38 protein-coding genes, 2 tRNA genes and 2 pseudogenes (1 of these 42 cut by a window edge) are annotated in these 48,606 nt (G+C 69.2%); 26 read left to right on the top strand and 16 right to left on the bottom strand.

Annotation, left to right across the window (positions count from 1 at the left end):
• The 3 genes and pseudogenes from ACIOHC_RS06835 to ACIOHC_RS06825 form a co-directional block, all read left to right on the top strand.
• Nucleotides 1-232 (top strand): annotated as a pseudogene (locus ACIOHC_RS06835) (DNA primase); the annotation flags it as partial.
• 187 nt (nucleotides 233-419) lie between these two features.
• Complete coding sequence (locus ACIOHC_RS06830; protein ID WP_401841734.1) at nucleotides 420-608, top strand: helix-turn-helix transcriptional regulator; 189 nt, start codon at nucleotides 420-422, stop codon at nucleotides 606-608.
• Nucleotides 609-668: 60 nt separating this feature from the next.
• On the top strand, nucleotides 669-2,054 hold the full coding sequence (locus tag ACIOHC_RS06825; RefSeq protein WP_401841732.1) for a tyrosine-type recombinase/integrase: 1,386 nt from the start codon (nucleotides 669-671) through the stop codon (nucleotides 2,052-2,054).
• A gap of 139 nt (nucleotides 2,055-2,193) precedes the next feature.
• Here the strand turns inward: ACIOHC_RS06825 and ACIOHC_RS06820 are convergent.
• Together ACIOHC_RS06820 and ACIOHC_RS06815 are read right to left on the bottom strand one after the other, a co-directional pair.
• A tRNA-Ser gene (locus ACIOHC_RS06820) sits at nucleotides 2,194-2,283 on the bottom strand.
• A 50-nt stretch (nucleotides 2,284-2,333) separates the two neighbouring features.
• Entirely contained in the window at nucleotides 2,334-3,815 is a 1,482-nt protein-coding gene (locus ACIOHC_RS06815; RefSeq protein WP_401841729.1) for a trypsin-like peptidase domain-containing protein, read from the bottom strand.
• A 359-nt stretch (nucleotides 3,816-4,174) separates the two neighbouring features.
• Here ACIOHC_RS06815 and ACIOHC_RS06810 point away from each other — a divergent pair, with 359 nt between their 5' ends.
• The 3 genes from ACIOHC_RS06810 (at nucleotide 4,175) to ACIOHC_RS06800 (ending at nucleotide 6,950) form a co-directional block, all read left to right on the top strand.
• On the top strand, nucleotides 4,175-4,984 hold the full coding sequence (locus ACIOHC_RS06810; protein ID WP_351076364.1) for a glycerophosphodiester phosphodiesterase: 810 nt from the start codon (nucleotides 4,175-4,177) through the stop codon (nucleotides 4,982-4,984).
• 53 nt (nucleotides 4,985-5,037) lie between these two features.
• Complete coding sequence (locus tag ACIOHC_RS06805) at nucleotides 5,038-5,688, top strand: ATP-binding protein (RefSeq protein WP_351076205.1); 651 nt, start codon at nucleotides 5,038-5,040, stop codon at nucleotides 5,686-5,688.
• Nucleotides 5,689-5,984: 296 nt separating this feature from the next.
• Nucleotides 5,985-6,950, top strand: a complete 966-nt coding sequence (locus tag ACIOHC_RS06800; protein WP_351076208.1) for a DUF5926 family protein — start codon at nucleotides 5,985-5,987, stop codon at nucleotides 6,948-6,950.
• An 868-nt stretch (nucleotides 6,951-7,818) separates the two neighbouring features.
• On the opposite strand, the gene ACIOHC_RS06795 is transcribed toward ACIOHC_RS06800, so the two are convergent.
• A complete protein-coding gene (locus ACIOHC_RS06795) occupies nucleotides 7,819-8,541 on the bottom strand; it encodes a bifunctional DNA primase/polymerase (RefSeq protein WP_351076210.1) in 723 nt (240 codons plus the stop codon).
• Nucleotides 8,542-9,164: 623 nt separating this feature from the next.
• On the opposite strand from ACIOHC_RS06795, the gene ACIOHC_RS06790 reads away from it, so the two are divergent.
• Complete coding sequence (locus ACIOHC_RS06790) at nucleotides 9,165-10,535, top strand: PP2C family protein-serine/threonine phosphatase (RefSeq protein WP_351076212.1); 1,371 nt, start codon at nucleotides 9,165-9,167, stop codon at nucleotides 10,533-10,535.
• Nucleotides 10,536-10,647: 112 nt separating this feature from the next.
• Nucleotides 10,648-12,111, top strand: a complete 1,464-nt coding sequence (locus ACIOHC_RS06785; RefSeq protein WP_351076214.1) for an aminopeptidase P family protein — start codon at nucleotides 10,648-10,650, stop codon at nucleotides 12,109-12,111.
• Between the two features lie 48 nt (nucleotides 12,112-12,159).
• Here ACIOHC_RS06785 and ACIOHC_RS06780 read toward each other — a convergent pair whose 3' ends face one another.
• Nucleotides 12,160-12,687, bottom strand: coding sequence for an ATP-binding protein (locus ACIOHC_RS06780; RefSeq protein WP_351076217.1), 528 nt, complete (start codon nucleotides 12,685-12,687; stop codon nucleotides 12,160-12,162).
• A gap of 284 nt (nucleotides 12,688-12,971) precedes the next feature.
• On the opposite strand from ACIOHC_RS06780, the gene ACIOHC_RS06775 reads away from it, so the two are divergent.
• The 9 genes from ACIOHC_RS06775 to ACIOHC_RS06735 all read left to right on the top strand — a co-directional run bounded on the left by ACIOHC_RS06775 (nucleotide 12,972) and on the right by ACIOHC_RS06735 (nucleotide 23,050).
• Complete coding sequence (locus tag ACIOHC_RS06775; RefSeq protein WP_365688605.1) at nucleotides 12,972-13,775, top strand: hypothetical protein; 804 nt, start codon at nucleotides 12,972-12,974, stop codon at nucleotides 13,773-13,775.
• Nucleotides 13,776-13,939: 164 nt separating this feature from the next.
• Nucleotides 13,940-14,686 (top strand): YcnI family protein, encoded by a 747-nt coding sequence (locus ACIOHC_RS06770; protein WP_351076221.1) that lies wholly within the window; start codon nucleotides 13,940-13,942, stop codon nucleotides 14,684-14,686.
• A gap of 46 nt (nucleotides 14,687-14,732) precedes the next feature.
• Nucleotides 14,733-15,386 (top strand): SCO family protein, encoded by a 654-nt coding sequence (locus ACIOHC_RS06765; RefSeq protein ID WP_351076223.1) that lies wholly within the window; start codon nucleotides 14,733-14,735, stop codon nucleotides 15,384-15,386.
• Nucleotides 15,383-15,832, top strand: coding sequence for a copper chaperone PCu(A)C (locus tag ACIOHC_RS06760; RefSeq protein ID WP_351076226.1), 450 nt, complete (start codon nucleotides 15,383-15,385; stop codon nucleotides 15,830-15,832). Before ACIOHC_RS06765 ends, ACIOHC_RS06760 begins: the two co-directional genes overlap by 4 nt.
• A gap of 14 nt (nucleotides 15,833-15,846) precedes the next feature.
• A complete protein-coding gene (locus tag ACIOHC_RS06755) occupies nucleotides 15,847-17,949 on the top strand; it encodes a copper resistance CopC/CopD family protein (protein ID WP_401841724.1) in 2,103 nt (700 codons plus the stop codon).
• A 167-nt stretch (nucleotides 17,950-18,116) separates the two neighbouring features.
• Nucleotides 18,117-19,361, top strand: coding sequence for an iron uptake transporter deferrochelatase/peroxidase subunit (gene efeB / locus ACIOHC_RS06750; protein ID WP_401841764.1), 1,245 nt, complete (start codon nucleotides 18,117-18,119; stop codon nucleotides 19,359-19,361).
• Nucleotides 19,362-19,388: 27 nt separating this feature from the next.
• A complete protein-coding gene (gene pheA / locus ACIOHC_RS06745) occupies nucleotides 19,389-20,324 on the top strand; it encodes a prephenate dehydratase (RefSeq protein ID WP_351076234.1) in 936 nt (311 codons plus the stop codon).
• Between the two features lie 636 nt (nucleotides 20,325-20,960).
• A complete protein-coding gene (serS, locus tag ACIOHC_RS06740) occupies nucleotides 20,961-22,238 on the top strand; it encodes a serine--tRNA ligase (protein WP_351076236.1) in 1,278 nt (425 codons plus the stop codon).
• Complete coding sequence (locus ACIOHC_RS06735) at nucleotides 22,235-23,050, top strand: HAD family hydrolase (protein WP_351076238.1); 816 nt, start codon at nucleotides 22,235-22,237, stop codon at nucleotides 23,048-23,050. The genes serS and ACIOHC_RS06735 overlap by 4 nt, the downstream gene beginning before the upstream one ends.
• A 139-nt stretch (nucleotides 23,051-23,189) precedes the next feature.
• Here the strand turns inward: ACIOHC_RS06735 and ACIOHC_RS06730 are convergent.
• The 6 genes and pseudogenes from ACIOHC_RS06730 to ACIOHC_RS06705 all read right to left on the bottom strand — a co-directional run bounded on the left by ACIOHC_RS06730 (nucleotide 23,190) and on the right by ACIOHC_RS06705 (nucleotide 28,225).
• Nucleotides 23,190-23,277, bottom strand: a tRNA-Ser gene (locus tag ACIOHC_RS06730).
• Nucleotides 23,278-23,541: 264 nt separating this feature from the next.
• Nucleotides 23,542-24,246: pseudogene (locus tag ACIOHC_RS06725) on the bottom strand (hypothetical protein).
• 318 nt (nucleotides 24,247-24,564) lie between these two features.
• The gene (locus ACIOHC_RS06720) at nucleotides 24,565-25,284 is read right to left on the bottom strand and encodes an ABC transporter permease (RefSeq protein WP_351076240.1); all 720 of its coding nucleotides are present in this window, start codon (nucleotides 25,282-25,284) and stop codon (nucleotides 24,565-24,567) included.
• A gap of 30 nt (nucleotides 25,285-25,314) precedes the next feature.
• On the bottom strand, nucleotides 25,315-26,226 hold the full coding sequence (locus ACIOHC_RS06715; protein ID WP_351076242.1) for an ABC transporter ATP-binding protein: 912 nt from the start codon (nucleotides 26,224-26,226) through the stop codon (nucleotides 25,315-25,317).
• Complete coding sequence (locus tag ACIOHC_RS06710) at nucleotides 26,223-27,125, bottom strand: ABC transporter permease (RefSeq protein WP_401841719.1); 903 nt, start codon at nucleotides 27,123-27,125, stop codon at nucleotides 26,223-26,225. The genes ACIOHC_RS06715 and ACIOHC_RS06710 overlap by 4 nt, the downstream gene beginning before the upstream one ends.
• Entirely contained in the window at nucleotides 27,125-28,225 is a 1,101-nt protein-coding gene (locus tag ACIOHC_RS06705) for an ABC transporter ATP-binding protein (RefSeq protein ID WP_401841716.1), read from the bottom strand. The genes ACIOHC_RS06710 and ACIOHC_RS06705 overlap by 1 nt, the downstream gene beginning before the upstream one ends.
• 186 nt (nucleotides 28,226-28,411) lie before the next feature.
• Between ACIOHC_RS06705 and ACIOHC_RS06700 the strand changes: the two genes are divergently transcribed.
• The 4 genes from ACIOHC_RS06700 (at nucleotide 28,412) to ACIOHC_RS06685 (ending at nucleotide 32,725) form a co-directional block, all read left to right on the top strand.
• Nucleotides 28,412-29,263, top strand: a complete 852-nt coding sequence (locus ACIOHC_RS06700) for a M24 family metallopeptidase (RefSeq protein WP_389635998.1) — start codon at nucleotides 28,412-28,414, stop codon at nucleotides 29,261-29,263.
• Nucleotides 29,260-31,041: an SDR family oxidoreductase gene (locus ACIOHC_RS06695; protein WP_401841713.1), complete on the top strand. Its 1,782-nt coding sequence runs from the start codon at nucleotides 29,260-29,262 to the stop codon at nucleotides 31,039-31,041. Before ACIOHC_RS06700 ends, ACIOHC_RS06695 begins: the two co-directional genes overlap by 4 nt.
• On the top strand, nucleotides 31,038-32,015 hold the full coding sequence (locus ACIOHC_RS06690; protein WP_365688619.1) for a MerR family transcriptional regulator: 978 nt from the start codon (nucleotides 31,038-31,040) through the stop codon (nucleotides 32,013-32,015). The genes ACIOHC_RS06695 and ACIOHC_RS06690 overlap by 4 nt, the downstream gene beginning before the upstream one ends.
• A 167-nt stretch (nucleotides 32,016-32,182) precedes the next feature.
• Entirely contained in the window at nucleotides 32,183-32,725 is a 543-nt protein-coding gene (locus tag ACIOHC_RS06685) for an RNA 2'-phosphotransferase (protein WP_365688621.1), read from the top strand.
• A gap of 130 nt (nucleotides 32,726-32,855) precedes the next feature.
• Here the strand turns inward: ACIOHC_RS06685 and ACIOHC_RS06680 are convergent, their stop codons facing one another.
• Complete coding sequence (locus tag ACIOHC_RS06680) at nucleotides 32,856-34,064, bottom strand: hypothetical protein (RefSeq protein WP_389636004.1); 1,209 nt, start codon at nucleotides 34,062-34,064, stop codon at nucleotides 32,856-32,858.
• 175 nt (nucleotides 34,065-34,239) lie between these two features.
• Between ACIOHC_RS06680 and ACIOHC_RS06675 the strand changes: the two genes are divergently transcribed.
• Together ACIOHC_RS06675 and ACIOHC_RS06670 are read left to right on the top strand one after the other, a co-directional pair.
• The gene (locus tag ACIOHC_RS06675) at nucleotides 34,240-35,139 is read left to right on the top strand and encodes an LLM class flavin-dependent oxidoreductase (protein ID WP_351076262.1); all 900 of its coding nucleotides are present in this window, start codon (nucleotides 34,240-34,242) and stop codon (nucleotides 35,137-35,139) included.
• Nucleotides 35,140-35,375: 236 nt separating this feature from the next.
• Nucleotides 35,376-36,242 (top strand): Cof-type HAD-IIB family hydrolase, encoded by an 867-nt coding sequence (locus ACIOHC_RS06670; protein WP_401841710.1) that lies wholly within the window; start codon nucleotides 35,376-35,378, stop codon nucleotides 36,240-36,242.
• A 193-nt stretch (nucleotides 36,243-36,435) separates the two neighbouring features.
• On the opposite strand, the gene ACIOHC_RS06665 is transcribed toward ACIOHC_RS06670, so the two are convergent.
• The 5 genes from ACIOHC_RS06665 to hisC all read right to left on the bottom strand — a co-directional run bounded on the left by ACIOHC_RS06665 (nucleotide 36,436) and on the right by hisC (nucleotide 45,698).
• Nucleotides 36,436-38,145, bottom strand: coding sequence for a GAF domain-containing protein (locus ACIOHC_RS06665; protein ID WP_351076267.1), 1,710 nt, complete (start codon nucleotides 38,143-38,145; stop codon nucleotides 36,436-36,438).
• Nucleotides 38,146-38,202: 57 nt separating this feature from the next.
• Nucleotides 38,203-41,721, bottom strand: a complete 3,519-nt coding sequence (gene cydD / locus ACIOHC_RS06660) for a thiol reductant ABC exporter subunit CydD (RefSeq protein ID WP_401841707.1) — start codon at nucleotides 41,719-41,721, stop codon at nucleotides 38,203-38,205.
• A 43-nt stretch (nucleotides 41,722-41,764) separates the two neighbouring features.
• Complete coding sequence (cydB, locus tag ACIOHC_RS06655; RefSeq protein ID WP_351076273.1) at nucleotides 41,765-42,766, bottom strand: cytochrome d ubiquinol oxidase subunit II; 1,002 nt, start codon at nucleotides 42,764-42,766, stop codon at nucleotides 41,765-41,767.
• A gap of 18 nt (nucleotides 42,767-42,784) precedes the next feature.
• Nucleotides 42,785-44,296, bottom strand: coding sequence for a cytochrome ubiquinol oxidase subunit I (locus ACIOHC_RS06650; RefSeq protein WP_401841705.1), 1,512 nt, complete (start codon nucleotides 44,294-44,296; stop codon nucleotides 42,785-42,787).
• Nucleotides 44,297-44,618: 322 nt separating this feature from the next.
• Nucleotides 44,619-45,698 carry a histidinol-phosphate transaminase gene (gene hisC, locus ACIOHC_RS06645; protein ID WP_401841702.1) on the bottom strand — a complete coding sequence of 360 codons (1,080 nt, stop codon included), beginning with the start codon at nucleotides 45,696-45,698 and terminating at the stop codon, nucleotides 44,619-44,621.
• A gap of 371 nt (nucleotides 45,699-46,069) precedes the next feature.
• Between hisC and ACIOHC_RS06640 the strand changes: the two genes are divergently transcribed.
• The 3 genes from ACIOHC_RS06640 to ACIOHC_RS06630 form a co-directional block, all read left to right on the top strand.
• On the top strand, nucleotides 46,070-47,182 hold the full coding sequence (locus tag ACIOHC_RS06640; protein WP_351076280.1) for a LacI family DNA-binding transcriptional regulator: 1,113 nt from the start codon (nucleotides 46,070-46,072) through the stop codon (nucleotides 47,180-47,182).
• A gap of 173 nt (nucleotides 47,183-47,355) precedes the next feature.
• The gene (locus tag ACIOHC_RS06635; protein WP_351076283.1) at nucleotides 47,356-48,414 is read left to right on the top strand and encodes a metallophosphoesterase; all 1,059 of its coding nucleotides are present in this window, start codon (nucleotides 47,356-47,358) and stop codon (nucleotides 48,412-48,414) included.
• 182 nt (nucleotides 48,415-48,596) lie between these two features.
• Nucleotides 48,597-48,606, top strand: the start of a protein-coding gene (locus tag ACIOHC_RS06630; RefSeq protein ID WP_351076286.1) for a hypothetical protein. It continues 815 nt past the right edge of the window; the window shows 10 of its 825 coding nt (coding positions 1-10); the start codon lies at nucleotides 48,597-48,599; its stop codon lies off the right edge, out of view.

Raw genomic sequence — 48,606 nt, 5'->3', positions numbered from 1 at the left:
GTCGAAGATGCTCGGCGAGTACATGACCACCGACAACACCCCGGTCAAGGCCCGCAACATCAAGTCCGCCGGAGCTGTCCTCAAGGGCTACTACGTCCTCGATCTTCACGACGCGTGGCAGCGCTACTGCCCCCCACCCCCCTCAGGAGCCGCTACCTCCGCTACCTCCGCTACCGCGCAGGTCAGCGGCCCGGAAACGGTAGCGGCAGAGCTCTTCCCGTCCGCTACCTGAGCGCTACCCGCTACCGGTCCCGTGCCCTTCAGGGCCGGGCCGGTAGCGGATTCATCCGCTACCGCTACCCCTATCCGCTACCTCGATCACGCCCCTGACCAGGGCGGTAGCGGAGGTAGCGGAGGTAGCGGACCTGACAGGAAGGGGCCAGACGGCCCCGAGCCACCTCACCGAGGAGTGCACCGCCATGGCCCGCCCTCAGATGCTCAAGCTCCCCGAAGTCCTCGCCGAACTCGGCATGAGCCGCGCCGCCTTCTACCGCATGCGCGCCCGCGGTCTCGCCCCGAAACTCATCAAGCTGCCCAACAAGCAAATCCGCGTCCGCCGTACCGACCTGGACGCCTGGCTGAGCCAGTACGAGCAGACCGCCGCCTGATCCGCCCCCACTTTGAGAGGGTCCGCCGTTTCGGTGGGCCCTCTCCGTTCCTGGAGAGCCATGCTCACGTACGACGTAGACATCTGGTCGATCAGGCAGCGCAAGGGCCGTCCAAAGCCGTTCGAGGTGCGGTGGATCGTCGGCGGGCGAACCCATTCGCGGAGTTTCAAGCTCAAGCCGCAGGCCGAAGGCCGAGTCTCGGAACTGATGGCGGCGATTCGCAAGCGGGAGCAGTTCGACAGGGACACCGGTCTCCCTGTCTCCGAGTTCGAGGCGCTGAACAGTCCGACATGGTTCGAGCACGCCACGGCCTACATGCTGATGAAGTGGCCGAAGGCGGCAGCCAAGCACCGTGCCAGCATCGCCGAGACACTCGCCACTGTTACGCCCGCCTTCCTCTCCACGTCACGTGGGGCGCCCAAGGACAACGTCCTGCGAAAGGCGTTGTACGGGTGGGCGTTCAGGGCTGTCGCAGGCCCGGACGACACACTGTGCCCCCGCCACGAAATCGAGGAACCACCGGCGGATGTCGCAGCCGCCCTCTCGTGGATCTCGAAGAACACGGTCAAGATGACCGAGGCCAGCAGGTCGGAGCGGCTGCGAGCGGCCCTGGACGCCCTGTCGAAGAAGCTCAACGGGAAGCCCGCGGCCCCCAACACCGCGAACCGAAAGCGCATGGTTCTGAGCAACACCCTGCGCTACGCCGTTGAGCGTGGCACTCTCCCCTCCAACCCTCTGGGCCGGGTGGACTGGTCGGCTCCTGACAAGGACGACGAGGTCGACTTCCGGTATGTCCCCAACCCGGACCAAGCCGCAGCCCTCATCGACGCCGTGCGGCAGCTCAGCGAGCGAGGCGCGCACATGGCAGCATTCTTCGGCTGCCTGTACTACGCATCCATGCGCCCCTCTGAAATCGCCGCTCTCCGAGACTCGGACTGCGCGCTCCCCGAGACCGGTTGGGGCGAACTGATCCTCGCCGGGAGCCGTCCCGAGGTCGGTGCGGGCTGGACCGACGACGGGCAGTCGTTCGAGCAGCGAGGGCTCAAGCGCCGGGCCCGGACTGCGACCAGGTCAGTGCCCATCCCGCCGGTGCTGACGGCGATGCTCCGGGAGCACAAGGCGAAGTACGGGATGACCGAAGACGGGCATCTCTTCCGGGCAGCCATGGGAGGGCGGGTGCGGTCTACGGAGTACTGCGCTCTCTGGGACGCGGCGCGGCTCAAGGCCCTCTCAGCGACGGAAGCGGAGTCGCCTCTGGCGGACGTGCCCTACTCGCTTCGCCATGCCGGGGTGTCGCTGTGGATCAACTCGGGTGTCGACCCGGTAGAGGTTGCCCGCCGCGCCGGCCACAGCCTCACCGTGCTCTTCCGGTTCTACGCCAAGATCCTGCGGGGCCAGCAAGACCGTGCCAACGCCCTGATCGAGCAGGGGCTCACCGGCAGATGAGTGCGTGAGTCTGGCCCACACATGGCCCAAACGCACTGGTCAGAACCGGGATACAGGTGATCCGGGGTGAGACAGGGTGAACGCAGACGGCGGGTCTCCGATTCGGAGACCCGCCCTCTGACCTGCTGCTTCTTTGACCTGGCGGTGGGTGTGGGATTTGAACCCACGGTGACATCGCTGCCACGACGGTTTTCAAGACCGTTCCCTTAGGCCGCTCGGGCAACCCACCCCGCTCCCTCGGCCCACGGACCGAGGTTGACGAGAGGACAGCCTAGCCGGTCAGCTGTCGCCCTTGCGCTCCCCCAGGGTGACTTCGGCGGTCGCTGTCCGGCCGTTGCGCTTGTAGGTCAGCGTCACCTGATCACCGGGCTGGTGGGTCCAGATCTCGCCGATCAGGGTCGGGCCGCTGTCGATCACGGTGTCGTTGAACTTCGTGATGACGTCGCCCGCCCTGAGGCCCGCCCTGGCCGCGGGGCCGTCCTTCGCCACGGCTGCCGTACCGGCCGCGCCCTGGTCGGAGATGACCGCGCCACCGGTCTTCTCGTCCATCGTGACCGTCGCGCCGATCACCGGGTAGACCGGCTGACCGGTCTTGATCAGCTGCTGGGCGACGTTCGTCGCCTGGTTGATCGGGATGGCGAAGCCGAGGCCGATGGAGCCCGCCTGGGTCTGGCCGACACCGCTGCCGGTCGACTGGATGGCCGAGTTGATGCCGATGACCGCGCCGCGCGAATCGAGCAGCGGGCCACCGGAGTTGCCCGGGTTGATCGAGGCATCGGTCTGCAGGGCGCTCATGTACGAGTTGCTGCCGCCGGAACCGTCGCCGGAGGCGACCGGTCGGTTCTTGGCGCTGATGATGCCCGTGGTCACCGTGTTGGAAAGACCGAACGGGGCGCCGATCGCGATCGTCGAATCACCGACCGCGACCTGTTCCGAGTTGCCGAGGGCCAGCGGGGTGAGCCCCGGGGGCGGATTCTTCAGCTTCAGAACGGCGACGTCGTAGCCCTGCGCCCGGCCGACCACCTCGGCGTCGTACTTCCTTCCGTCGGAGAACGTCGCCGTGAGCTGGCCGTTGTCCGCCGCGGAAGCCACCACGTGGTTGTTGGTGAGGATGTGGCCTTCCTTGTCGTACACGAAGCCGGTGCCCGTACCGCCCTCGCCGTCACCGGCCTGCGCGTCGATGGTGACCACGCTGGGCAGCGCCTTGGCGGCCACACCCGCGACCGTGCCGGGGTCTCGCTTGAGGTCATGCGGGTTGGCCGACGCCGCGACCGTGGTCGAGCCGCCGGAGGTGGTGCCGTTCCGGTCGGCCGCCCAGTACCCGAGGGCACCGCCGATACCGCCCGCGATCAGCGCCGCCGCCGCCACCGCGGCCACCAGTCCGCCCATGCCGCGCTTGCGCGGGCCCACCGGGGAGTGGAGCTGGTCCGGTGCGCCCCAGACCGGGCCGCCGCCGTCCGCGCCGTGGTGCGCGTACGCGGGGACGGTGGGAGGGGGTGGGGGCCAGTTGGCCTCGGCGGCCGACCGGACCCCGGGGGGAGGTGTGTCCGGAACGGAAGGCATGGAAGTGGTGGGGGCCGGTTCCCCCGTCGGAGGGAACGGCTGCGCTGCTTCCGTGTCCGGCCCCGGCGAGTACGCCGGGGAGGGTGGGGGCGCGGGTGTGCTCCCAGACGGCCCCCGAGGAGCATCGGCCGGCACTGGAGGTGCGGACGGAACGGCCTCGGCCGCAGTGCCCTCGTTGCCCTCGTTCTCTGTGCTCACAGCTCTTTACTCCTCGGTTCCACATCATCTTCGGCAAGAGATCCGCTGTGTACGTGTCATGGGACAGCTTTTCCCAAGGCACGTCAGGCCACTGTAAGCAGGACCTGTGCATCCGCACGCCAATCTTTACATCCGGCAAAACGGTCTCCCGGCGCAAGGCGCGGCGCGCGGCGCGCACAGCGGCGGCGCAAGGCGTGGTGCGAGCCGTGGTGCGAGCTGCCGCGCAAGCCGTGGTGCGGGGCGCACGCCGCCTCGGCGCACTGTAGGGAGCGAGGCGCGGTCGTCCGCGGCACAAGCTCTACGCGACTGTCGCCTCTCGGTGTCACCATGACGCAGTGACCCATGCACGGCAGCAATCCATGCACCATCCCATCCAGGTCGTCGCCCACCGAGGCGCCTCCGACGACGCCCCCGAGCACACCCTGGCCGCATACCGGAAGGCGATCGAGGACGGCGCCGACGCCCTGGAGTGCGACGTACGACTCACCGCCGACGGCCACCTCGTCTGCGTGCACGACCGCCGGGTGAATCGCACCTCCAACGGGCGCGGCGCCGTCTCCGCGCTGGAGCTCTCCGAACTCGCCGCCCTCGACTTCGGCTCCTGGAAGGACCGCGAGGAGTCCGAGTCCCCGGACTGGGATCCGGTGCCCGGGGAGCTCACCTCCGTACTCACCCTGGAACGGCTGCTCGAACTGGTCACCGAGACGCGGGCCGCCGGGCGCCCGCTCCAGCTGGCGATCGAGACCAAGCACCCCACCCGCTGGGCGGGTCAGGTCGAGGAACGACTGCTCCATCTGCTGAAACGTTTCGAGCTCGACGCCCCGCCGGCCGACGGCCCCTCACCGGTACGGATCATGAGCTTCTCGGCGCGCTCCCTGCACCGTATCCAGGCCGCATCCCCCACCCTGCCCACCGTCTACCTGATGCAGTTCGTCTCGCCGCGCCTGCGTGACGGGCGGCTGCCGGCCGGGGCGCGCATCGCCGGTCCGGGGATGCGGATCGTACGCAGCCATCCCGGCTACATCGAGCGCCTGCACCGTGCGGGACACCGCGCGCACGTCTGGACGGTCGACGAACCGGAGGACGTCGCGCTCTGCATCGACCTCGGCGTCGAGGCGATCATCACGAACCGCCCGAAGCAGGTTCTGTCACAACTGGGACGCTCTTAACATCAGTGACACGGAGTACACCGGCGCATTCGAACCGTATTCGATCGTCACGAGTGCGTCACTGGCGGGCGATTGGCCGGTTTCCGGTCCAGTCCGGGAGGGCATCCACTCCGTGGCGTGGGGCAAAGGAGGTCTCGGGGGTGGCGTTGGTGGTGGCACAGGAAGTGCCCACGTCGTCGAGCATGGCCGTACCCCATGGCCCTGCGGGCGTGGGTCAGGCGCGGCACCGGATGCGCGAGCAGTTGCGCAGCCACGGGGTGCCGGATTCGGTCGTCGACGATGCTGTATTGATCCTTTCCGAACTGCTCAGCAATGCCTGTCGGCACGGCAGGCCGCTGGGACGACACACGAATGTGGGTGACGGCGACATCCGCGCCGCGTGGCGCGTGGACGGAACCGGCGGGCTGACCGTGGAAGTGACGGACGGTGGCGGCCCGACCCGCCCCATTCCGGCCACACCCTCGGTGACGGCGCGCGGCGGCCGCGGACTCAACATCATCAGCGCGCTCGCCGAGGAGTGGGGCGTGCGCGACAGTTCGTCCGGCGAGGTCACCGTCTGGGTCCTCGTCAACGAGGGACACGGCCGGGTCCCCGGGATGCCGGGCATGTCGGGCTCGTCAGGTGGGCCGGGCGTGTCGGGCATGCCGAGCAGCCCGGGGCTCGAAGGTCTGGGTCTCGCGGACGCCTTCGACGACGTGGGCTGACGTCCCCGCGCGGGAACGGATCTCAGCCGTCACGGCAGGTACGAACACCTGGCGGTACGAGATCCGGGCGGCACGGGCACCCGTACCGGCACACATACCGGCGCACGTGTGTGCGCCGCCGGGCGGATGCACCGCTGGCGGTGGACGAGGCGTACGCGCCATGGGCGACGAGACGTACGCACCAGGGTTCCGCACCCCCGTTCCGCCAGGCGCGCGGGCGTGTGTGTCCCGGACGCGACGGGGGCCGCTAGGCTCGCGGGCCAGACCGCACTGTCGCAATCGGGAGAAAGCCCACCATGGCCAAGAAGCGCCCTCAGACCAAGGCCGGGAAGCAGCAGCTCAAGGATGGCGAGATCCCGGTGGTCGGGGCTCGTGAGCCCTGCCCGTGCGGTTCGGGCCGCCGCTACAAGGCGTGTCACGGCCGTGCCGCCGCCCAGGCCGTGACCGAGCTCGTCCACCGCCCCTTCGAAGGACTGGCCGGCGAGTGCGACTGGGTCGCTCTGCGCGAACTGGTGCCCGCCGCCACGGTCGGGCTGACGCTCAAGGGCGGGCTGCCCGAGGGCGTCCCCTCCGTGACCCTCGCGACCGTCCTGCCGATGGCCTGGCCGGCTCTGCGCCGGGACGACGGCTCGGTGCTGCTCGCCCTGCAGAACGACACCTCGTCCGGCGACCTCAGCCGTGACCTCGCGGACATCCTTCAGCGGGCGCTGGCCTCCGAGCCCGGCTCGCCCGTGGCCGCCCGGCGCGTACCGGCCGACGGTCCGCGGCTGCAGGATGTGCTCGACCCCGGCGCCGCGTTCGAGCCCGTCGTCCACTCCGGGTTCGAGTTCTGGGTTCCGGACGCGGAGAACGCCACGCCCGAGGTGTCCGCCTCCCTGGAGCGCGCGAACGAGGCGGCGCTCCCGACGACGCGGCTCTCCGGCGTGGACGCCGCGTACTGGTGCGAGACCCCGGAGAAGAACCACCTGCGGTGGGTCATGCCGCACCCCGAGGAGCAACTCCTGGACGCGCTCGCCCGGCTGCACGCCGCCGGCACCTCCTCGCTGGGCGAGGGAACACGGCTCGTCGGCTCCTTCCGGGCGCACGGGCTCATGGTCCCGGTCTGGGATCTGCCGAGCACGATGGGGGCGGCGGAGTGCGAGAAGCCCGCGGCCGAGCTCGCGGAGCGGCTGGCCGCGGCACTCGCCTCGGACGCGCCGCTCACCGCGGAGGAGCGGCGGGCCCGCGGCGGGCTCACCAACCGCCAAGTGACGCTCAGCTGACAGTGACGGTTCCCGGCCCCCTTCCGTGACTCGCGTCACAACTCGCCGTACCAATGGGTAAATCGCTGTCCGAATACGCGAGATCGAATTTGCGAACGGCAGATCTCTTGTTACCGTTCTAGAAGCCCGGTCGCTGGTGCATCCCCCGTCGCCAGCGATCGGGCATCCTCATTTCCGGGCGTGGCGCACAGCGCGCAACGCGGCGCACGAGCCGACGTACGGCCCCCTCGTCGGCACACACTTCCTGCCGCCGGCCCCCTCCCGCTCCGGCCGCCCCCGGCCCCTCAGAACCTGCGCTCCACTGCCAACACGGCACGACAGGGCCCGGATTGACGACGTGCCCTCATCGGCGACGACGCCCCTTCCCTCCGGCGCTCCGCGGGCTCCACCGGAACGACCCGTCTCGAACGGATCGCGGACAGCCCCCCGGCCACTGGAACTCCCGTACGAATATCACTCCCGTGAAGTCATTCGAATAAATCTTCGAAAAACTCTTCGCGGGACTTCCGGAAGGCCCATCAGAAATACCTTCGCGGAAGGGCTTTGCAGCGGCAGACTTTGCATCGACCGGCAGGAGCCGGGACCGGAAGAGGTACCGCGAGAGCGGGCGGGAGAAGAGCGCGAACGGAAACCGGAGCCGGTGCGCGCCGACACGCTGTCACGCCGCGCACACCCGCGACACCGATCACGCGAAGAATCGCGCGGCAACATCCACCGGCACCTTCGGAACCTGACGGCCTCACCCGAATCCCTGATACTCCACCGAATGCCCCGCCGGAGATATCGAGAATGCCAACACCCCGGTGCCGCGCGTCTCCGTGCAGGGACGCTGGTCGACTCGCGCCCGGACGGGTGAGTCGACCACCTGTCAGTAGGCGAGCCGACTGCCGCCGTCCGGCGCGCCGTTGCTCGCCTCGACCAGCGCGTCGAGCACCGCTCCCACATCCGGCAGCCACGGCGAAGCCGGTCCGGGGACGGGCCCTCCTCTGTTCGAGCCCCGGCCGGGGACCGGTGCGGGAGCCCGTTCCCAGCGCACCTGCCCCGCCCCCACCTCGGACGGCGGAAGGACGAGATAGCCGCCCTCGCCGTGAAAACGCAGCGAACTGGGCACCCGGTCCTGGGCGTGCAGCAGCTCACCGAGCCGTTCGAGGGTGTACGGGGCCACCAGCAGCGACCACCGGGTCGGCGTCGCCACCACGGGGCCGAGCCGCGTTCCCATCCGGTCCAGCTCGGCCAGCGCCCGGGCGCCCGCCACGGCCGGCAGGCTCAGCGCACACGGGGCACGCCCGCCGGTGGCCAGCACGATCGGCGCGGTAGGCCGATTGGTCCACCACCAGCGCACCATGCGCTCGTCGGTGGTCGCCGCGAGGAGACCGGGATCGAAGGGGTGTGCGCCGGGAACGGCGCACTCGGGATCGGGGCAGGCACAGCCACGGCCACGGTCACCGCGACCACCGGCCGCCTCAAGTCCCACTCCGGGGAGCACGGGCCACTGCCATGCGGTGGCACAGGTCAGGACCGCGTCGAGCTGGACGGGCCTTGTCCTGCGTCGGAGCCGGAGCCTGCGTCGCCTTCCGAGGATCTCGCGCATGAGCGCTCGTTCCTTTCCGTTGAACGCCGAGGGACCACATCACACCACGCGTGTGTCACACTGCGTGCATATCTCTTCACTGTGCGTACATGCTCTTCAGGATCACGGTACGGGTGGGTCATCGGTACCGAGCATGAGCTGAGCCGGGTCGAGCAAGGGCGAGGCGGGTCCGGACACAAGCATGGCGAGGAGCAGCGCACGTGTCGCGCCGGCCGTCTCAAGGTGCAAGCCCCGCCACTCGGGGGTGGGGGCGTAGCCGTCACAGGAGAGGACGCCTGGGCCCGCTGCCAGGTTCCGGGGCGATCAGAACTGCCCCTGGTCATCATCGGATTACGTACCCAGCATGCCCGAAATGACGCTCCCTCTGGGACTTCACCCCGAGAACACCCCCTGTCGAGCACACCCAGTCGACCGCAAATCACCGCCACCAGGTGCATTTTTTAGCCAACTTTGCAGTTACTTGGACACCACAATTCCCGCAGGGACAATGCTGGACATCGCCTTACTTGTGCGTGTACATGTGGATGCTACGTGTACATGTGGATGCACTGATAGCGGCGCAGAATGACATGGGGGTTTGCGATGCTATTCGACGAATCGCACCGGTGGGGAAGCCGACTGTCATGAGCGCCCCGCACCTGCCGAAAGTGGCCGGAATCGATCCCATGGTTCCTGTTTCAGCTCACACTGCCGGATCTCTGTCCGAAGTACCGCCCGCGCCCGGAGCGTTCATCCAGGACCGGCTGGCCGGCTGGGTCTCCGACCTCACCACCCTGCACGAACTCACCGAGCGGCTCGCCAGGACCAGCGCGCTCGACGACGCGCTGCACGAACTGCTGAGCGCCGGAGCGGCCCTGGTCGGTGCCCGCCGCGGTCTGGTCGTCTTCGAACCGTCCGACCGCCGCGGCCCCGTCAGTACCATCGGCCTCGGGCTCGCCCACGCCGAGCTCGGGCACATCGAAACGATTCCGCGCCGGGCCACCTCCTACGGCCGGATCCTGGAAGGTCTCCCGGACGCCGAAGGAGCGCAGACCACCCCCGATCTGCTCGGCGACACCACTCTGGACCCCCACCGCCGCGAGGTCGCCGCCCGGCTCGGATACGCCGCCAGCTACACCCTGCCGATCAGCGCCGAGGCGACCGGCAGGCTCGGTGCCGCCGTCTGGCTGTACGACGAGCCCGCCGAACCGCTGGAACGCCGACGCCATCTCGTCGGCCTCTACGTCGGATTCGCCGGCGAGCACCTGGCCAGGCTGCTGGAGCTGGAGCGGGCCAGGGCGGATGTCGCCACGGTCACCGAGGAACTGCTGCCCAGCCGGCTGCCCCGGATCGCCGGCGTCCAGTTGGCCGCACGCCACCGCACGGCGCCCCAGGGCGGCGGCGACTGGTACGACGCGCTGGCCCTGCCGGAAGGCGCGCTCGGTCTTGCCGTGGGCTCGGTGAACGGCTCCGGACCGAGCGCGCTGGCCGCCATGGGCCGACTCCGTGCCGGTCTGCGGGCGTACGCGGTGATGGAGGGCGAGGATCCGGTCGCCGTGCTCTCGGATCTGGAACTGCTGCTGCGGCTGACCGAACCCGCCCGTTCCGCGACCGCCCTCTTCGCCTACTGCGAACCCGCCCGCCACAAGATCCTGCTGGCCGGCGCGGGCCACACCCCGCCGCTCGTGATCGGCGACCGGCGCACCCAGTTCGTCGAGACCTCGGTCTCCGCGCCGCTGGGCATGCTCGCCTGCTGGGAGGCGCCCAGCGTGGAGATCTCCCCGGCGTCCGGCGAGACCGTGCTCCTCTACACCGACGGACTGCTGCGCCGCACCGGCGACTCGACGGACCGGGCGTTCGCACGGCTCCACTCGGCGGCGGCGTGCGTACCGAAGGCGCTGCGCGACGACGCCGGGGCCGTCGCCGATCACGTGCTGCGGACCGTGCTGCCGGACGGGCTCGACCAGGGCGGCGACACGGAGGACGTCGTCATCCTGGCCGCACGCTTCGACTGAGCCGCGCCGCCCGCCCCGGCCCGGTCGTGTAACAGGTCTTCCGGCCCTGTGCCCCCTTCCGTACGCCCGTACGATGGATGAGGTCCAGTGTCGTATCAAGGAGAGACAAGTCGTGGCTGAGGAGCTCACCCCGGAGAACCCGGAGACCGAAGCAGAAGAAACGGTCAAGCAGCGGAAGAACGGCCTGTACCCGGGCGTCTCCGATGAACTCGCCGCGAACATGAAGTCCGGTTGGGCCGATACCGAGCTGCAGGGCCTCGCACCGATCGCCCAGGCCGCACACACCGCCGCCCGCCGCGCCGCGCTCTCCGCGCGCTTCCCCGGTGAGCGCCTGGTCATCCCCGCGGGCAACCTGAAGACCCGCTCCAATGACACCGAGTACGCCTTCCGCGCCTCCACCGAGTACGCGTACCTCACCGGCGACCAGACCCAGGACGGCGTCCTCGTCCTGGAGCCGACGCCGGACGGGCACGAGGCGACCATCCATCTGCTGCCGCGCTCCAACCGCGAGAACGGCGAGTTCTGGCTCGACGGCCAGGGAGAGCTGTGGGTCGGCCGCCGCCACTCCCTCGCCGAGGCCGAGCAGCTGCTGGGCATCCCGGCGAAGGACGTGCGCGAGCTCCCGGCCGCGCTGGCCGAGGCCACCGGCCCGGTGCGCAACGTCCGCGGCCACGACGCGGGCATCGAGGCCGCGCTGACCGACAAGGTCACCGCGGAGCGCGACGAGGAGCTGCGCGTCCACCTCTCCGAGGCCCGGCTGGTCAAGGACCCCTTCGAGATCGCCGAGCTGGAGAAGGCCTGCGACGCCACCGCACGCGGCTTCGAGGACGTCGTGAAGGTCCTCGACAAGGCCGAGGCGACCAGCGAGCGCTACATCGAGGGCACCTTCTTCCTCCGCGCCCGCATCGAGGGCAACGACATCGGCTACGGCTCGATCTGCGCGGCCGGTCCGCACGCCACCACCCTGCACTGGGTGCGCAACGACGGGCCGGTGCGCTCCGGTGAGCTGCTGCTCCTCGACGCCGGTGTGGAGACCAATGACCTCTACACCGCCGACGTGACACGCACCCTTCCGATCAACGGCACGTTCACGCCGTTGCAGCGGAAGATCTACGACGCGGTGTACGAGGCCCAGGAAGCGGGCATCGCGGCCGTCAAGCCCGGCGCCGACTACCGCGACTTCCACGACGCGGCGCAGCGCGTGCTCGCCGAGAAGCTCGTCGAGTGGGGCCTGCTCGGCGACCTGTCCGTGGACAAGGTCCTGGAGCTGGGGCTCCAGCGCCGCTGGACGCTGCACGGCACCGGCCACATGCTCGGCATGGACGTCCACGACTGCGCCGCTGCGCGCACCGAGACGTACGTCAACGGGACGCTGGAGCCCGGCGTCTGCCTCACGGTCGAGCCGGGTCTGTACTTCCAGACCGACGACCTGACCGTCCCCGAGGAGTACCGGGGCATCGGCGTCCGGATCGAGGACGACATCCTCGTCACCGAGGACGGCAACCGGAACCTCTCCGACAAGCTGCCGCGCCGGGCCGACGAGGTCGAGGCGTGGATGGCTCGGCTCAAGGGCTGATCCGGAGGGTCCGGCGACGGGCCTCCCGCACGCCGGAGGGCGCCCCGCTCAGGAAGCCATGAGCAGGGCGCCCTTCCGCCATTTAAGGACCTTGTCGAAGCTCACCACGGCGCCGCGGCCGGGACGGTTGCCGAAGTGGACGTGATCGGCGAGCTGCTCGATGATGCAGAGCCCCCTGCCGTCCTCCGCGCCGAGCGGCGGGTACTGCTGGGGCTCGTGCTGCGGCGCCGACGCGCGCAGCATGCGACGGGCGGGGAAACCGGGCCCCGAATCGGCGACTTCGATACGGCACTTCTCGCCGTCCAGATAGGCGGTGACCCGGTACTCACCGGAGGCCGTCCCGGGCAACTCGTCCCATACGTCCCACGGATCGCGGCCGACGCTCTGTTCGTCCCGGCTCCTGTGGTCGCCGCCGTGTTCAACGGCGTTCGCACAGGCCTCGCTGAGCGCGACCGACAGGTCGAAGGAGATGTCCGGGTCCACGCCCGCGGTCTCCATGGCGCCCAGCAGGAAACGCCGGGCGAGCGGAACGCTCGCAGCCTCGCGCCGCAAATGGAGGGACCACCAGATGCTCATGCTCCAGCCTCCTGGCTGCGGCTCGACATACCGATACCTATTGCCGCACTGGACCATTCGTAAGCACGGACCGGATGTGAGACCGCTCATTCGGCGGATACCCGCACGCCGTACATCCCGTGTATGCCGGACCGGGCCTGCGGATCCGCCCGTGGCCCGGTGATCTCCCCACACGGTGCCCGGCCCCGGCCACACCGGTGACGGCCCGCGTCCCATCGGACGGAAGCCGACCTTCCGGACCTGCCGTACCCAAGTCGGCGGTGCGGTGCGATGATGGCCCCGCCATGTCTATGCCTGTCGCACGCGCCGGAGCCGGTCTGCGGCTCCTGAGGGCCGCGGTGTTCACCGCGGTCTGTGTCGCGCTGTCCGCGGCAGGCCACTCCCTGGCGTCCTGCGCGGCCGTCCCCTGGTGGACCCTGCTCGCCGGACTCCTGGGGGTCTTCGCAGTGGCGGCACCGCTGGCCGGACGCGAACGCTCGCTGCCGTCCATCGCAGCCGCACTGGCCGGCGGACAGATCGCCCTGCACACCCTCTTCGGCGTGGGAGCGCATGCCACGCCGACCGGAACGACGACGGGCGACGACCCGCTGATCCGGTTCGCGGCGAGCCTTGTGTGCGGCATGGGACCCGCCCAGTTGAACGCCGCCGAAGCTCGCCGCATCGTCACCACGGCGGGCATCGACCCGGCGTCGGTGACGGCCGCCGGCCATCAGCACATGGCGTCCGCGACCGGCGCGGATCCCGTCGGCCTCGCCGGTCTGCTGCCCGGCCTGCCCATGCTGCTCGGCCACCTGCTGGCCGCCGTGGCCACCGGCTGGCTGCTGCGGCGGGGCGAGATCGCGCTGTTCCGGCTCGCCCGGCTCTCCGCGCACGGCGTCCAGCAGCTCGCGGCCGGGGCCCGGCTGCGCGCGCTGCGCGCCGCACTCTCACTGGTGAACGCCTTGCGCGCCGGCCTGCCCGGGGGTCCGACGACCGGGCCGCGCATCCCGCGTACCGGGGCCGACACCCCGGTCCCCGCCACCGGGGAGACGTTGCAGCACATGGTGATCAGGCGCGGGCCGCCCCCGGCGTACGCGCTCGCAGCCTGACGCGACACCCACCACACGACGCACGCCCGACTCGACGCCCGGAACCGACCGGTGCCCGGCGAGTCGGCGTACGCACGCCACGTGAGGCAGAGGTGTCGCGATGCCGCCGCGCACCCGCGCGCCGGACCACCTTTCCTTCGTGTTTCCGTGGAGTGATCCCTGTCATGAACGTTTCCCGTATCGCCCTCGCCGGCGGCATCGCCGCGTCCACCGTGCTGATCCTCGCCGGCACCGCCTCCGCGCACGTCAGCGTGCAGCCCCAGGGCGAGGCCGCCAAGGGCGGTTACGCCACCGTCAACTTCAAGGTCCCCAACGAGCGCGCCGACGCCTCGACGACCAAGGTCGAGGTGAACTTCCCGACCGACCACCCGCTGGCCTCCGTCATGCCGCAGGCCGTGCCCGGCTGGGACGTCGAGGTCACCAAGAGCAAGCTGGCCAAGCCGCTCGAAATGCACGGCGAGAAGATCAACGAGGCCGTCTCCAAGGTCACCTGGACCGCCAAGGGCGACAAGAACGACCTCGGCATCCGTCCGGGCAACTTCCAGCAGTTCCCGCTCTCCATCGGGCAGCTCCCCGAGAACGCCGATCAGCTGGTCTTCAAGGCCATCCAGACGTACGACAACAAGGAGGTCGTCCGCTGGATCGAGGAGCCGAAGGACGGCGCCGCCGAGCCCGAGAACCCGGCACCGGTCCTCAAGCTGACCGCGGCGTCCGCCGACGAGCACGGCGCGGGTACCACCGACAAGGCCGGTGCCGACGCCACCGGACAGGCAGCGGACAAGCAGACGACGGCCGTTTCGGACACGTCCGACAGTGACACCACGGCCCGGGTTCTCGGCATCGTCGGCATCGTCGTCGGCATCGCGGGAGTGGCCTTCGGCATCCTCGCCGGCCGCCGTCGCACTGCCTGAACCACAGCCCCACCCGTCCCACCGACCCACCAGGAATCAGTGCTCCATGCGTAAGAAGACTGTGCTGGCCGCGGCGCTCGTCGCCGCGGCCGCGCTCTCGCTGTCCGCCTGCGGCAGCAGCGACGACAGCGCGAAGAAGCCGATCGCCGATGTGTCCGTCGAGGCCAAGACCAAGGCCGCGACGGTGCTCGACCAGCCGTTCACCAAGCCCGATCTCGTCCTCACCGACACCCACGGCAAGAAGTACGACCTCCGTGAGCAGACCAAGGGCAAGCCGACGCTGATCTACTTCGGCTACACCAACTGCCCCGATGTCTGCCCGCTCATCATGAGCAACATCGCCATTGCCAGGAAGTCCCTCCCCAAGGCCGACCAGGACAAGCTCCAGGTCGTCTTCGTGACCACCGATCCCGAGCGGGACACCCCGTCCTCGCTGGGCGCCTGGCTCAAGTCCCAGGATCCCTCCTTCATCGGCCTCACCGGCGACTTCCCCACCATCCAGGCGGGCGCGCGCCAGATCGGCATCGGCATCGACGCGCCGAAGAAGGAGAAGGACGGCACGGTCGTCTCGATGCACGGATCCCAGGTCATCGCGTTCTCCCCGAAGACCGACAAGGGGTACCTCGTGTACAGCGAGGACACCTCGCCCGACGACTACACCAAGGACCTCCCCAAGATCATCAAGGGGGAGAATCCGTGAACCGCCGCACCGCCCTCGCCGGCGTCGTCGCCCTCACCACCGGGCTGGCGCTGGCGGGGTGCTCCTCCTCGGGCAGCAGGCCCGTGCTGAAGGTGACAGGCGCGTTCATGCCGCAGCCCGTCAGTGACATGGCGGCCGGCTTCCTCGTCATACGGAACAGCGGCGGCACGTCCGACCGGCTCACCTCGGTCACCAGCCCCCTCTCCGACGACGTCACGATCCACGAGTCGAAGAACCAGACGATGCGCATGGTGTCGTCCTTCGAGGTCCCCGCAGGCGGCGAACTGGATCTGGAACGCGGCGGGAACCACATCATGTTCATGAACCTCAAGCAACAGCCCAAGCAGGGCGAGAAGGTGTCCGTGGAGCTGCACTTCGAGAAGGCCGACCCGATAAAGGTCGACCTTCCCGTGAAGGAGACCACCCACAACCCGAAGAAGCAGTGAGGGACTGACTCGCCATGACAGCCACCGCCCCACACTTCGGAACGCCCCCGTCCACTCCCGTGCCACGACGACCGCTCGCCGCGGCCGCGCTCCTCGCCGCGCTTGTCGGCATGGTGTTCGGCCTGCTGCTGGGCGGTGCGGGCCCCGCGTCCGCACATGCCGCGCTCACCGGGAGCGATCCGCAGGACGGGGCGGTGGTCGACACCGCTCCCAAGGAGGTCACGCTCACCTTCTCCGAACAGGTCGCCATGGGCAGCGACTCCGTCAGGGTCCTCGACCCCCACGGCAAACGCGCCGACACCGCCGTCGCCCCCCGTGATCTGCGCAGCGGTTCCACCGTGAAGTACGGCGTCTCGCTGCACTCCGGGCTGCCCGACGGTACGTACACCGTCGCCTGGCAGGCCGTCTCCGCGGACAGCCACCCCGTCTCGGGCGCCTTCACCTTCTCCGTCGGAGCCCCCTCCGAGACCACGGTCGCCCTTCCGACGGAACAGGCCGGAGGCGGACTCGTCGGAACCCTCTACGACATCGCGCGCTACGCCGCCTACGCCGGTTTCATCCTGCTGGCCGGCGGCGCCGCCTTCGTGCTGGCCTGCTGGCAGCGCGGGGCAGGTGCACGCCCCTTGCAACGCCTGGTCGTACGCGGCTGGATGACCCTCACCGCGGCCACCCTGGCCATGCTGCTCCTGCGCAATCCGTACACCGGCTCCGGGAAGCTCGCGGACGCCTTCGACCTCGACGGTCTGAAGGCTGTCCTCGACACCAGGCCCGGGGCGGCGCTCGTATCCAGGCTGCTGCTGCTCGGCGCTTCCGCGCTCTTCATCGCCGTGCTGTTCGGGGCGTATGCCAAGCGCGAGGACGAGCGCGAGAAGAAGGACCTCACCTTCGGACTGGCCGTCGGCGGCACGGTGATCGCCGCCGGGATCGCCGGGACCTGGGCGCTCGCCGAACATGCTTCGGCAGGGATCCAGCCGGGCATCGCCATGCCGGTCGACATACTCCATCTACTGGCCGTCGCGGCCTGGCTGGGGGGGCTGGTGGCCCTGTTGGTCGCGCTCCACCGGACGCCGGACATCGGAGCCACGGCCGTACGGCGCTTCTCCCGCATCGCTTTCGGCAGCGTGCTCGTGCTCACCGCCACCGGGATCTATCAGTCCTGGCGCCAGGTCGGCACCTGGTCCGCGCTCACCGGCACCGAGTACGGGCGACTCCTGCTCGTGAAGGTGGGACTCGTCGCCGTCCTGGTCGGGATCGCCTGGTTCTCACGCCGCTGGACCGCACGCCTGGTCTCCAACGGAGCCGAACGCCTGGTCGCGAACGGAGCCGCTGCGGAGAGGAGCGCGGAAGGAGCCGGGGCGCAAACCGATGCGACCGAGGTCGGGACCGAGGTCGGAGCCGCGGTCGGAGCCGCGGTCGGAGCCGAGGTCGGAGCCGCGATCGAGAGGCCCGGGGCCGGGACGGAAGACGGGGCCAGGACGGAAGACGGGGCCAGGACCGAAAAACCCCGGGCCGAAGGCGCACCGGCGTCCCTGGCCGAGGACCCCGCGCGGGCGGCGCAGCTCGCGCGGCAGCGGGCCGCCGTGGCCACCGCCGAGAAGAAGCGGATCCGCGACGCCGACCCCGAGCGGTCCGGGCTGCGCCGCTCGGTGCTGGCCGAAGTCACGGTCGCCGTGGCGCTGTTGGCCGTGACGACCGTGCTGACCTCGACCGAGCCGGGACGTACGGAGGAAGAAGCGGCCCGTGGCACCACGACGGCCACCGCTCCCGCGGCCGAAGGCCCGGTCAATCTGACGCTGCCCTTCGACACCGGCGGTCAGAACGGCAAGGGAACGGTACGGATGGACATCGACCCCGCCCGTACCGGCACCAACGAGCTCCACATCTGGATCGACAGCCCCGACGGCAAGGCCATGGACGTCCCCGAGCTGAAGCTCGCCTTCACCCTGGAGTCCAAGGACATCGGCCCGCTTCCCGTACTCCCCGTCCGACTCACCGAGGGTCACTGGACCGCGAGCGGCGTCCAGATCCCGATGGCGGGCACATGGAAGGTCGCCGTGACCGTGCGTACGTCGGACATCGATCAGACGACCATCGACAAGAACGTGAAGATCGGCTGAGCAGGATCGTGAGCGGAAACAGCAGCAAGAAGAGCTCCCCCCGCAGCAGAAGGACCACTGCGGGGAACGGCAGGACCTCCGTCGGAGACGGGAACGGAAAGGGCGGAGCCGGTCGCAGCAAGGGCAACGCGCCCAGCAAGGGCGACGGGACTCCCGGCAGCGGTTCCATCTCCCGACGGCGGTTGCTCGGCACCGCGGGCGCGGCCGGTGCGACCGGGCTCGTGCTGGGTGCGGCGGGCGGTGCGACCGGCTATGCCGCGGCCCGGCCCGATGAGCGCACCGCTCTGACCACGGTCGGCGCCGCCCAGGTGACGTTTCACGGGAAACATCAACCGGGGATCACCACTCCGCTTCAGGCACGGGGTCATCTGGTCGCCTTCGACCTGGCGCCCGGCGCTGGACGGAAGGAGGCGGCCGTCCTGATGCGCCGGTGGTCGGACGTGGCCCGGCGCCTGATGGCCGGCGAACCGGCCGACAGCGGTTCGGCGGACGGCACGGCCCATGACACCGGGATCGCGCTGGATGCCGGGCCTTCTTCGCTGACCATCACCTTCGGCTTCGGCGGCACCTTCTTCGAACGCACCGGCCTGGTCGACCACCGGCCACCAGGGCTCGACCCGCTGCCGCCGTTCTCCGCCGACCACATCGACGCCAAGCGCTCCAACGGCGATCTCTGGGTACAGATCGGCGCCGACGACGCACTCGTCGCCTTCCACGCACTGCGTGCCGTACAGAAGGAGGCGGCCCCGGCCGCCCGGGTCCGCTGGCAGATGAACGGCTTCAACCGCTCCCCCGGCGCCACCGCGCAGCCGATGACCGCTCGCAATCTGATGGGGCAGGTGGACGGCACGAACAACCCGAAGCCCGCCGACAGCGACTTCGGTCGGCGTGTCTTCGTCCCGGCCGGGACGGACACGAAGTACGACTGGCTGGCCGGCGGCTCGTATGCGGTCGTCCGCCGGATCAGGATGTTGCTCGACGACTGGGAGAAGCTCCCGGTGCAGCGACAGGAGCAGGTCATAGGGCGCCGCAAGAAGGACGGCGCTCCGCTGAGCGGTGGCACCGAGACCACCGCGATGGACCTCGACCGGGCGGGCCCCGACGGCAAGCTCCTGATCCCGGACAATGCCCACGCCCGGATCTCCTCCCCGGAGAAGAACAGCGGTGCGGCCATGCTGCGGCGCCCCTTCTCGTACCACGACGGCATCGCGGCGGACGGGTCTTTGGACGCCGGGCTGCTGTTCATCTGCTGGCAGGCGGATCCACTGCGTGGATTCGTACCGGTGCAGCGAAAACTGGACCGGGGAGATGCCCTGTCCCCGTTCATCCGGCACGAGGCCAGTGGCCTGTTCGCGGTGCCGGGCGGCGCGGCGGACGGCGAGTACGTGGGTCAGCGGCTATTGGAGTCCTGAGCGTCCGGGGCAGATTAGGGTGACGGTATGTCCGCCACGCGCTACGCATATCTCGGCCCTGAAGGCACCTTCACCGAGGTCGCCCTCCGTACGCTCCCGGAAGCCGCCACCCGCGAACTCGTGCCGATGGTCTCCGTACCGGTGGCTCTGGACGCGGTGCGCAACGGGACCGCCGCGGCGGCGCTCGTACCGATCGAGAACTCCGTCGAGGGCGGCATCACCGCGACGCTCGACGAGCTGACCGCCGGCGAACCGCTGATGATCTATCGCGAGGTGCTGCTCTCCATCACCTTCGCGCTGCTGGTGCGGCCGGGCACCAAACTGTCCGACATCAAGTCGGTCACCGCGCATCCGGCCGCGCAGCCGCAGGTGCGCAACTGGATGGCCGCCCACCTCCCGGACGTCGTATGGGAGTCAGCGGCCTCCAACGCCGACGGTGCCCGGCTGGTGCAGGAGGGACGGTACGACGCCGCCTTCGCAGGTGAGTTCGCCGCAGCGACCTACGGTCTCGAACCGCTGGTGACCGAGATCCATGACGCGGAGAACGCGCAGACCCGCTTCGTCCTGGTCGGCCGCCCGGCCCGGCCTGCCGCGCCGACGGGTGCGGACAAGACCTCGGTGGTCATCTGGCTGGGCGAGGACCACCCCGGAGCGCTGCTCGAACTGCTCCAGGAGTTCGCTGTCCGCGGAGTGAACCTGATGCTGATCCAGTCGCGACCGACGGGGGCGGGCATCGGGAACTACTGCTTCGCGGTGGACGCCGAGGGGCACATCTCGGACCGCCGGGTCGGCGAGGCGTTGATGGGGCTGAAGCGGATCTGCCCGAAGGTGCGTTTCCTCGGTTCGTATCCGCGGGCCGGAGTGGCACTGCAGGACGTACGGCCGCTGCGGGCGGGGACGTCGGACGCGGAGTTCACGGAGGCCTCCGACTGGCTGGCCCGCAACCTGGACGGCCGGGGCTGACGGCGGTACGGAGCCGACGGCCCCGGGTTCCCCCGGCTTGCGGCCGAGCCGCTCGGTCGCGTCCCGCCGCCCCCGCATCGCTGTTGCTATCGGCCGATTTTCGTCATCCACAAAGTTATCCACAGGCATGGTTCGCAGCCTGGGGACAAGTCGACATCCCGATGGGACATCGTCGACATATCACCCCAGGCATCCCAGATGCATCCACAGGGCGGCAGGTCACCCGAGTCGCATCGCGTCGCCTCAATTCCATTGATCAACTCTTCAGTAGGGCGAATTCCCACCCGAACGAGCGTCTGAAGCGGGTTTGAGACGTCATTCCAGGAGCCCTCACACGCTTTTCGGAATGATCGCTTCCGGCATCCACAGATCTTCTTCACAGCCTGTGGATAACTTCGCGAAGCAGCAACACCTGTGGACAAGTGACGACCAACTCCCCTTCCAGGCAAGGCTGATACGTCAAGACAGTCGGCACCTTCTGCCCCGTTTAGGGGAGTAAACTCTTTTTATTGACGGTCGAGATCGACCCAGACCTGTAATGCTCTTCAGCATTATCAATTCAGGCAATTCGGGCAAAGTGACACGCTTGGCGATATCGGTTCGAGCTGGAGAAGCGCTCACCGGTAGCCTGGAGAGGTGATTGACCTTCGCCTGCTCCGTGAGGACCCCGACCGTGTTCGCGCCTCCCAGCGCGCCCGTGGAGAGGACGTCGCGCTCGTCGACGCCCTTCTCTCCGCCGACGAGCGGCGCAGGATGTCCGGCGTCCGCTTCGACGAACTCCGCTCCGAGCAGAAATCGCTCGGCAAGCTCATCCCCAAGGCTTCGCCCGAGGAGCGCGCCGAGCTCCTCAAGAAGGCAGAGCAGCTGAAGGCCGACGTCAAGGCTGCCGACACGGCGCAGGACGAGGCCGACGCCGAGGCCAAGAGGCTGATGCTCCAGCTCGGCAACATCGTCCACGAGGACGTGCCGGTCGGCGGCGAGGAGGACTTCGTCGTCCTTGAGACGCACGGCACGATCCGTGACTTCGGCGCGGAGGGCTTCGAGCCCAGGGACCACCTGGAGCTCGGCGAGAAGCTCGGTGCCATCGACATGGAGCGCGGCGCCAAGGTCTCCGGTTCGCGCTTCTACTACCTGACGGGTGTCGGCGCACTGCTGGAGCTCGCCCTCGTCAACGCGGCGATCGCGCAGGCCACCGAGGCGGGCTTCGTCCCGATGCTGACGCCGGCGCTGGTGCGCCCGCGTGCCATGGAGGGCACCGGCTTCCTCGGTCAGGCCGCGGAGAACGTGTACCACCTGGAGAAGGACGACTACTACCTGGTCGGCACCTCCGAGGTCCCGCTCGCCGCCTACCACATGGACGAGATCATCGAGGCCGACAAGCTGCCGCTGCGGTACGCGGGCTTCTCGCCGTGCTTCCGCCGCGAGGCCGGCACGTACGGCAAGGACACCCGGGGCATCTTCCGCGTCCATCAGTTCGACAAGGTCGAGATGTTCTCGTACGTCGACCCGGCGGACGCCGAGGCGGAGCACCGCAGGCTGCTGGACTGGGAGAAGCAGTGGCTCACCGCTCTTGAGCTGCCGTTCCAGGTGATCGATGTCGCCACCGGCGACCTGGGTGCCTCGGCCTCCCGGAAGTTCGACTGCGAGGCGTGGATCCCGACGCAGGGCAAGTACCGCGAGCTGACGTCCGCGTCGAACTGCGACGGCTTCCAGGCGCGCCGCCTGTCCGTCCGGATGCGTGACGGTAAGAAGGTCCAGCCGCTGGCCACGCTGAACGGCACGCTCTGCGCCGTACCGCGCACGATCGTGGCGATCCTGGAGAACCACCAGCTGGCCGACGGTTCCGTACGGGTGCCCGAGGTGCTCCGTCCGTACCTGGGCGGGCGCGAGGTGCTGGAGCCGGTCGCCAAGTGACCTTTCCGTACAAGCTCGTCGCGACCGATCTCGACGGCACGCTGCTGCGTAACGACGACACGGTCTCCGAGCGCACCCGTGCGGCGCTGGCCGCGGTCACCGAGGCCGGCGCCGCACACATCATCGTCACCGGCCGCGCGGTCCCGTGGACCCGGCACATCCTGGATGACCTGGGCTACGAGGGCCTCGCGGTCTGCGGTCAGGGCGCACAGGTCTACCACGCGGGCGAGCGCAAACTGCTGACCTCGCTGACGCTGGACCGGCAGCTGGCCGGTCTCGCGCTGTCCAAGATCGAGGCCGAGGCCGGTCCCCTGGCGCTGGCGGCGAGCCGCGACGGGCTCGACGGCGAGGTGCTGGTCGGCCCCGGCTACCGCGTGCAGGAAGGGCCGCTTCCGACCCTCGTCGTCGAGGACCCGGCCGAATTGTGGTCCGCCCCCTTGAACAAGGTCTACATCCAGCACCCCGATCTCGACGACGACGCACTGGCCAAGGCCGCGCGGGCGGCGGTCGGCAATCTGGTGGACGTGGTCATGGCCGGCCCCGGCGTGGTGGAGATCCTGCCACTGGGGCTGAGCAAGGCGACCGGACTCTCGCTGGCCGCACGCCGGCTGGGGGTGAAGGCCGCGGACACGCTGGCCTTCGGTGACATGCCGAACGACATCCCGATGTTCGCCTGGGCGCAGCGGGGTGTGGCGATGGACAATGCGCACGCCGATCTGAAGGCCGTGGCCCAGGAGATCACCGCGTCCAACGAGGACGACGGCATCGCCGTGGTGCTGGAGCGGTTGCTCAGCCGTACCCCCACGGCTTGACGGACACGTCCGGCTTGACGGACACGTCTCTGCCGGGCGCCCTCGCAGGCACGTCTCCACGGAACGTTCGTGCAGGTACGAGTACGGGCCGGCTGCGGAAAGAGCGGTCGGCCCGTACTCGTACCCGGCACTTTCGCTGCGGAGGATGCGCGGATCGAACGCGCGCGGGGACTACGGCCCCGACGACGGCTTAGCAAGCCGCTGCCTTTCCACTCGGCCAATCCTCCGGGAGGGCGGCCGCGCGATGCGCGAGAAAGCCGCCCCGGGCGTCCTGCGCCGATCGGCACGGCGGGGTCGTCGGTGACTACTCCGGTGCCGGCTCGGGCCCGCCACGCTGGGAACTCGACGGACTCGGACTCTCGGTCATCGTCGCGCTCCTCTCCCGGTTTGCGGCGTGCGGTTGTTGTCGTCGGTGCGCACTGCGCCAACCACTGTGCCCGGGACGGCCTTTCGGTGCCACCCATTTTCCGGGCAGCACCGAATGACCTCCATCAACCCCGGATCAGCGCTGCGTTGCGGCGGTTCAGGTCCTTCAGGTGGCGGGCGAGATCATCCATCCTGCCGTCGATTCGGACGATGTCCTCGGACAGATGGCCAGCCGCACGCTCATGGCGCCGACGACCTGATGTACGACGTCCAACCTCCGGTCGAGGCTGTCGAGCCGGTGCGACATCCGGTCGAGTACGGGACCGAGCTCCTGAAGGGCACCGCCCACTCCGGCGAGGCAGGTCTCGACCCGGGTGAGGCGGTGTTCGAGCGACGCGTAGCCCGCACGCAGGTCCCGCTCAACAGCGAGCAGATACGTACGGACACATCGCGCGATGTCGCTGTCGCGAAGAAGCATCGCGACGTCGAGGACGGTCCTGCGGGTGTAGATCCTGAGCCGGGTCGCCGCCTGTGGATAACTTTCCGGCACTTCGCCCGCCCATAGCGACAGCACGTCGCTATGGAAAGAGCGCAGCTCAGCGCCACGCAGCACGTGCATCCCGTTCTCTACGAGCTCATCCTGATGGCGGTCCGTGAGCCTCCTGACCGTGGTTGTGCATACTTCGAAGTAGCGAGCCACGTCCTCTGTGCGAAGGTGAATTCCGTCCGGGAGCATGACAAGACTCTCGACCTTGTCGAGGGCATCGAGGCGCCCCATCTGGCTCGACGCGCAGCGCACGCGATTCGAGCAGGGCGACTTCCGCGGGCATGGACATGCCTTCCGATCGTGAAACCGACGTTGGACAGCCCCGTCCCGGGCTTGAGGGGCGGAGGACGCTCACGGTTGCCACTCACTCAATGGCCCGGCGGGCACTGCCTCGCCGGCATCGGCAATCCCTGTTTCACGAAAGCTGCGACGCCACAGATCCCAGTTGCCTCCACGCACTCTGCCCGACGAACCGATAACCGTACAGTTACGCGTACTACTGTCCGAACTGCGTCAACCCCCGTCCACAGGACGAGGGTTGACGCAGTTCTGAGCGGTCAGGGACGAAGTGCGGAGGAGGTGTCGGGCGGGAACCTCCCGGTCACTCCTCCCCGGCCAGCTTCAGCGTACGCAGCTTCTGCCCCGCGTACCAGGTCGCCACCACCGTGACCGCCGCCAGAAGGACCGTCGCGACCGGCAGTCCGACATCGGAGGTGATCGCTCCGGACCCGCCGACCTTCTCGGCGACCGCGAGGGACCACTGCTGAACACTGAGCGTGCGCGCCCCCGGCACAAGGCTGCCGAACAGGGCCTCCCACACCAGCGCGTAGACGAGTCCGAAGACAACCGCGTGCCGGCTGACGGTGCCCAGCAGCAGGAACAGCGAGCTGTACGCGATCGACGCGACCAGGGCCGCGACGGTGTAGGCCACCGCGATCTGCTGGCCGTTGCCGTTGAGGATCAGCCCCGCGATCAGTGTGGGCAAGGCCGAGAAAACCATCGTGACGGCGATGGCCACGATCAGCTTGGTGAAGATGATCGTCGGCCGCTTCACCGGCTTGGCCAGCAGATAGACGATCGAACCGTCGTCGATCTCGGGACCGATGGCTCCGGTTCCGGCGATCACGCCGATCAGCGGCACCATCGTGGCGATGGCGAAGCCGCCCAGCACGTCCGAGGCGACCTGGTCATCGGCTCCGGCGAACATCCGTACCGCCACGGCGATGACCACCAGCAGTGCCGGCAGGACGAAGAGGATGGCGGCCCGGCGTCGGCCGAGCAGGGCCCGGTAGGTGAGCCGGGCGACTGTGGGGTCGTACATGACGCTTCACAGCTCCTTTCAGGCCACTACTCAGGCCGCTACGAGATAGGAAAAGACCGATTCGAGGGACTCGTCGGACGGCGAAACGGTCAGAAGACGAATTCCGTGGTCGCGTGCGACCTTCGGCAGCAGTTCGGTGAAGCGTCCGAAGTCGACCGCCTGGATGCGCAGGGCCTGTTCGCCCAGGTCCACTTCGATGCCGGCCGTCGACGGGTCGGCGATGAGCGCGGCGGCGAGGGCGCGGTCGTCGCTGGAGCGCACGAGATAGCGGTGCGGGCGGTCCGTCATCAGTCGGCGGATCTTCCGGAAGTCACCGGACGCAGCGTGCCGTCCCGCCACGATCACCTCGATGTGCGAGGCGAGTTGCTCGACCTCTTCGAGGATGTGGGAGGAGAAGAGCACGGTGCGGCCCTCCGCCCCCATCCGTCGCAGCAGCCCCATCAGCTGCATCCGCTGACGCGGGTCCATTCCGTTGAACGGCTCGTCGAGCAGCAGCACGGACGGTTCGTGGACCAGCGCGGACGCCATCTTCACGCGCTGGCGCATGCCCTTGCTGTAGGTCGAGATCTTGCGGTCCTGCGCGTACTCCATCTCGACCGTCGCCAGCGCCTTCCGCGCCGCCGCGTCATCGAGTCCCTGCAGCTCCGCGTTGGCGACGACGAATTCGCGGCCGGTCAGGAAGTCGTACATCGCCTCCCGCTCCGGCACGATCCCGATCTCCTTGTACACCGCTTCATTGCGCCAGATCGGCCGGCCGTCGAGCGTGACGGTGCCCGTCGACGGAGCCAGGAACCCGGCCATCATGTTGATCAGCGTGGACTTTCCCGCGCCGTTGGGGCCGAGCAGCCCGGTGACGCCCGGTCCCACCGTCATGCTCACGTCGTTGACGGCGACCACATTGCCGAACCAGCGCGAGGTGTGATCGATCTCGATGGTGGTCACAGCCCGACCTTCCGGTAGCGGCGCATCAGTACGGCGTACGAGCCGGCGAGGAGCGCGAGAACAACGATCAGATAGACCACACCGGCCCCTGCCCCCGGGCCTGCCCCGCCGGGGAAGGCCGAATCGGCTCCGAGGAACGCGGTCTGCACACCGCCGATCAGCGTGATGGGGGAGAAGAGCCCGAGCCACTCGATGGCCCCCTCGGAACCCGTCTGCCAGGCGATGGCCTGGACCGTGGAGACCGCGCCGTAGGAGATGGTCAGTACGGCGATCACCGCGGCGACACCGAAACCGCGGCGCGGCGTCAGTGCGGCCATCACCAGTCCCAGTCCGGCGAAGAGCACGGAAAGCAGCGCCACCGACACCAGTCCCTGTCCGAACCCCTTGGTCTGCTCGACGAAGTCGAACTTCCCGAGCAGCGCGCCCACATAGAGGATGACGAGTGGCGCCCCGGTGAGAATGAAGAGCGCGGACGCCATGGCCGCCAGCTTCGCGACGACGTAGTCGACCCGTTCGATCGGCCGGGAGAAATACAGCGGCACACTCTTGAATCGCAGGTCCCGGGAGACCGACTGCGGTGCCTGCGAGGCCAGGAAGAGGCCGATGAGTGCCTGCATGTAGATCGCGAACGCCGTGTACTTGATCGGGAGAGCCGTGGTCCCCGGGGTGGCGATGGCGACGGCGACGATGATCGCCGAGATCATGCACATCACGCCTGAGAGCAGCATCGGCAGCACCTTGGACTTGGCGGAACGCCCCAGTCCGAAGGATCCCCGCAGCGACTGCGAGTAGAGCGAGCGCCGGGCGTACCCGCGGCCCAGCCGCTTGCCGTCGTAGGAGCGGTACCCGATGTTGTGGATCCGGGAGATGTCGCTTCCGCTCACGGTCTCGGTACTCATCACGACCGCTCCCCTTCTGCTGCAAGGCCCTTTTGCTGTACGACCCCGAGGGCCGCGGGCACGGTCTGTGCGGCGGCTGCGGCCTCCGGTTCCCCTTCGGTGCGGAAGACCTCGGCGATGTGGTGGCGCCGCTGCTCCATCCGTACGAGACCGAGTCCGAGTCCGGCGACGGCGTCGCGCACGATGTCGTACGTCTCCTCACCGGCCGCCTCGACCAGCAGGATGTGACCCGCACCGGGCAGCCCCTGCCCGTCGAGACCGTCGTGACCCACGAGTCCGACCCCGGCCCGGGTGAGGGCCTGCCTCAGCGCGTCGGTGCCGTCCGGATGGGCGTCGCTGTCGGTGACCTCGACCGCCAGGGTCGTGGTGGTCTGGGTGAAGTCGCTGGTGGAACTGGAGCGCAGCAGTGCGCCGCCGTCGATGACGACGACGTGGTCGCAGGTGCGTTCCAGCTCGCCCAGGAGATGCGAGGTGACCAGGACCGAGATGCCGAAGTCCGTGTACACGCGGCGGATCAGCCCGAGCATCTCGTCACGGCCGACCGGGTCCAGACCGTTGGTGGGCTCGTCGAGCAGGACCAGCTGCGGGTCGTGGACCAGGGCCTGGGCCAGCTTCACGCGCTGCTTCATGCCGGTCGAGTAGCCGCCGATGGGGCGGTAGCGCTCCTCGTACAGGCCGACGTGGCGCAGCGTGTCGGCGGTGCGCTCGCGCGCCGCCGTCGGCGGGAGTCCGGACATCCGCGCCATGTGGACGACGAACTCGGTGGCCGAGACGTCCGGCGGCAGACAGTCGTGCTCGGGCATGTAGCCGACCCGCTCCCGGATGGCGGCGCCATTGGTGGCGACATCGAGCCCGAGTACCGCGGCCCGGCCTTCGGTGGCGGGGGACAGACCCAGCAGGATCTTGATCAAGGTGGACTTGCCGGCTCCGTTGGAACCCACCAGGCCGGTCACACCGGGCCCGATGTCCAAGGAGAGCCGGTCAAGCGCGGTCACCCGGGGGAACCGCTTGCTCAGGCTTTCGGTCGCGATCACAGTCACGTCTTCGAAGATAGTGGCGCGCGCCACAGCAGACGTCAGCCCTGGCGGCTGGATGCGCATCAGACTCCAGATGTACGAACCCGTAGGGGGACCACCACAAGGGAGGAGCTCCCCCGTCGGGGGAGGGCGTCCCCCGAGTTGTCCACAGGTCTCCCCGCCCCTCTTGACGTGACCGCCGGACATTGTCACATTCATCAGTGTCACGTTACGGGCACGTACCGCACACGGCAGGGAACGGACGGTAGCATGACCTCGGCAGTGAAGGACGAACGGGCCCCGGAACTGCGGGGGTTCAGGAAAGTACAGCGCCTCGCCTACGACTGCGCCCAGGCGGTCTCCGGCCGGCTCGCCCCGGGGGTCACCGAGCGCGAGGCGGCCCGGATGCAGCGCGACTGGCTGCGCGAGCGCGGCGTGCGGGACTGGTTCCACCTCCCTTTCGCCTGGTTCGGTGACCGCACCGCCTTCGCCGGGTTCAAGGTGCCCCTGCAGTTCTTCCCGACCAACCGCGAGCTGGAGCCGGGGATGCCGTTCATCCTCGACATGGCACCGGTGTACAAGGGCTTCACGGCGGACATCGGCTACTCCGGCTGTCTCGGGCTCAATCCCCTGCACGACAGGCTCCTGGCCGACCTGGAGGTCCACCGCGAGCTCATTCTGCGCGAGGTACGGGAGCGGCGTTCACTGCGCGAGATCTACGAGGACGTCGAACGCCTGATGATCAGGCAGGGGTACGCCAACAGGCATCGCGCCTATCCCTTCGGGGTGATCGCCCACAAGATCGACCGTGTCACCGAGCGCCGGTGGTCCCCGCATGTGTTCGGCTTCGGCACCCAGTCGCTCAAGGGGCTGCTGAGCGACGCGCTGCACGGCCACCGGGACGGCTGGTCGCCGCTGTGGAGTCCGTACCGCTTCTCCGACCATCCCCCGCAGCCCGGACTGTGGGCGGTCGAACCGCACCTCGGATTCCGGGGTACCGGCGCCAAGTTCGAGGAGATCCTGGTGGTCACGGACTCCAAGGACCCCGAACAGAGCGCCTTCTGGCTGGACGACGATCTGCCGCATGTGCGGCACTGGGCCGAGGAGAGGGTGGCGGCATGAGTCCGCAGAATCTGCCGGGGGCGCGTGAGCGCCGGGTGCGTACGGGCGGGATCGAGCTGTGCGTCGTCGAGTTGGGGGACGCGTCACGGCCCACGGTCGTTCTCGTGCACGGCTACCCGGACAGCAAGGAGGTCTGGACGGACGTGGCGAGGCAGCTCGCCGACCAGTGGCACGTCGTGCTGTACGACGTCCGCGGCCACGGCCGGTCCACTGCTCCGAAACCACTGCGCGGCGGCTTCACCCTGGAGAAGCTCACCGATGACTTCCTGGCCGTCGCCGACGCGGTGAGCCCGGACCGTCCGGTGCATCTGGTCGGGCACGACTGGGGGTCGGTCCAGTCCTGGGAGTTCGTGACGGTCGAGCGGACCGAGGGCCGGATCGCCTCGTTCACCTCGATGTCCGGGCCCTGTCTGGATCACTTCGGGCACTGGATCAAGCAGCGGATGATCCGGCCCACCCCGCGCCGGATCGGCCAGCTGCTCGGCCAGAGTGCCAAGTCCTGGTACGTCTACATGCTGCATACGCCGGTCCTGCCCGAGCTCGCCTGGCGCGGCCCGCTCGGCAGGCAGTGGCCGCGGATTCTCGAACGGATGGAGAAGGTGCCCGCGGGCGACTATCCGACGTCCTCGCTGCCCAGCGACGCGGCACACGGCGCCTGGCTCTACCGGGACAATGTCCGGGCCCGGCTGCGTCGGCCGCGTACCGATGCCTATGCGCATGTTCCGGTCCAGCTCATCACACCGACCGGCGACATCTTCCTTTCGGAGAAGCTGTACGACCAACTGGAAATGTGGGCTCCGCAGTTGGTACGCCGCTCATTGCCGGGCAAGCACTGGGTGCCCCGCACCCGGCCGGACCAACTCGCTGCCTGGATCAGTGAGTTCGTCGCCGCCAACGAGGCGGCGCGGGCGGATGGCCGGCCGGTACAGGACACCGCGCCGTCGGGGGCGTACGCGGACCGGTTCGGCGGACAGCTGGTCCTGGTGACGGGCGCGGCCGGCGGCATCGGCCGGGCCACGGCCTTCGCCTTCGCCGAGGCGGGTGCCCGGGTGGTGGCCGTGGACCGCGACGCGGAGGGGGCGGCCAGGACGGCGGAGATGGCCCGGCTGATCGGCTCCCCGGCCGCCTGGGGCGAGGCGGTCGACGTCAGCGACGAACAGGCGATGGAGAAGCTCGCCGAGAAGGTCGCCGCCGAGTACGGCGTCGTCGACGTCCTGGTCAACAACGCCGGGATCGGGCTGTCCGGCTCCTTCCTGGAGACCACCAGCGAGGACTGGAGGAACGTCCTCGACGTCAATCTGTGGGGTGTCATCCACGGCTGTCGGATCTTCGGCCGGCAGATGGCCGAACGCGGCCAGGGCGGCCACATCGTCAACACGGCTTCCGCCGCCGCCTACCAGCCGTCCCGGGCGCTGCCCGCGTACAGCACGTCCAAGGCGGCCGTGCTGATGCTCAGCGAGTGCCTGCGGGCCGAGCTCGCCGACCGGTCGATCGGGGTCAGCGCCATCTGTCCCGGCATCGTCAACACGAACATCACCGCGACGGCACACTTCGCCGGTGCCGACGCGGCGGAGGAGAAGCGTCTGCGCAAACGGACCAGCCGCTTGTACGGGCTCCGCAACTATCCGCCGGAGAGGGTCGCCGACGCGATCCTCAAGGCGGTGGTGCGCGACCAGGCCGTCGTACCGGTGACGCCGGAGGCACGCGGGGCCCGGTTCCTGTACCGGGTCAGCCCCGGTGCGCTGCGCGCCATCGCCCGACTGAAGCCGCCGCTGTGAGCGGCCCCGGGCAGTCGTCGGCAAAGGAGCACCGGGCCGCCGCCGAGTACCGGATCGAGGACCTGGCGCATGCGAGCGGCACCACGGTCCGCACGATCCGCGCCTACCAGGACCGCGGTCTGCTGCCGACGCCGGAACGGCGCGGCCGGGCCAATGTGTACCGGGACACCCACCTTGCCCGGCTCCGGCAGATCGCCGATCTGCTGGACCGCGGTTACACCCTGGCCAGCATCAAGGAGCTTCTGGACGCCTGGGACGCGGGCCGCGGTCTGGGCGGCGTGCTGGGGCTTGTCGCGGAGGTGCACGGCCCCTGGACGGACGAGCAGGCCGACCGGATCACCCGGGCCGAGCTGAACACCAGGTTCGGCACAAGCCCCGACGACGACGCGATCGCCGAGGCGGTGGACCTCGGCGTACTCGAACCCGTGCCGGGGAGGGACGACGAGTACCTGGTTCCCAGCCCGCAAGAGCTCGCCGTGGCGGTCGAGTTGTACGCGGCCGGGGTTCCGCTCAGCGCAATCTCGGGGCATCTGAGGGAACTTCGCGGTCGGGTCGAGCAGATCGCCTCGCGTTTCCTGGAGTTCACCACCGAGCACGTTTTCGCGCGTTATCTCGGTCATCGCCCGCCCACCGACACGGACGCGGCGGAGGCGGCCGCCATGGTGCGCAGACTGCGTCCGCTCGCCCAGCAGACCGTGGACGCAGAACTGGCCCGCGCCATGCGCATGTTCGCCACCCGACATCTGCGACACCATCTCGACGCTGACACCCCGTTCGCCTTCCGGTCAACAGCACCGACGACCCGACAGATCGCTCTGCCCACGGGGACAATTGACGCCGTGCAGGAGTTGGTTGGTCCGGGCAACGTGCCCGCCTTCGTCACCGCCGCCACGGAACGCGAGGTCCAGGCAAGGATGTTGGACGCACTCGCCTCATCCACCCCTGAAAACAGGCATATTGATCAAGCTGGCTGATATCGAACCGACTTGTCCACAGAATCTTCAATTACCCTGTGGATAAGTCGAGTTGGCTGTGGATCAAACCTATGGACGAAAATTGCTTCAGCGAATAAAATTGCTGAAGTGAATCGGTAGGTGAAATCCGGATGCACACGAAAGACCGCTGCGGGCACTCTGACGGGATGGACGAAAGACGCACCGTCAAGGTGTCCAAGTACCTCTCCAAACATCTGCGGCACCAGCCGGAACGAATCGGGATCGCCCTCGACGCCAACGGCTGGGTGGCGATCGATGAACTGCTGCGCGCCATGGCCCGCAACAACTTCCCCATCAGCCGGACCGAGCTCGACCACGTGGTCGGCGTCAACGACAAGCGGCGTTTCGCCGTCGAGAACGGCCGTATCCGTGCCAGCCAGGGGCACACCGTCCCGGTGGACCTCGCCCTCCCGTCGGCCGAGCCGCCCGCATACCTCTACCACGGCACAGTGGGACACGCACTGGACGCGATCCGCAGCGAGGGCCTGCGTCCCATGAACCGAACGCATGTCCATCTCTCGCCCGACCGCGAGACGGCGACCAGGGTCGGTGCGCGGCGCGGCCGTCCCGTCGTCCTGTCCGTGGACGCGAGCGCGATGCACCACGCGGGCCACACCTTCTACGTCAGCGCCAACGGGGTCTGGCTCACCGCTGCCGTACCACCCGCGTTCCTGCGTCTGCGCGGCTGACCCCACGGCCGGTCCCGCCGAGGCCCCCGCGCCGCCACCCAGCGGATGCGCCTGGGCACTCCCGTCACCTCAGGCGAGCCTCGTTCGCCCATCGCAGCCTGACCAGCGGTTGGCCTCTCCACACAGACGCTCAGCGCCGTCCCGCACCGAGCAGCTCACTCAGGCGGTCGCCGATGACGGACACCCCGGGGCGCGGCTCGCTCTCGTAGTACCAGGGCTTGCGGCGGCGCAGCAGCGCATCACCGTGCTCGCTCCAGGTGAATCCGGGTTTCCGCAGGAGCTTCCGGAACACCACGTCGGCTGCATCCGGGTGGGCGTTGGCCAGTCGGCGGATCGGCAGTGGCGTGATCGACTCCTCGCGCAGGTACGTACGCAGCAGGTCCTGGTGCTCTCTGCGTCCTGCGAGGGCAGGGTCCTCGAAGAGGTCCCGCAGCATCCCGTAGTCCGCGTAGAAGTTGAGCCCGTCGACGTGATCGTAGATGACACCGATGGTGTCCGAGTCCGCCAGTTCCCACGGCAGTTCGAAGAGGGGCAGGCCCGGACCGGGGAGCCGCCTGCCCCGGGCACGGCCGGACTGTCCGTCGACAGTTGCGTCCTGGCGCCGGCGGTAGTAGGCGTTGAGTCGTTCCTCGGCTTCGGCAGGCGGAAGGACCAGTTCGTCGCTGCCGCAGAACTCGATGAATGCGGCTCGGTCCTCCCGCATCCGCTGCCATCCCTGCTCGATCTTCGCGGGGTTATGGAAGACCAGCTCGGGTCGGCTGGTGGCAAGGCCGAGGGCGGCTTGGGCGATCTCGACGGCACTGGACCTGGGGTAGTACGACATCGCCCCGGACACCAGCCACGCCCCGTCTGTCGAGTGCACGGGTACCAGGCAGGTATGGAGGAACCCTCCCTTGGACACTCCACGGAACGCGGTCCGCCCGACGTTCGAGTACGTGCGAAACTCCAGGTCATTGACCAGGTTGAGCAGGACGACACCATCCCTTTCCCTGCGCCGGATCTCGAAGACGCCCTCGACCGGGTCACGCCAGCCGAGCAGCATCTCCCGGTCGAAGGCGGTCAAGTCCTTCCGTGCGGCGACGAACCGGTCCACCACCGTCGAGCCGCCCGGCAGGCGGTGTCGCAGGATGAAGTGGTCGGTGATCCGGATCGCCTCGTCCTCGTCCAACTGCCGTTCAGGCCCCGCGGCCTCCAGCAGGAGGGGCGTCAACCAGCGGTCGAAGCGGGCGCTCTGCGCGAAGGCGACCAGTCGCTCCTTCAACGTGGCGCTGCGCTCGATGAGATCCGTCAGCGACGGTCCGTCGGCGCCCTGATTCGCGCCCTCTACGAGGTCAGCCATGTCCAGCCCCTCGCCTCGTCGATCATGGCTTCAAGTTCGGCTTCGCCCAGCATGCCCATGAGGCCACGGTAGCGGCCTCCATTGCGACGCCGACGCGGCTTCCTGGCTCTGGCTCCGGGTTCTGGCTCCGGCGGCACATCCATGGCAGCGGAAAGCCCCGCGTATCGTCTGAGGCATGCGTCTGAGCACTGTGATTCTTCCGATCCACCGCTGGAACGAGGGCCAGAAGTTCTGGCAGCGCGCCGAGGACATGGGGTTCCACGCCGCCTACACCTACGACCACCTGTCCTGGCGGACGTTCCGCGACGGACCCTGGTTCGGCGCGGTGCCGACTCTCACCGCCGCGGCCGCCGTCACCCAGCGGATGCGCCTGGGCACTCTCGTCACCTCCCCCAACTTCCGGCACCCCGTCACGCTGGCCAAGGACCTCATCACGCTGGACGACGTCTCCGGCGGACGGATCACCCTCGGTATCGGCGCGGGCGGCAACGGCTTCGATGCCACGACGTTGCGCCGGAGCGACGAGGAGGCGTGGACGCCGCGCGAGCGGGCAGACCACTTCGACGAGTTCGTGCCGCTGCTCGACCAGTTGCTCTGCGAGCCCTCGGTGACGTACGAGGGCCGGTTCTACGCGGCGAACGAGGCCCGGAACATCCCCGGCTGTGTCCAGCGTCCCCGGCTGCCGTTCGCGGTGGCCGCCACCGGGCCGCGCGGGATGAAGCTGGCCGCGCGGTACGGCCAGGCCTGGGTCACCACGGGGGACCCCAAGCTGTACGAGACGGGGACCCCGGAACAGTCCGTGGAGGCCATGCGGGGGCAGATCACCAAGCTGGGCGCGGCCTGCGAGTCCGTCGGCCGGGACGTCGACGGGGTGGACAAGATCCTGCTCACCGGTTTCACCCCGGACCGACCGCTGCAGTCCGTCGACGCCTTCGTGGATTTCGCGGGCACCCACTTCGCTCTGGGCTTCACGGAGATCGTCGTCCACTGGCCGATCCAGGACTCCGACTTCGCGGCGGACGAGAAGATCTTCGAGCGCATCGCCGCCGAGGGCCTGGCCCAGCTCGCCCCCTGACGGACCCGACGCGACCACCGACGTGTCCGGCCCGGACCTCCCCTGGCGGGCCCTGCACAACCGCGCACCGGGCCGTCGCCGTGGCCGATCGGCCCACCGTCACAGCCGATCGGCCCGGCACCACGGATCCAAAACCACTGGCATATGCACGAGGCATGTTCCCCGGTCGGGGGTGCACATCCTCATATGTGCGCCCCTCCGCACGCCCGTGCGGCTTCGTACGCGAGAATGAGCGTGTGACCTCAGCTACCGACTCGCCATCGCCTGCCGCTCCCCGGCTGATCGCCACCGACCTGGACGGCACCCTTCTGCGTGACGACAAGACCGTCTCGGCCCGTACGATCGCCGCGCTCGCCGCCGCCGAGGAGGCCGGTATCGAGGTCTTCTTCGTCACCGGACGCCCGGCCCGCTGGATGGATGTCGTCAGCGACCACGTCCACGGCCACGGCCTGGCGATCTGCGCGAACGGCGCCGCTGTCGCCGATCTGCACGCGGACGGCAAGCTGGTCAAGGTCCGACCGCTGCTGCGGGACATCGCCCTGGACGTCGTGCACACCCTGCGCGCCGCCGCACCCGGTACCTCCTTCGCTGTCGAACTGACCACGGGCATCCACTACGAACCGGCCTACCCGCCCTTCCACCTGGACCCCGGCGCCACCGTCGCCGTCGCCGAGAAACTGCTCAGCGAGGAGACGCCCGGCAGCGGCGCTCCCGTGCTGAAGCTCCTCGCCCACCACGACGAACTGTCCCCGGACGACTTCCTCTCCCTGGCCCGCGCAGCGGCCGGCGACCGCGCCTCCTTCACCCGGTCCAGCCCCACGGCCCTGCTGGAAGTCAGCGGCCCCGGAGTCTCCAAGGCCAGCACCCTGGCGCTCTGCTGCGCCGAGCGCGGCATCTCGCCCGCCGAGGTCGTCGCCTTCGGTGACATGCCCAACGACGTGGAGATGCTCAGCTGGGCGGGCACCTCGTACGCGATGGGCAACGCCCACCCGGCCGCACTCGCCGCCGCCTCGGGCCGGACCGCCACCAACGGCGACGACGGCGTCGCGGTCGTCATCGAACAGATCCTCGCCGAACGCCGGATGCGCGACACGGCAAGCTGAAAGGCCTGCGCCCGACGCCGGATGCCCGACACGGCAGCTGGGACCTGCGCCTGCCCGCGACGCGGCAGGCGGGGTCCGCCTCCGGCGCCGCCCAGCCGCCTTCACCCCGCACAACGTGCTCGGCCTCCTCGGCCGGATGACGCCGTGCGGCCGCGCCCCCGCGAAGCCGGACCCCGAGCACCCCGCCACCGGCTCAGATCGGCGCCTCCCACACCACCGTCGTGCCGCCCCCGTCCTCCCTGATGCCGGGCCCGAACCAGCTCGCACCCCCCAGCGACTCCGCCCGCCGTGCCAGGTTCCGCAGCCCACTGCGCCGGCCGCCCTCCGGGATGCCCATCCCGTCGTCGGCGACCGACAGCCGCACCGCGTCCCTCCCGTCGGGCAGCGCGACGGTCGCGTCGACGACCACGTCGATCGACGAGGCCTCGGCATGCCGGAAGGCATTGGACAGCGCCTCCCGCAGCGCGGCGATCAGGTTCTTCCCGGTCAGTTCACCCACCAGCGAGTCGACCGGGCCGAGGAAGCGGTGCGAGGGCTTGAAGCCCAGCGGGACCGCCGCCATATTGATCTCGCGCAGGACACGGGTGCGCAGCCCGGACGGTGCCTCCGCGGGTTCCTGCTGCAGCGCGAAGATCGCGGTACGGATCTCCTGGATGGTCACGTCCAGTTCGTCGACCGCCCGGCCGACACCGGTCTGCACCTCGGGCACGTCCGACCTGCGCTGGGCGCTCTCCAGCATCATTCCGGTGGCGAACAGCCGCTGGATGACCAAGTCGTGCAGATCGCGGGCGATCCGGTCACGGTCCTCGTAGACGGCGAGCCGTTCCCGGTCCCGCTGGGCCTCGGCCATCATCAGCGCCAGTGCGGCCTGCGAGGCGAACTGGGTGGCGAGGGTCCGTTCCGTCTCGGTGAACGGCCTGTCGCCCCGGGCGCGAGGGGTGGCGAGCGCGCCCAGCACCCGTCCACCGCTGTGCAGCGGCAGCAGCATGCTGGGGCCGAAATGGTGGGCCAGCTTGGTGACCATGCGGGAATCGGTGGCCGAGTCGTCCACGAAGACCGCGTCTCCGCCCAGCAGCTTCGCCACCACCGGGCTCTCCGGCCCGATGATCACCCCCAGCGGGGCGGATGCGTTGTCGTCCGCGGAGACCGCGACGATCTCCAGACCGCCTCCCTCCGCCGGCAGCAGCACGATCCCGGCGGCGGACGCGGCGAGATGACGGGCCTGTTCGGCGACGACGGAGAGCGCGTCATCGGCGTCGCCGCCGGAGAGAAGGGCGGTGGTCACGGCCACCGAACCGTCGATCCAGCGCTCGCGCTGACGTGCCGCCTCGTACAGCCGGGCGTTGCCGATGGCGATCCCGGCCTCCGTGGCGAGCACCCGCACCATGTGCAGGTCGTAGTCGTTGAACTCGCCTCCGTCGTCCTTCTCGGCCAGATAGAGATTTCCGAAGATCTCTCCCTGTACGCGGATCGGAACGCCGAGGAAGGTCCGCATCGGCGGGTGGCCGGGCGGGAATCCGGCGAACCTCGGATCGGCCGTGAGATCGGCGAGCCTCACCGGACCCGGATCGTGGATCAGCGCTCCGAGCAACCCCCGGTGTCCGTCGGGGCGGCGCCCGATCTCGCGCGCCACTGCGTCCGGCACTCCGTACGTGACGAAATCGGAGAGCCCCGCACCCTCCTCGTCGACGACGCCGATGGCGGCATAGCGGCAATGGGCGAGTTCGGCCGCGGTCTCGCAGATCCGGTCGAGGGTGGAGTGCAGTTCGAGGCCCGTACCGACGGAGCGCATGGCCTCCAGCAGCTGCGGCACCCGAGCGGTGAGTTCGGTGGACAGGCCCTGCAGGCTGCGGGTCGCCCGCGTCGCGGCTTCGAGTGAGTCCTTCGGGTCCTGCTCTGGCATACCCCGAGACTAGTTAGTCCCTATTGGTGAGGAAAGTTGGCTATTGTTCCGTCCGGCTCACGCCGGTACGCCCACGGCTGTCCCGGCCTCCCGTACGGTCTCCCGCTCACGCTCCAGCATCCGGCGCAACGGGCCCTCCCCGGCGGCAAGATCGGCGTACGGACCGCGCTGCACGATCCGGCCGGCATTCAGCACCACCACCTCGTCGACGGCTTCGAGTCCTTGCAGGCGGTGGGTGATCAGCACCGTCGTACGTCCCTGGGTGGCGGCCAGCAGGTCCGCCGTCAGGGCATCCGCCGTCGCCAGGTCGAGGTGCTCCGCGGGCTCGTCCAGAACCAGTACGGGGAAGTCGGCGAGGATCGCCCGGGCCAGCGCGAGGCGCTGTCGCTGGCCGCCGGAGAGGCGTGCTCCGTGTTCACCGACGAGGGTGTCGAGCCCGTCCGGCAGCGCCTCGGCCCAGTCGAGCAGCCGTGCCCGGTCGAGAGCGGCCCGCAGTTCCTCGTCCGTCGCATCGGTGCGGGCCAGCCGCAGGTTCTCCCGGATGGAACTGTCGAAGATGTGGGCGTCCTGGGCGCACAGCCCGACGAACCGCCGGACCGTATCCCCCTCCAGCGAGGCGGCCTCGACCCCGCCGATCCGGTACGTGCCCGCTCGCGCGTCCAGGAACCGGAGAAGGACCTGCGCGAGCGTCGTCTTCCCGGAGCCGGACGGGCCGACGACGGCGATCCGGCGGCCCGCGGTCAGCCTCAGGTCGACGGAGTCCAGGGCATCCCGCTCCGCGCCCGCGTACCGGGCCGACAGCCCCCGCACCTCCAGCGGGAAGGGCGATCCCGGTGCCGCTGCCGGGCTGTCCGGTTCGCTCACCGGCAGCGGGGTGTCCAGCACCTCGTACACCCGCTCCGCACTGCGCTTGACCCGCTGCCGGTACTGGACGGCGAGGGGCAGACCGGTCACGGCCTCGAAGGCGGCCAGCGGCGTGAGCACCACCACCGCGAGCTCCACGCCGGCGAGTCGCCCGTCGTGCACGGCCGGGAGGGCGACGAGTGCCGTGACGACGACGGTGAGGCCGCCGATCAGAGCGATGAGACCACCGCCGAGCGCGGTGGAGGTCGCCGCGCGGGCGGCGATACGGGTCAGGACTCCGTCGGCCTCCCGGGCACGCGCCCGGCGGTCGGACAGGGTCCCCGCAACGGTCAGTTCGGCGGTCCCGCCGAGCAGATCGGTGATCCGGACGGCCAGGTCGGCACGCGCGGGGGCCAGCCGACGTTCCGCGCGGCGGGAGCAGGCCCCGCTGACCAACGGCACTCCCACTCCGGCCAGCAGCAGTCCGGCGGCCAGCACCACGCCCGCCGCAGGCAGCAGCCAGCCGATGAATCCGGCGGTCGCCGCTCCCACCACGACGGCGGTCCCGGCGGGCAGCAACCAGCGCAACCAGTAGTCCTGGAGGGCGTCGACATCGGCGACGAGCCGGGAGAGCAGGTCACCGCGCCGGGTCCGGCGCAGACCCGCCGGGGCGACGCGCTCCAGGCCCCGGTAGACCGCGACGCGCAGCTCGGCGAGCATCGTGAGCACCGCGTCGTGCGACACCAGACGCTCGGCGTAGCGGAAGACGGCCCGTCCGAGACCGAAGGCACGGGTCGCGGTCACGGCGACCATCAGATAGAGCACCGGGGGCTGTTCGGAGGCGCGGGAGATCAGCCAGCCGGAGACGGCCATGAGCCCGACGGCCGAACCCAGGGCGAGGCTTCCCAGCAGCAGCGCGAGTGCCAGCCGTCCGCGCTGCGCCCCGGCGGCCTCCCTGACCCGGGCGAGGACCTGCCCGGAGCGGGCCGCGGTCTCCCGCAGCGCCTCGCGGTCCGACGGCGCGTCGCTTCCGTCGGCGGCTGCGCCCGTGGGCCGTGGCATCGCGACGGATGGCTCGGGCTTCTCCGGGCGACGGGTCACGCCCGGTTCCAGCGTCACCACCCGGTCGGCCACCGAGAGCAGCGCCGGGCGGTGCACGACCAGCAGCACGGTCCGCCCCGCCGCCAGTCTCCGTACCGCCTCGACGATTCCCGCTTCCGTCTCGCCGTCCAGGCTCGCGGTCGGCTCGTCGAGCAGCAGCAGCGGCCGGTCGGCGAGGAAGGCCCGCGCGAGCGCGAGCCGCTGACGCTGACCGGCGGAGAGACCCGCACCGTCCTCACCGAGGAGTGTCCGGGCACCGTCCGGCAGTTCCGCGACGAAGTCGTACGCGCCCGCGTCGCGCAGCGCCTCGGTCACCGCGTCGTCGTCCGCGTCCGGCCGCGCCAGCCGTACGTTCTCCGCGATCGTGCCCGCGAAGAGATAGGGACGCTGCGGCACCCAGGCGATCCGCTCCCGCCAGCGCTCGGGCGCCAGCGTCGCCAGATCGATGCCACCGACCCGCGCCCGCCCCTCGTCGGGCGCCGTGAATCCCAGAACCACATCGAGCAGGGTGGACTTCCCGACGCCGCTCGGGCCGACCAGGGCGACGGTCTCCCCCTCGTCCACCACCAATGAGGCCCCGTCCAGAGAAGGTTCGGTACGGCCCTCGTGCCGTACGGTCACCCCCTCCAGCTCCAGCCGCAGCGACGTCGGGATGCCCGCGGTGCCGCCGGGCCGGGGTTCGGTCTCCAGGACCGAGAAGATCTCCTCCGCGGCCGAGAGACCCTCGGCGGCCGCGTGGTACTGCGCTCCGACCTGCCGGATCGGCAGATAGGCGTCGGGTGCCAGGATCAGCACCACCAGGCCCGTGTAGAGGTCGAGTTCACCGTGCACGAGCCGCATACCGATGGTGACGGCGACGAGAGCCACCGACAGGGTCGCCAACAGCTCCAGGGCGAAGGACGACAGGAACGCGATCCGCAGGGTCCGCAGGGTGGCCCGGCGGTACTGAGAGGTAATGGCGCGGATGGATTCGGCCTGCGCCTTGGCACGGCCGAATACCTTCAGTGTCGGCAGTCCTGCGACCACGTCGAGGAAGTGTCCGGAGAGCCGGGACAGCAGCCGCCACTGGCGGTCCATCCGTGACTGGGTGGCCCAGCCGATAAGGATCATGAAGAGCGGGATGAGCGGCAGCGTGACCACGATGATCGCCGCCGAGACCCAGTCCTCGGTGACGATCCTGGCCAGGACCGCCACCGGCACGACCACCGCGAGACCGAGCTGGGGCAGATAGCGCGCGAAATAGTCGTCGAGCGCGTCGACCCCCCTGGTGGCGAGCGCCACCAGGGAGCCCGTGCGCTGCCCGCTCAGCCAGCCGGGGCCGAGCGCGGCCGCCCGCTCCAGCAGCCGACCGCGGAGTTCGGACTTGATCGCCGCGCCGGCCCGGTACGCGGCCAGTTCGGTCAGCCACGAGACCAGCCCCCGGCCGAGTGCCACCGCGGCGAGCAGAATCAACGGGGTCCGTAGCCCCGAGACGGTCAGTCCGTCCTCGAACCCGCCCACCACCACTTCGGCGACGAGCATGGCCTGGGCGATGACCAGCGCCGCACCGACAACTCCGAGTGCCACCAGGGCTGCCAGAAAGAGGCGGGTCGCTCGGGCGTGGCGGAGCAGGCGCGGGTCGATCGGTTTCACGTGAAACAGCTCCCAGTGGGCTCGGTCGGCGGACCAGTTGTGCTCAGTGCGCTTCGGCGATGTGCTGCGTACCGATGCGCTTGCGGAACACCCAGTACGTCCAGCCCTGGTAGAGCAGGACGACCGGGGTGGCGATCCCCGCACACCAGGTCATGATCTTCAGCGTGTACGGGGTGGACGAGGCGTTGGTGACCGTGAGGTTCCAGGCGTCGTTCAGCGAGGACGGCATGACGTTCGGGAAGAGCGTCAGGAAGAGCATGGCCACGGCGGCCGCGACGGTCACGCCGGAGAACGCGAACGCCCAACCCTCGCGTCCCGCAGCGATCGCACCGATCGCGGCGACCAGTGCCACCGCGGCGATGCCCATCGCCAGCAGGCTCCAGCCGTCGCCGTTGTCGCGCTGGGTCCAGATCATGAAGCCGAGGGCGAGCACCGCGGTGACGGGCCCCAGCTTCAGCGCCAGCTTGCGCGACCGCTCCCGGATGTCCCCGACCGTCTTGAGTCCCGCGAACACGGCACCGTGGAAGGTGAAGAGGGTGAGCGTGACCAGTCCGCCGAGGATGGCGTACGGGTTGAGCAGGTCCCAGAAGTTGCCCACGTACTCCATGTCGGCGTTGATCTTCACGCCGCGCACGATGTTCCCGAAGGCCACGCCCCAGAGGAGCGCCGGGATCAGCGAGGTCCAGAAGATCGCGTGTTCCCAGTTGGTCTGCCACTTGTCCTCGGGCCGCTTCGCCCGGTACTCGAAGGCGACGCCCCGCACGATCAGACAGACCAGGATGATCAGCAGCGGCAGGTAGAAGCCGGAGAACAGGGTGGCGTACCACTCGGGGAAGGCGGCGAAGGTCGCACCGCCCGCGCTGAGCAGCCACACTTCGTTGCCGTCCCAGACGGGGCCGATCGTATTGATCAGAACCCGCCGCTCCTTGCGGTCGCGGGCCAGCAGCTTGGTGAGGACACCGATTCCGAAGTCGAATCCCTCCAGGAAGAAGTAGCCGGTCCAGAGGACGGCGATGAGTACGAACCAGACGTCGTGGAGTTCCATCTCTCAGCTCCTCTGCTCTCAGTAGGAGAAGGCCATCGGCCGGTCGGCGTCGTCATGGTCGTCGCCGCCGATCTTGGTGGGCGGGTTGAGGTCGGCCTCCGTGAGTTCCGGCGGTCCGGCCTTGATGTACTTCACGAGCAGCTTGACCTCGATCACCGCGAGCGCGGCGTAGAGCAGGGTGAAGCCGATCATCGAGGTGAGCACCTCGCCCTGCGAGACGCCGGGGGAGACCGCGTCGCGGGTCTGGAACACTCCATAGACGACCCAGGGCTGACGGCCCATCTCGGTGAAGATCCAGCCCCAGGAGTTGGCGATCAGCGGGAAGAGCAGCGTCCAGAGCGCGACGATCCAGTAGCACTTGGCGAGCTTGGGGCTGAGAGCCTTGTTCTTGAAGAGGACCAGGTGGGGCACTTCGTCCTCGCCGGTCCGCATCCCCGGCGGCAGCATGAACTTCTTCCGCGTCAGCCACAGTCCGAGGAGGCCGAGGGCGAAGGACGCCATCCCGAAGCCGATCATCCAGCGGAAGCTCCAGAAAGCGACCGGGATGTTGGGCCGGTAGTCGCCGGGACCGAACTTCTCCTGCTCGGCCTTGTTGATGTCGTTGATGCCGGGGACGTGCGAGGTGAAGCTGTCGTCCGCGAGGAAGGACAGTATCCCCGGGATGGAGATCTCCACGGTGTTGTGGCCCTTGGCCACGTCGCCGACCGCGAAGATCGAGAAGGGCGCCGCGTCCTGACCCTCCCAGAGCGCCTCGGCAGCGGCCATCTTCATCGGCTGCTGCTTGAACATGACCTTGCCCAGTTGGTCACCGCTGATGGCGGTGAGGAGCCCGGCGATCACCACGGTGACCAGGCCGAGCCGCAGCGAGGTCCGCATCACCGGGATGTGCTTCTTGCGCGCCAGGTGGAAGGCGGCGATACCGACCATGAACGCACCTCCGACCAGGAAGGCGGCGGTGATGGTGTGGAAGAACTGGGCGAGCGCGGTGCTCTGGGTGAGCACATGCCAGAAGTCGGTCAGCTCGGCCCGGCCGCGTTCCTTGTTGATCCGGTAACCCACCGGGTGCTGCATCCAGGAGTTGGCCGCCAGGATGAAGTACGCGGACAGGATGGTGCCGATGGAGACCATCCAGATGCAGGCGAGATGGATCTTCTTCGGGAGCTTGTCCCAGCCGAAGATCCACAGCCCGATGAAGGTGGACTCGAAGAAGAAGGCGATCAGCGCCTCGAACGCGAGCGGGGCACCGAAGATGTCACCGACGAACCGCGAGTAGTCGGACCAGTTCATGCCGAACTGGAACTCCTGGACGATGCCGGTGACGACGCCCATGGCGATGTTGATCAGGAAAAGCTTGCCCCAGAACTTCGTCGCTCTGAGGTACTTCTCCTTGTTCGTACGCACCCAGGCGGTCTGCAGGCCGGCGGTGAGCGCGGCGAGAGAGATCGTCAGGGGGACGAACAGGAAGTGGTAGACGGTGGTGATACCGAACTGCCATCGCGCCAGGGTTTCCGGCGCCAGAGCTAGCTCCACGTCGTCTTCTCCTTACGTCGCCGTAGTCGCACCGGCAATTTGCCCTTTAAATCCGACTAATCACGGGATGAAACAGGACAGGCTTGTGAACGCGTTCACATTCACAAGCAATTATGGCGCACGGACTTTCGGGACGTTCGGGCGGGGTACCCCTCTTGGGATGTTCCGATCAATCCCCCCGAAGCAGACACTCCGAAGCAGACACCCCCGGACCGCCGCGGTCCGGACTCCGCCCGCGGCCTCGAACACGAAGGCCCCGCACCTCGGCGAACGAGGTACGGGGCCCGGGGCCTCGCATGCGCGCGGGTGGCCGCGCGCCGCTCTACAGGTCCTTGCGGTACGACTCCGTCACCTTCAGGAACAGATCGTTCGCCTCGTCCTCCCCGATCGAGACCCGCACGCCCTCGCCCGCGAACGGCCTGACCACCACACCGGCCCGCTCGCACACCGCGGCGAAGTCGGCGGTACGGTCCCCGAGCCGCAGCCAGACGAAGTTCGCCTGGGACTCCGGCACCGTCCAGCCCTGCTCCGCCAGCGTCCGCTGCACCCGGTCGCGCTCGCACACCAGAGAGCCGACCCGCCCCAGGAGTTCGTCCTCGGCGCGCAGCGAGGCCACCGCCGCGTCCTGCGCGAGCTGGCTGACCCCGAAGGGCACCGCCGTCTTGCGCAGGGCCGCCGCCACCGGCTCATGGGCGACGGCGAAGCCGACCCGCAGACCTGCCAGGCCGTAGGCCTTGGAGAACGTCCGCAGCACCGCCACATTGGGCCGGTCCCGGTAGATCTCGATGCCGTCCGGCACCTCGACGTCGCGGATGAACTCCTTGTACGCCTCGTCGAGCACCACCAGGACATCGCTCGGCACCCGGTCCAGGAACCGCTCCAGCTCGGCACGGCGCACCACCGTGCCGGTCGGGTTGTTCGGATTGCAGACGAAGATCATCCGGGTGCGGTCCGTGATCGCGTCCGCCATCGCGTCGAGGTCGTGCACCTCACCGTCGGTCAGCGGAACCTTCACCGAGGTCGCACCGCTGACCTGCGTGATGATCGGATACGCCTCGAAGGAGCGCCAGGCGTAGATGACCTCGTCGCCCAGCCCCGAAGTGGCCTGGAGCAGCTGCTGCGCCACACCGACCGAGCCGGTTCCGGTGGCGAGATGGGAGACGGGCACACCGAAACGGTCGGCCAGCTCGTTCATCAGACCGGTGCAGGCCATGTCCGGGTAGCGGTTGAAGTTCGCAGCCGCGGCGAGGGCGGACTGCATCACACCGGGCAGCGGCGGATACGGGTTCTCGTTGGAGGACAGCTTGAACGCAACCGGTCCGTCGGCAGCAGCCGGCTTGCCCGGCACATAGGCGGGGACGCCGTCCAGCTCGGCGCGCAGCTTGGGGCTCGTCTCGCTCACCGCAGGTCCTCCTCGACCGTCTGTACACATCAATACTGCTCACCTTATGAGGATTGGGCGCTGCTGCGAATGGTCGAAGCGTCCAATCGTCCGGTGCGACCGGGAATCGGGGGGAGCGCTTCTCTCCTTGACGTGCGCCGGTGGCTCACGCCGTGGCGCGCGTCCCCCGAAGAGGTGAGATGAGACCTCTTCGAGACATCAGCCGTTTAGTAGGCCCAGCGGGTTCGATGCATGACACATAACGGTGGATCCAGCCAACACTCTTGGTTTGCAAGGCATTTGACGTCTAATGATCATGCAAAAACGTGCCTGCCGGTGAGTGAATATGCAGCCGGGTCAACCGCCCGTCCGAGCCCTACTATCGGCTCGCCATGACAGCAGCAGGGAAGCACCAGGTGAGCCGGACGGAGACACCCCGGCGCGGCGGTCGGCAGGGACGAGCGGGAATCCGGGATGTGGCCGCCGCCGCCGGCGTCTCCATCACGACCGTCTCCGACGCGCTCAACGGCAAGGGCAGGCTCCCGGACGCCACCCGCCGCCATGTCCGTGAGGTCGCTGAGCGCCTGGGCTACCGCCCTTCCGCCGCGGCCCGAACCCTCCGTACCGGCAAGTCCGGCCTCATCGGCCTGACCGTGACGACGTACGGGGACGAACCCTTCACCTTCACGGAGTTCGCCTACTTCGCCGAGATGGCCAGAGCCGCCACCTCCGCCGCGCTCGCCCGCGGCTATGCCCTCGTCATCCTGCCCGCCACCTCACGCCACGACGTCTGGTCGAACGTCGCTCTCGACGGCACCGTCGTGATCGACCCCTCCGACCAGGACCCGGTCGTCACGGAGCTCGTACGCCAGGGTCTGCCCGTCGTCTCGGACGGCCGGCCGGCCGGAACGCTCCCGGTCACCGCATGGGTCGACAACGACCACCGGGCCGCCGTGCTCGACCTCCTCGACCATCTCGCCGCCGCCGGGGCCCGCCGCATCGGCCTGCTCACCGGCACCACCACCGACACGTACACCCGGCTCTCCACCACCGCCTACCTCCACTGGTGCGAGCGCGTGGGCCAGGATCCGGTGTACGAGTCCTATCCCGCCCACGACCCGTGCGCGGGTGCGGTCGCCGCCGACCGGCTGCTGGCCCGCCCCGACCGCCCCGACGCCGTCTACGGGCTCTTCGACCCCAACGGCACCGATCTCCTGGCGGCCGCCCGCAGATACGGCCTGCGCGTCCCCGAGGACCTCCTGCTGGTCTGCTGCAGCGAGTCCACGGTGTACGCGACGACCGAGCCCCCCATCACGACCCTGTCGCTCAAGCCGCGCAGAATCGGCACGGCGGTCGTCCAACTGCTGATCGACGCCATCGAAGGCGTCGATCACGACGGACCGGTGGAGCAGGTGATACCGACGGAGCTCATCGTCCGGACGTCCTCGCAACGCCGTCCACCCCGCACCACGGTCAGCGCGCCCCGCTCCCCCGCAGGGGATTGATCAGGCGATTTCGGACCAATCGGCCGGTGAACCTGACGTGCGCCCGGATTCACCACCCCTGGTGCGTCACAGAGCACGATTCGCATTCCTATGATGGGCGCACGACACCGCGGACCACCCCGACCAGCAGGGCCCGTCAGGTGTACGGCGGCGCGACGGTGGTGGAGGGGTCGATGACACAGGGGGCCGGTCAGGAACCCGTGGTGCGGACTGCGACGTTGCGTGACTTCCGCGTACCGCCCTATGCGCAGACCCCGGTGCCGCCTTCATCGCCGCACCCGGGCCACGCGGTACCGGAAGACGAACTGCCTGAGGGGTACACGCCCACCGAGCGCGATCTCCCCGTGATCAACCGCGGTGACACCGTCCAGGTGCGGGCCGTCCCCGACCCCCGGCCCGTCCCGGAGCCGGGGCTCGGACCGCTGTACGTCGTCGGCGATGTCCACGGCTATCTGGACGAGCTCCACGCCGCGCTCGCCGAACAGGGCCTCATCGACGCCGAGGGCAACTGGTCCGCGGGCAATGCCCGGCTCTGGTTCCTCGGCGACTTCACCGACCGCGGCCCCGATGGCATCGGCGTCATCGACCTGGTGATGCGTCTCTCCGCCGAGGCAGCGGCCGCCGGCGGCTACTGCAAGGCCCTGATGGGCAATCACGAACTGCTGCTCATCGGCGCCAAGCGGTTCGGCGACACCCCGGTGAACTCCGGCGCGGGCACCGCCACCTTCCAGGCCGCCTGGCTGCTCAACGGCGGCCAGAAGAACGACATGGAGCGGCTTCAAGATGTCCACCTCCAGTGGATGTCCCGGCTCGACGCGATCGTCGAGGAGGACGGGCATCTGCTGATGCACTCCGACACGACGGCGTACCTCGACTACGGCACCAACATCGAGGACGTCAACGACACCGTGCACGCCATTCTCACGCGTAACGACGCCGACGAGTGCTGGGACCTGTTCCGGAAGCTCACCAAGCGGTTCGCCTTCCGCGACGAGGCGGGTCCACAGGCCGTCCGGGAACTGATGTCGGCCTATGGCGGACATCGCATCGTCCATGGTCACAGCCCCATTCCGTACCTTCTCGGCGAGGTCGGCTCGGAGGACGGAGAGGACGGTTCCGGCCCCGTGGTCGAAGGGCCGCACGTCTACGCGGACGGCCTCGCCATCGCCATGGACGGCGGAGTGACCATGGCCGGAAAGCTACTGGTCGTCCAACTGCCCCTGCATGTCTGACGTTCCTCCGGGAAGACGCTTCCACGACCTGACCGCGCCGATCACTGGGCCTATTTCCGGAAACCCCCTGTCACCCCGTGCCGTGGGCGCTCTACCATCGGCGTATCAGTAGCAGGCTCTCCTCCGTTTCCGCCCAACTGCCCGGCCCGAGCGGGTACTCAGGCCCAACGGAGCATCGGGGGATGCACATGA

It is taken from the genome of Streptomyces sp. NPDC088252 (assembly GCF_044740965.1).
Taxonomy (GTDB): Bacteria; Actinomycetota; Actinomycetes; order Streptomycetales; family Streptomycetaceae; genus Streptomyces.
This window is presented reverse-complemented; position numbering and strand designations above follow the sequence as displayed.

Excerpts from the sequence above, each read along its gene's own strand:
- ACIOHC_RS06775 (WP_365688605.1), top strand. The coding sequence starts at position 12,972 with ATGTCTATGCCTGTCGCACGCGCCGGAGCCGGTCTGCGGCTCCTGAGG.
- ACIOHC_RS06695 (WP_401841713.1), top strand. The coding sequence starts at position 29,260 with ATGAGTCCGCAGAATCTGCCGGGGGCGCGTGAGCGCCGGGTGCGTACG.
- ACIOHC_RS06825 (WP_401841732.1), top strand. The coding sequence starts at position 669 with ATGCTCACGTACGACGTAGACATCTGGTCGATCAGGCAGCGCAAGGGC.
- pheA (WP_351076234.1), top strand. The coding sequence starts at position 19,389 with ATGTCCGCCACGCGCTACGCATATCTCGGCCCTGAAGGCACCTTCACC.
- ACIOHC_RS06705 (WP_401841716.1), bottom strand. The coding sequence starts at position 28,225 with ATGCGCATCCAGCCGCCAGGGCTGACGTCTGCTGTGGCGCGCGCCACT.
- ACIOHC_RS06800 (WP_351076208.1), top strand. The coding sequence starts at position 5,985 with ATGGCCAAGAAGCGCCCTCAGACCAAGGCCGGGAAGCAGCAGCTCAAG.
- ACIOHC_RS06685 (WP_365688621.1), top strand. The coding sequence starts at position 32,183 with ATGGACGAAAGACGCACCGTCAAGGTGTCCAAGTACCTCTCCAAACAT.
- ACIOHC_RS06680 (WP_389636004.1), bottom strand. The coding sequence starts at position 34,064 with ATGGCTGACCTCGTAGAGGGCGCGAATCAGGGCGCCGACGGACCGTCG.
- ACIOHC_RS06795 (WP_351076210.1), bottom strand. The coding sequence starts at position 8,541 with ATGCGCGAGATCCTCGGAAGGCGACGCAGGCTCCGGCTCCGACGCAGG.
- ACIOHC_RS06780 (WP_351076217.1), bottom strand. The coding sequence starts at position 12,687 with ATGAGCATCTGGTGGTCCCTCCATTTGCGGCGCGAGGCTGCGAGCGTT.
- ACIOHC_RS06830 (WP_401841734.1), top strand. The coding sequence starts at position 420 with ATGGCCCGCCCTCAGATGCTCAAGCTCCCCGAAGTCCTCGCCGAACTC.
- ACIOHC_RS06635 (WP_351076283.1), top strand. The coding sequence starts at position 47,356 with ATGACACAGGGGGCCGGTCAGGAACCCGTGGTGCGGACTGCGACGTTG.
- ACIOHC_RS06790 (WP_351076212.1), top strand. The coding sequence starts at position 9,165 with ATGAGCGCCCCGCACCTGCCGAAAGTGGCCGGAATCGATCCCATGGTT.
- ACIOHC_RS06710 (WP_401841719.1), bottom strand. The coding sequence starts at position 27,125 with ATGAGTACCGAGACCGTGAGCGGAAGCGACATCTCCCGGATCCACAAC.
- cydB (WP_351076273.1), bottom strand. The coding sequence starts at position 42,766 with ATGGAACTCCACGACGTCTGGTTCGTACTCATCGCCGTCCTCTGGACC.
- ACIOHC_RS06675 (WP_351076262.1), top strand. The coding sequence starts at position 34,240 with ATGCGTCTGAGCACTGTGATTCTTCCGATCCACCGCTGGAACGAGGGC.
- ACIOHC_RS06720 (WP_351076240.1), bottom strand. The coding sequence starts at position 25,284 with ATGTACGACCCCACAGTCGCCCGGCTCACCTACCGGGCCCTGCTCGGC.
- ACIOHC_RS06810 (WP_351076364.1), top strand. The coding sequence starts at position 4,175 with ATGCACCATCCCATCCAGGTCGTCGCCCACCGAGGCGCCTCCGACGAC.
- ACIOHC_RS06700 (WP_389635998.1), top strand. The coding sequence starts at position 28,412 with ATGACCTCGGCAGTGAAGGACGAACGGGCCCCGGAACTGCGGGGGTTC.
- ACIOHC_RS06765 (WP_351076223.1), top strand. The coding sequence starts at position 14,733 with ATGCGTAAGAAGACTGTGCTGGCCGCGGCGCTCGTCGCCGCGGCCGCG.
- ACIOHC_RS06665 (WP_351076267.1), bottom strand. The coding sequence starts at position 38,145 with ATGCCAGAGCAGGACCCGAAGGACTCACTCGAAGCCGCGACGCGGGCG.
- ACIOHC_RS06755 (WP_401841724.1), top strand. The coding sequence starts at position 15,847 with ATGACAGCCACCGCCCCACACTTCGGAACGCCCCCGTCCACTCCCGTG.
- ACIOHC_RS06770 (WP_351076221.1), top strand. The coding sequence starts at position 13,940 with ATGAACGTTTCCCGTATCGCCCTCGCCGGCGGCATCGCCGCGTCCACC.
- ACIOHC_RS06640 (WP_351076280.1), top strand. The coding sequence starts at position 46,070 with ATGACAGCAGCAGGGAAGCACCAGGTGAGCCGGACGGAGACACCCCGG.